Here is a 57671-nt window from a genome sequence, read left to right as displayed (position 1 = left end):
GTTCGTGATCAAGTCCGGTGAAGGGGTGGTCGTACCAGTCCGGCTTCGGCACCGGCAGGTCGACCACGGTGCCGTCCTCGGTCCGGTACGTGCCGTGGTGGAACCCGACGCCGATCACCCGGTAGCGCTCGCCGTACCAGCCGGCGAGGTGGGAACCGACCGGGGTGAAGGTGATCGGGTAGCCGCCGGTGAGGGTGATCCCGGGCGCCCGCGAGGTGTGCGAGGTCGCCGCCCAGTACGCCGCCTTGGTCCGGGACAGCTCGTGCCACCAGCGGATCGTGCGGGCCGCGCCGGCGTCCCGGTAGCTCGGGATGTCGGGCTCCTCGAGGCTGTAGTGCACGTAGAAGGCCTGGATCTGCCGGGCCGTCTGGGCCGCCATCACCTGGCGCAGCTCGTCGCGCCGATCGGGCAGTCCGTCGACGATCTCGCGCAGCCGAGCGGCCCGGGTCAGGAACGGTTCCTTGTCCTCGACCATCCGGAAGTACCAGAACGCGTACTCGCCGATCGTGCACTCCTCCTGGCCGAGCTTCGCGCAGTCCGGAATCAGGTACGTGATCAACTCCGCGACCTCGGGCCGGTGCTCGGGAGCGACCTCGGCCAGGTAGGCCTCCAGCTCGCGATAGACGAACGGCCGGGTCGCGTAGTGCTCGGCGCCGACGAACCGTACCTGATCATGAGGGTGGCGGCGGTTGAAGCGCCGCAGCCACTGCAGCAGGTCGACCACCTCGGCGTTCCGCCAGGCCGGGCTCATCTCGTTGATCAAGGAGACCAGGTCACCGGCACCGGTGCGCAGGTGACGGTCGACCAGCAGGCAGAGCGACCAGTCCTCTTCCCAGAACAGGGTACGGAAGCCCTGCCGCTCGACCAACTGCCGCAGCAACCGGTGCTTCAGGGTGCTGACCTCGGCCAGGTTGTGGCCGTGTTCGCCGAGCCCGACCAGGGTCGCCCCACGGGTCAGCCGCGGCAGCAGCCGAAGATCATCGAGCGGCGCGGACGGGTCCACCGTGCGCAGCCGGATGGCCTCCTCCCGGATCCACCGCTGTACGGCATCGCCGCCGGCCCGTGGCTCGGCGACGGCCGCGCCCGGCACCGCGGCGGCGACCGTTGCGCCCGCCGCCGCGGCGATCAGGGTCCGTCGGCTGATCTTGGTCCGGTCGGCCGTGCTCTTGTTGATGATCATGGTCGGTGCCTGCCCCCTCGGTGATGACGACACCGACCATCCTGGTTCGTCGTCGGCTCCGGCACGTCGTCGCCGGGACCGATTCCGGCTACGTCACGGTACGTAGCCGACGGGGGCACCGACCGTGACAAAGATCATCAGCCGGCGGCGGTCTCTACGCCCGCGATCCCCGCCTTCCCTGCCTCGACGTGGATCCGGCCGGCCAGCTCGAGCGGAGCGTCCGGCCGGGTCACGTACGGGACCACCTTGTAGTCGGCCTGCCAGGCGTCCGGGGTCACCGAGCAGCTGACGTACCCCCGCTGGGCGTTGTGGAACTTCAGGTGCGGGTTCTCGGCCAGCCAGATCCGGCCGAGGTTGTCCATCGCCGCGCCGTCCCGGCCGGAGGTGATCGACGAGCCGAGGAACTCGGTGCCGATGGTCCTCGAGGCCGGGTCGTCGAAGTCCAGCTTGAGATCGGCCGCGGTGCCGCGGTGCGCGTCGCCGGTGAGCACGACGAAGTTCTCCACGCCGCGGTCGGCGACGGCGTTGAACAGCCGCTGCCGGGCCGCCGTGTAGCCGTCCCACGGGTCGAGGCCGTACCGGGTGTCCGGGCCCTCGGTGTGGTCGGCCTGGAACATGAAGACCTGGTTGCCGAGGATGTTCCAGGTGGTCTGGGAACGGTCCAGGCCGTCGATCAGCCAGCGTTCCTGGTTGGCGCCGAGCATGGTCCGTTCCGGATCGTCCCGGTCGTCCTGGGTGGTGGGCAGGATGTCGCGGTACTGCCGGGTGTCCACCATGTGCAGCGACGCCAGCCGGCCGAACGGCCGCCGCCGGAACAGCTTCATGTCGGGCCCGTCCGGCTTGGACTCCAGCCGCAGCGGCTGGTTCTCGTAGAACGCCTGGAACGCATCCGCGCGCCGCTTCAGGAAGACCGCCGGATCCTGGTCCGGTTCGGTGTCCGGCTGCGAGTGGCTGCCGGCCCAGTTGTTCTCCACGTCATGATCATCGACGGTGACCAGCCACGGGAAGGCGGCGTGCGCGGCCTGCAGCTCGGGGTCGGCCTTGTACTGGCCGAACCGGATCCGGTAGTCGGCCAGCGAGAACGCCTCGGCCGCCGGCAGGTGGCCCCGGCCGAGGTCGCCCTGGCCGCCGCCCTCGTAGATGTAGTCGCCCAGGTGGACGACGAAGTCGAGGTCCTCCGCGGCCAGGTGGGAGAAGGCGGTGTAGTAGCCCTCGTAGTAGTTCTGGCAGCTGGCGAACGCGAAGTCGAGCTTGTTGATCACCGCCTTCGGGTCGGGCGCGGTCCTGGTCCGGCCGACCGGGCTGGTGTAGCCGCCGGTCCGGAACCGGTACCAGTAGCGCCGGTGCGGCCGGAGCCCGGTCACCTCGACGTGCACGGAGTGGCTCAGCGCCGGCGAGGCCGTGGCGGTGCCGCGGGCGACGACCTGCCGGAACCGTTCGTCCTCGGCCACCTGCCAGTCGACCGCGACCACGCGGTCCGGCATCCCGCCGGTGCCGTCCGGGCTGACCGGATCCAGGGCCAGCCGGGTCCACAGCACCACGCCGTCGGGGTACGGTTCGCCGGACGCGACGCCCAGCCGGAACGGGTCGTCGGGAAACTGCGGATTGGCCCAGGCACGGCCGGGCTCGGCCAGGTGGACGCCGACGGCTGCGGCCAGTGCACTGCCGGTGCCGAGGGCGAGGAATCGTCGTCGATCGGATCGCGGGTTCATGCCAGGAATCAAATCCGGCGCCACCATATTTGGTCAATGGCCGGTCCGAAACTGGCAGAGGCCTCGGCGCGAACGCGTTTCTACATGTTGTAGAGTCGCGCTGGCACACGTCGTTTCGAGGGGAGTTCGCATGGCCGGACCGCGGTTGTTGATCATGGTGCTGGCGCTGCTCGTCGCCGCGGGCGGTTGCGCGGCGCCGGCCGTACCGGCGGACCGGCCGGCCGACGGTGCGGCGCCGGTCACGGTGCAGAACTGCGGCGTGACCACGATCTACCCGGAGCCGCCGAAGTCGATCTTGGCGATGAACGTCACCGCGGTCGAGACGATGATCATGCTCGGTGCCGGCGACCGGCTGATCGGCCGGCAGACCGAGACCGACGACCCACGCCCGGTGCCGGAGGCGGCGGCCGCCTTCGACCGGCTCGAGGTGCTCGGCAAGGCCAACCTGAGCGGCGAGAAGATCGCCGACCTCGGGCCGGAACTCGTCGTCGCCGGCTGGGACCTGTTCGACGAGGACGAGGGGCGGAGCCGGGATCAGCTGCGTGGGTACGGGATCGACACGTTCGGCTTCACCGAGTACTGCGCCGGGGGCTTCGCCGGGTTCGAGACCCTGGAGAAGGACCTCCGTGATCTTGGTGCGATCCTCGGCCAGTCGGACCGGGCCGAGAAGCTGATCACCGACCTGCGCGGGCGACTGGAGCAGGCCCGGTCGGGGCTCGACGGGGTCCAGCCGGTCCGCACGTTCTACTACGACAGCGGGACCGACGCGCCGTACACGCCGGGCGGGCCCGGGGTGCTCAGCTTCATCGCCGACCAGGCGAAGGCGCCGAGCGTGATCAACGACGGCCAGCGGCCGTTCGTCACGGCGAGCTGGGAGCAGGTCGCCGACCAGCAGCCCGAGGTGATCGTCATCCTCGACTACCCGTACTCGGGCACGGTCGCGGACAAGATCAAGATTCTGGAGGCGAATCCGGTCATGGCCACGACGCCGGCGGTCCGGCAGCGCCGCTATGTCACGCTCGGCCTGTACGACACCTTCGAGGGTGTCCGCATCCCGGGTGCGGTGGAGCACCTCGCCGAGGCCGTCCACGGGAAGCGGCCGCGGTGATCCGACGGGTCGCGCTGGTCCCGTTCTATGGTGCCGGCGCGGTGCTGCTGGCGTTCCTGGTGGTGGCCGGGGTCTCGATCGGCTCCGCCGACCTGCCGCCGGGCGACGTCTGGGCGATCGTCGGCCACCACCTGATCGGCATCCCGGAGCAGCCGTGGTGGCGGGAGACCCGGCAGCGGATCGTGCTCGATTCCCGGCTGCCGCGCACCCTGCTGGCTGCGGTGGTCGGGGCGATGCTCGGTCTGGCCGGGGCGCTCGCCCAGCGGGTAACCCGGAACCCGCTCGCGGACCCGTACCTGCTCGGCGTCTCGTCCGGGGCCAGCTTCGGCGTCATGCTCGTGATCGTCTTCGGGATCGGAGCCGGACTCGGCCCCTGGGCGATCCCGGCCGCCGCCTTCCTGGGCACCCTGATCCCGATCGGCGCCTGCCTGCTGGTGGCGAGCCGGTCCCGCAACACGGTCGCGTTGATCTTGATGGGAGTCGCGATGGCCCAGTTCTTCTCGGCCGGCGTCACCTTCGTCCTGATGGTGATCGCCGACGAGCGCCAGGTGACCGCGGTGGTCCGCTGGACCGCCGGCGGGTTCGGTGCCACGGACTGGTCGATGATCATGCTGCCGGTGATCGTCCTGGCCGTCCTCGGCTTCCTGGTGATCATGGCCGGCCGGCGGCTCGATCTGCTGCACGCCGGTGACGAGGCGGCATCGGCGCTGGGCCTGAACGTGCCCCGGTTCCGGGCGCTGATGCTGCTCGCGGTCTCGGTGCTGGCGGCCGTCTCGGTGAGCGTGGCCGGCCCGATCGGGTTCATCGGGCTGCTGGTCCCGCACGTGGCGTCCTTCCTGGTCGGCGTCACCGGGCGCCGGCTGCTGCCGGCCTCGGCCCTGCTCGGCGCGCTGGCCCTGGTCGGGGCCGAGCTGCTGGCCCGGGCGCTGCTCGACGGGCGGGAGATCCCGGTCGGCGTGGTGACCTCGGCGATCGGTGCGCCGATCTTCGTCGTGCTGCTCTACCGGCAGTACCGGGAACGGATCCTGTGATGCTCGAACTTGATCAGGTCGGCGTCACGCTGCGCGGCCGGCGGATCCTCGAGCGCGTCAGCCTCACGGTCGCCGCGGGCGAGGTGGTCGCGCTCGTCGGGCCCAACGGCAGTGGCAAGACGACCACGCTGCGCTGCTGCTACCGCCATGCCCCGGTCGACCGCGGCCGGATCATGATCGACGGCCGCGAGCTTCGTACGCTGTCCCGGCGCCGGCTGTCCCAGCTGCTCACCGCGAGCGTCCAGGAGCCCGAATCGCTGCCCGGCATGACGGTCCGCGAGTCGGTCACCGCCGGCCGGGTGCCCCGGCTCCGGCTGCACCAGGCGCTGACCGGGGCGGATCGGCAGCGCGTCACCGAGTGCCTGGACACCGTGGGGCTGGCCGACCTGGCGGACCGCGACCTCAGCCGGCTGTCCGGCGGTGAGCGGCAGCGCGTCTCGATCGCCCGGGCGCTGGCCAGCGATCCGCGGGTGCTGCTGCTGGACGAGCCGACCAATCACCTCGACCTGCGCTACCAACTGACCGTCCTCGAGCTGTGCCGGGATCTGGCCCGGAGTCACGGCCTGGCGGTCCTGATGACCGTCCATGATCTTCAGCAGGCGGCCAACTACGCCGACCGGGTCGTGATCATCGACGCCGGCCGGGTGGTGGCGGAGGGCACCGCGGCCGATGCGCTCCGGCCCGAGGTGCTCGATCGGGTGTTCGGCGTACGGGCTCGGCTGGACGTCGGCCCCGCCGGCTCGTACCGCCTGGAGTTGGACGGGCTGGCCGCGCCCCGACCTTGATCATCAGGCCCGGGTGTGCTCCGAGATCAGCACCGCGGTGGTGCCCGGCTCGAGGGCCCGGAAGACGTGGGCGACGTCGCCGGGATAGCTGAGGTAGTCGCCGGGTCCGAGCTCGACCGGGTCGTCGGCCGGCCCGACCTCGGCTCGGCCGACGCCCATGATCACGTGTTCGACGATGCCGGGCAGGTGCGGGTCGGAGTCGCGGGCGCTGCCCGGCTGGGCGGTGACCAGGAAGATGTCGCGGCGGGCCGACGGCGGGCTGGAGGACAGCAGGGTGGCGACGTAGTCGGCCCGGTCGGAGGCGACCGCCGGACCCTCGCCGGCCCGGATCAGGGTGGTCGGCGGCCGGGTCGGCTGGACCAGCTGGGAGATCGGGACGTCGAGCGCCGTGCTCAACGCCCAGAGCGTCTCGACGCTCGGGTTGCCGGAGCCGGACTCGAGCTGGGACAGGGTCGACTTGGCGATCCCGGCGCGCCGGGCGACCTCGCCCAGGGACAGCCCGGTCCGGCGCCGTTCGGCACGCAGGGCCGCCGCGATCACGTCCAGCGGTGCTCGGCTCCGGTCGGACCGTTGCTCGGCCATGGGGACAACCTCCGGTCGGTTCATCGTACGGTCGTTCGGTTTGACGAACGACGCAAGGGCGTTCACCATAGGCTACATGCGTTCGATATGGCGAACGATGGATCGGGGGATGGTCCGCGATGTCGCGGTGGTGTGTGCCGCGGTGGGGCTGGTCGCCGTGTCCTACGGCGCGATCGCGGTCGGCTCCGGCTTCGCGCTCTGGGTGCCGGCCCTGCTCTCGGTCACCGTGCTGGCCGGGTCCGCGGAGTTCCTGTTCGTCGGCATCCTCGCCGCCGGCGGCGGCCCGGTTGCCGCGGTGCTCGCCGGATTGCTGGTCAACGCCCGGCACCTGCCGTTCGGGCTGTCCGTCGCCGACGTGGTCGGCACCGGCTGGCGGCGGCTGCTCGGCAGTCACCTGATGAACGACGAATCGGTCGCCCTGGCGCTCGGCCAGTCCGACCCGAACCGGCGGCGGGCGGCGTTCTGGCTGTGCGGCATCGGGGTGCTGATCTGCTGGCCCGGCGGCGCGATCCTGGGCGGCCTGCTCGGCGGCCTGGTCGCCGACCCGGCCCAGCTCGGACTGGACGCCATGTTCCCCGCGGTCCTGCTGGCCGTCGCCGTGCCGGCACTGCGCAAGTCCGGCCGGGTCCGGCTGGCCGCCGCCGTCGGGTGCCTGATCGCGCTGGTCGCCACGCCGTTCCTGCCGCCCGGCCTGCCCGTGCTGCTGTCGCTGGCCGGCCTGCTGACCGTCCTGCCCCGGGTACGGGAACCCCGATGAACCCGCTGGTCGTGATCATCGGCGCGCTCTGCCTGGCCCTCGGCACGTACGCCTTCCGGCTGACCGGCCCGCTGCTGGCGCACCGGATCGACCTGTCCGAGCGGGTCCAGGAGTTGATCGACACCTCGACGGTCGTCCTGCTGCTCGCCGTCGTGGCCACCACCGCAACCACCGAGGCCCAGCACTTCGCCGGCGTCGCCCGCCCTGTCGGGGTCCTGGTCGCCGGCGTCCTGGCCTGGCGCCGGGCCCCGTTCGTGATCACCGTGACCGCCGCCGCCGCGGTCGCCGCCGGCCTCCGCCTGCTCGGCATCCCCTGACCCCAAGGAAGATCCCGCCGACCGGGCGCGGGCGGGGATGAGAGGGTTGGAGCGTGGAAACGGGCTTGGTCGACGTGATCGTGGTCGGGTTGGGATTCGGGGCGGCTTTCGTACCGATCTATCAGGCGCATCCGGCGGTGGGGCGGGTGGCGATCGTGGACAGCGATGCTGGGCGGTTGCGGGAGGTCGGCGACCGGTTCGGGGTCCATGATCGTTTTGGCAGTCTGGACGACGCGCTGGCGGCGGACGGGTGGGATGCGGTGCACCTGCTGACGCCGGTGGCCCTGCATGCCGAGCAGGTCGCGTTGATCTTGGACTCGGGGCGGCACTGTGCCAGCGCGGTGCCGATGGCGACCACGCTCGATGATCTTGACCGGCTGATCGCTGCGGAAGCGCGCAGCGGGCGGAACTACCTGATGATGGAGACGGCGGTCTTCTCGCGCGAGTTCTTCGAGGCCCGGCGGCTCCGGGACACCGGGGCGCTGGGGCGGCTCAGCTACTTCCGCGGCGAGCACCTGCAGAACCTGGACGGCTATCCGCCGTACTGGCTCGGCTACCCGCCGATGCACTACGTCACGCACGCGCTGTCGCCCGCCCTGGCGCTCGCCGAGGCCCGGGTCGAGACCGTGCGATGCCTCGGCTCCTCCCGGCTCACCGCGGACCGGGTGGGCGTCGCGGGTGAGGGGTTCGGCACCGAGGCGGCCCTGTTCTCCCTGGTGCCACGGGACGGTACGGCGGCCGGCGACGCGCTGGTCGCCAACATCACCATGTCCTTCTTCCAGCTCGGCCGGTCCTACCTGGAGGGATTCTCGGTGTACGGCGACGAGGGTGCACTCGAGTGGCCGCAACTGGAGGGCGGGCCGATGAAGCGGTTCGCGATGGCGCCGGCCGCGGCCGGGCAGCGGGGCCGGCCGGTCTCGGTGACGGACGTCCGGCCACCGGGGGCGCCGGAACTGCTGCCGGAGCCGCTGCGGCCGTTCATCGACGGCGGTCACGGCGGCTCGCATCCGCATCTGGTGCACGAGTTCGTGTCCAGCATCGTCGAGGGGCGGCCGGCCCTGATCGATGCCCGGCGGGCCGCCGAGTTCACCGCGCCGGGGATCTGTGCCCACGCCTCGGCGCTGGCCGGCGGTGCCGAGGTCTCCGTACCCGACTATCGGGTCACCGGGTGATCGCCGGCGTACGGGTCCAGCCCCAGCGCCAGGCCTCGCCGCGGACGGGTGCCGGCGCGGGGTCGATCGCGGCCGGAACCACCTGGTAGAGGGTGTAGCCGAGCCGGCGGAAGGCGTCGTCAGGCGTCGCCGGATAGAGCGGGATCCAGCGGAAGTCCGCCAGATCGGTGACGGCGGCGAACGGCGAGCCCATCCGGCCCAGCTGCTCGACCGGCTTGCGGCCGAACGCATAGGACGGCAGTTCGGCCCGGCCCGCGGTGAGCGAGGCAGGCCGCAGACAGCCGGCGTAGAAGCCGAGCCGCCAGTCCAGATAGACCGGCTGGTCGCCGAGCAGGTCGGCCATTGGGACGGTCCGCGGGATCCGCGGCGCGGTCACCGACAGCCGGAAGCCGGGCCCGGCCTCGGCGATCACCCGGACCCGGGTCGCGCCGCCGTGCCGGGCCAGGCTGACTGCCAGGTCGCCCGAGCGGCCGTCCCGGTTGAGCAGCACCTTGCGGCCGTGATCGGTCTCCAGCCAGACCCGGTCGCCCTTCGACGGCGTACCGACGCGGACCACGACCTGGCCGCCCTCGATCGATTCCGGCGGGATCGCGTACCAGCCGCTGCTGAACCGGCCGGCCGCCGTCGCCGTCCGCACCGTGACCCCGTCGCCGTTGCGGTCGGGGAAGTCCTGGCCTGGCCGGATCGCGCCGAGGACGCCGTTCGCCGGGTCCGGCTCGGCGCGCAGCGACCGCTCCAGCGCACATCGGCCGCCGGTCAGCGTCGCGGCCGCCGCGGCGGCCACCGTGTAGCGGCCGGGCCGGGCGAGGGCCGCCTTGGTCAGCGCCAGCGGCTCGACCAGCACCGTCAGGGCCAGCCCGACCACGAGCGCCCGGCCCAGCAGGCTCGGCACGAACCGGGCCACCCGGGTCCGGCCGGCGACGAAGATCAACAGGGCGGCGACCAGGCAGATGATCAACACCGGCGTGGCCAGCTCGACGCCGCCCAGCCGGATCGGGCCGCCGTCGGACCAGACGCCGAGCCTGGCCACTTCCCACCAGGCGTTGCTCTGGCGCAGCGACAGCCCGGCCGCGACGGCGATCCCCGCGGTCAGGCCGGCCAGGGCCGCGGCCGGCACCGCGGACCGGCTGAGCAGTTGTACGGCCACGGCGACCACCAGCCCGATGATCATGGTCAGTCCGCCGAAGTGGTGGTAGAGCTTCGTCGGGCTGAACATCAGGATCGGAAAGAAGAGGAAGTACGTGCCGAGCAGCAGGCCGGTCAGCCGGGACCGCAGCCCGGGCACCGGAGCGAAGCGGCGCCAGCCGGCCGCGACGAAGATCGCGATGACCAGGGCGGGCCACACCGTGATGTTGCGCGGGAACGACGACTCCAGCAGTTGGGCGTAGCGGCGCCAGTCGTCGTACCAGGCATAGCTGGGGCCGTCGTGGTTGCGGGCCGCGACGCTGGCCAGGGTCGAGCCCAGGGTCTGGTCGGCGAACATCGGCAGCAGCGCGATCCCGGCGGCGGCCAGCACGGTGAGCCCGATCGCGACCGCGGCGAGTGGCCGGTGCCGACGACGGATGATCTTGATCAGCGACGGCAGCGCGGCCAGCAGCGGGGCGAACGCGACCAGCCCGGTCGGGCCGACCGCCGTGGTCAGCCCGGCGACCGCCGCGGCGACGGCGATCGGGAACGCGCGCCGCTCGGTCCGGCCGACGTCGACCAGCCAGAGGACGACGATCAGCCCGAGCGCGAACCACGGCTCGGGCCGGACCGAGTTGCCGTAGACCAGCCAGGGCAACAGCATCCCGGCGGCCAGACCGGCGACCACCCACCGTGACGGTCGTGCGATCAGCCGCGGCAGCAGCAGGTGCCGCAGCACCAGCCAGCCGGCCAGCCCGAGCAGCAGCGGCAGCAGCCGCAGCCAGAGCGGCTCCCAGCTGACCCGGCCGAACAGGTCGACCACCGCGTAGTACCAACCGAACGGCGCCTCCGGCGTGTTGTACCAGCGGACGTAGTTGCCGTAGAAGCCGTCGACCTGGCCAGACCGCGCGATCTGGGCGATGAACCCGTCGTCGTCGGTGCCGGAGCCGATCATGGTCCAGCCGACCATGATCACGGCGACCGCGGCGTCGGCCGGTCCCGGCCGGAAGCGGGCCGGCGCCCTGGTCCTCCGGGCCGGGTCGGCGCGGCGGACCCCGGCGAAGGCCAGCGCCAGGGCGGCCGCGGCCAGCACCCCGATGATGATCTTGATTCCGGACGGTGCCGAGGTGAACTGGGTGTCCGCGGTCACGGTGAACCGCACTGCTCCGGCGCCGGGGCCGGTGAACAGCCCGGTCAGCACCGGGCGCCGGTCCTTCCGGTCCTCGGCCACGATCCGGTCGTCGACCGAGATCGCCGAGCCCTCCGGCCGCAGCCGTACGGTCAGCGTCTCGCAGCTCCCGAGCTGGGCCGGGGTCAGGCTCGCCACCCGGCCACCGGCCGAGGTGATCACGAGCCTGCCGTCCGTCCAGCCGATCCGCAGCGCGTCCCGGGCCAGCCGATCCGCGCCGGCCGTACCCGGGACTCCGTGATCACCGAGCGCGGCGTTGACCGTGCCGACCAGCGGGCCCCTGTCCGGGTTCGGCGCATTCAGCCAGGCGCAGGGCAGCATGATCATCAACGCGGCGGGCCGGGGCGGGCTCAAGGGTAGCGCGACCGAACGCTGTTCGGACGAGCTGGTCCAGTGGTACTCGGCGGTGTTCTCGATCACCGGGGCGAGTACGTACAGCAGGCTGCAGATACCGGCGACCAGGGCCGCGGCGACCGTCACCCGCAGGGGAACGCGCGACACCCGGCCAATGTCCGACCGGAAGATGGACGGCCGGAGACATCCGTCTGACGTGTCGGTGACCAGTACCGGATATCCGCGCGCCGGGCCCGAGGCCCTCCTCGCGAAGACTAGGCGGGCAGGGCCAGGTAGCGCGACATCTCGATCAAGGTCCGGACGTGTTCATGATCATCGGGTGCGTCGCAGTCGTCGTACGGGTCGTAGTGCACGGCCAGGATCTCCGCGGCCTGGGCGCCGACCACGTCCGCGGGCACGGTGTCACCGACGTGCACGGCCCGGTCGGGTAGTCCGCCGACCTCCTTCACGGCGTGCAGGAAGAACTGCGGGTCGGGCTTGTTCAGCCCGATCACGGTGCTGTCGAAGACCCGGTCGACCGTCACGCCCGGTCCCTCGCCCTCCTGGCACATCTTCGCGTCCCAGAGCATCTCGGCGATGTGGCCGTCGGCCTGGGAGACGATCGCGACCGCGATGCCGGCGTCGACGAATCCGGCCAGCGCCGCCTTGGACTGCTGGTCCGGGTCGTGCCACATGTTCTTGACGCAGGAGGCGGCGAAGTAGGCCCGGGTGCAGTCCGCCCAGCGCGACTCCGGGACGCCGGCGTACCGGGGCAGCAGGTCGTAGTAGCCGCCGAGCGGTTCGCCACGGGTGGGGTGCGCGGCGTTGTGGGCCGCGCAGTGCGCGCGGTAGAAGTCCTCGGCCGAGGTGACCCCGCCGTACTCGGCGATCACCGGGACCAGCGCCTCCCGGTTCAGCAACAGCAGCACACCGCCGACATCGACGAGCAGGACCGTCTTGTCCGGGTGGGTCGTCGTCATCCGTTCATCCCTCGTTCCGTTGTCAACTATTGACGAACTGGCTTCATGATCGATAATTTCTACCACATGTCCGATGAAGCAGGGTTGCTCGATCGCATCACGGGGCTGCTGCCGCAGCTCACCGCGAGCGGCCGGAAGGTCGCCGACACGATCCTGGCCAGTCCCGAACTCGCCGCCCGGTCGAGCATCCTCGAACTGGCTGAACGTTCGGAGACGTCGACGGCGAGCATCAACCGGCTCTGCCGCGAACTCGGCCTGCGCGGCTATCCCGAACTCCGGCTCGGGCTGGCCCGCGAGGTCGGCGCCCAGGCCGGTACCGACCCGGACTTCGACGACACCGAGGAGCTGGCGCCCGACCTCGGCGCCCGGGAAACCCTGTCCGTGCTGGCCGGTTCGAGCATCAACGCGCTGCGCCGGACCGCGGCCCTGCTGGACCCCGACGCGCTTGATCAACTCGCCGCAGCGATCGACGAGGCCGACCGGGTTCAGATCGCCGCGCAGGGTGGCAGCGCCCACATCGCCGCCTACCTCGCGGCCCAGCTCACCGGGATCGGCGGCTGGGCCACCGCCAACGTCGACCCCACCTACACCGCCTCGCAGGCCGTCACCCTGACCGACCGGGACGTCGCCCTGGCGATCAGCTACTCGGGTGCCGCCGGGCCGGTGCTCGACTTCGTCGACATCGCCGCCGAACGCGGCGCGTTGACCGCGGCGATCACCAGCAGCGCGAACACGCCGCTGGCCAAGGCCGTCGACGTCGCCCTCTCCACAACCGCCCGCTCGGCCTCGCTCCGCTACCGCGGCACCGCCGGCCGGCACGCCCAGCTGTACGTCTGCGACGCCCTCTACGTCCGGGTCGCCCAGCGTCGCTCCGAGCAGGCCGAACGGCTGCTCGGGCTGGCCGGCGAGGTGACCCAGCGCTACCTCGTACCACCCAATCGACAACCCCGCTCCACCCGTTGAAACGGAGTCACGATGTCACCCGCATTCCGCACCCTGGCCGTCCTCGCGGCCACCACCACCCTCGCCCTGATCGGCACCGCCACCACCGCTCAAGCCGAACCGGAGCTTGCGTCGCGCTGCACGACGGGCCCGAAGACGATCAGCAGCACGCCGGTGATCTTGACCGAGCAGAAGTCCGACCGACTGGTCGTGATGGACCTGTGCCAGAGCTGGGACAAGTCCACGGCCCAGCTCTGGAGCTGGAAGGCCAGCAAGGAGTTCGGCATCACCGATCCGGAGACCTCGTGGGGGCTGCCCGACGACGCCCGGCTGCGCCGCGACGCGGACGGCAACCGGTTCGTCCTGGCCACCGACTCGTACGGGCTGCTGGCGAAGATCCCGTACCCGGCCGGCGGTGAGGTGGCCTGGTCGGTCGAGCTCGGTCGCGGCCCGAACCCGCACGGCATTGAGCTGCTGCCGAACGGCAACATCGCCGTCGCGGCCAGCACCGGCAAGTTCGTCCGGGTCTACGCCGCGAGCCAGGGTCAGCACGCGGACCACTACGTCGAGGACGTGCTGCCCGGAGCCCACGAGGTCTACTGGGACGAGCCGACCGGCTCGCTCTGGGCGATCGGCGACACCGAACTGATCGAATACGAAGTCGGCGGCATCGACGCCGAGCCGACGCTGACCCGCAAGGCCGTCTACCGGCTGCCGACCAACTGGGGCCATGATCTTCAACCGGTGACCGGCGACCCGGACCGGTTCTGGGTGACCACGGTCTACGGCGTGCACCAGTTCGTGAAGTCGACCCGCAAGTTCGATCACAGCTTCCCCCGGACCGCCGAGCTGTACGCCCTCAACATCAAGAGCATCGGCACCGACGCCGAGACCGGCGTGATCTTGCAGACCACGCCGAAGAAGGGCAACCCCTGCTCCTGGTGCACCGACCAGGTCGACTTCTTCATCGGCGCCGACCGCAACGCGACGCGGATCCTGCCCGGCGCCGAGATCTACCGCGCCCGCTGGTTCGACGAGCGCGCGAACTGAACCCCAGATAGGAATCCGCAGACATGTCCCAGCACCGGTTCGGCCGCCGCACCCTGCTCGGTGGCGCCGCCGCCGCAGCCTCAGCCCTGACCCTCGGCGCCTGCAGTTCCGGCGGCTCGTCACCGATCCGGCTGCTCGCCGGCGGCGGCCGCTGGGAGAAGGGCGGCTACGGCTGGAACCAGATCCAGAAGTACAACGAGCAGCATCCCGACGGAACGGTCGAGGTGGTCTCGGCCGGCCAGAACTTCACCAAGCTGTTCACCCAGCAGGTGAGCTCGGGCAGCTTCCCCGACATCACCCTCGGCTCGATCGACCTCCCGACGGTACGGGAGCGGGACTGGGTCGTCCCGATCGGCGACCTCGGCGTCGACCTGAAACCCCGTTATCCGCAAGAGATGTGGGTCGACGGGATCACCACCGCCGAGGGCAAGATCTACTCCTGGGGCCAGGACGACGGCCGTGGCGTGTTCCTCGGCAGTAACACGAAGTTCCTGGCCGAGGCCGGCGCGAAGGAGCCGCCGGGCAGCTGGGCCGAGCTGATCGAGTTGTCCGCGGCCGTCCACGCGAAGAACAAGGACGTGTACGGGATCGCGCTGCCGTTGCTCAACGGCGAGGCGATCACCTTCATCGCCAACACCCTGCTGCGCGACAACCCGGGGCTGCTGACCGGGTTCGACCTCACCGAGGGCCGGTACGCGATGGACGTCTACTTCGACCAGGCGATGCAGGTCATGATCGACTTGCAGAAGTCGGAGACGACGCACCCGAACTCGTCCCAGCTGTCCTTCGCCGACGTCGACGGCTACTTCAACTCCTCCCGGACGGCGTTCAACCTGGACGGCACCTGGCTCTGCTCGGTGGCGCACGAGCGTGACTTCTCCGACTACGTCGTGTCACCGCCGCCGCGCCGCGAGGCCGGCCAGGAGACCTTGCAGTACGGGTCGCTGAGCGGCAGTTCCTTCTTCGTCTTCAGGGAATCCAAGCTGCTCGACGCGATGGGTCCGCTGGTCGACTTCCTGACCGGGGAGGAGTTCGTCAAGGGCCAGCTGGAGACCAACTACAGCATCACGGCGATCCCGGAGCTGAACCGGAAGTTCGCGCCGAACGAGCAGGTGAAGCAGCTGCTGGAGGTCCAGGACCAGGTGATCCAGCCGCCGATCCCGCAGACCGACGCGAAGGCGATGGAGACGCGCAAGAAGGAGTCCGCACTGCCGGCCCCGCGGCAGGTCGCGGCCGACATCGCCGCCGGGGTGCTGGCCGGCAAGATCGACGACTGGAAGGGCGCGTTCAAGGAGATGAACCAGCAGTACAACGACCGGTTCGACGCGGCCCTCGCCGAGGCCGGCTGTCCCCGGGAGAAGTTCGTCTTCGCCGACTGGGACGGCGTCTCCGACTACGCCCTCAAGACCTCCGTCTGAGGTCGCGGCGCATGATCAACTCCGCTCGACGGGGTGGCCGCGGCGCGCCCTGGTTACGGCGCCGAAGCCTGTGGTGCTGGGTCTTCCTGGCACCACAGGTGCTGGTCTTCCTCGGCTTCGTGGCCTGGCCGACCGTGGCCAGTTGGTACTTCGCGTTCTTCGACTGGGACGGCATCGGCCTGCCGGACGACTTCGTCGGGCTGGACAACTTCGTCGAGGTGGCGTCCGATCCGCAGTTCTGGAACTCCTTCGGCAACAGCCTGATCTACACCGGCGCGCTGGTGATCATCGTGGTGCCCACCTCGCTGGTGATGGCGCTGATCCTGAACAGCAAGGTCGTCGCCGGCCGGACCGCGTACCGGGTCGCGCTGGTGCTGCCGGTGGTGCTCACCTCCGCCGTGGTCGGCCTGCAGATGAAGAACATCTTCGCCACCCAGGGCGGCGTCGTGAACAACCTGCTGGAGGGGCTCGGGGTGATCACCGACCCGGTCGCCTGGCTCGACGTCGGGCCGGCCGCGATGGCGGTGGTGATCATGGTCGGTGCCTGGAAGACGTTCGGGGTGAAGATGATCTACTGGCTGGCCGGCATCCAGACCGTGCCGACCGAGCTCAACGAGGCGGCCGAGGTCGACGGTGCCTCGCGGTGGCAGCGGTTCCGGCTGATCACCGTACCGCTGCTGATGCCGTTCCTGTTCGTGATCACCTTCCTGCAGATCCTGGACGGGCTGCGGGTGTTCGACCTGATCAAGACGATGACCAACGGCGGTCCGTACTTCGCCACCGACATGGTGCCGCTCTACATCTACCGGTACGCCTTCGAGCCGTCGGCCGTGTCCAACGACGCGTTCGCCCTGCCCCGGTACGGCTTTGCGTCCGCGGCCGGCATCTTCTACGGCCTGGCCACCTTCGTGATCGCCGTGGCGATGGCCGGGCTGATCCGGTTCTGGCGGGGGAGGGCGGGCACATGATCTACCCCAAGGTGAGCACCAAGCTGCGTCGCCGGCTGGTCCGGATCGCCGCCCAACTGCTGCTGCTCGCGGTGGCGATCGTCTGGACCTACCCGCTGACCGGGGCGATCCTGTCCTCGGTGAAGTCCAACCGGGAGGTGCTCGGCGGGTCCCTGGGCCTGCTGCCGGAGGGGTTCCGCTGGGAACTGCTGGCGCCGCACCGCTGGGGCGAGCTGGCGTCGATCTTCCATGTCGAGAACTACGCCCAGGCCTGGTTCGTCGGGTCGTTCGGCCAGTACTTCGGCAACTCGGTGGTCCTGACCGTCTCGACGGTGATCATCGTGGTGACGCTGAGCTGCCTCAGCGGGTACGCCCTCGGCCGGTATCCCTTTCCTGGCAAGAAGATCCTGATCACGGTCTTCGCCGTGTCGGCGTTCCTGCCGGAGGGGTACACGATCATCCCGATCTGGCAGTTGATCAAGGGACTGGGCCTGTCCGAGTCGATGGCCGGGCTGGTGCTCGCGGTGTCCAGCGGCGGCCACCTGCTCTACATCCTGCTGTTCAGCGCGTACTTCGCCAAGCTGCCGGCCGAGCTGGAGGAGGCTGCGGTGATGGACGGCGCCGGGTTCCTCCGCGTGTTCGCGACGATCATGGTGCCGCTGGCCAAGCCGGCCCTCGCCACGGTGACCATCCTGGAGACGATCCGGGCCTGGAACGACTTCTTCATGCCGCTCGTCTTCACCGCCAACCGGCCGGACCTCCAGACCATCGCGGTCGGCCTCTACACCCAGTTCACCAACCGCAACACCGCGGACCTGGCGACCATGGCGGCCGGCATCGTGATCGCCTTCATCCCCGTGGTCGTGGTGTTCATCGCGCTGCAGAAGTACTTCGTCGAGGGCATCGCGGGCGCCGTGAAGAGCTGACCCCTCCGAGCGTCCGGAGCCTGTCGATGCGTGTCCTGAGCCTGTCGAAGAGGGTTTGATCCAGTAGCGTTGATCACCATGCTGGCAGCGTTGGGTTGGGGCGCGGTAGCGGCGAGTTCGCTGGTGATCGGGGCCGTGCTCGGCATGATCAGGAAGTGGCGGGCCGGGTTGGTCGGCGGCGTCCTCGCGTTCGGCGCGGGCGCGTTGATCTCCAGCGTCGCCTTCGAGCTGGCCCAGGAGGGTCTGGCCATCGCCGGCCCGATCCCGGTGGCGATCGGGCTGGCCGCCGGCGCGCTGGCCTTCTTCGCGGCGAACGCGGCGGTGGACCGGATCGGCGGCCGGTCCGGCGGCGGCGCGGGCGGCCTGCCGCTGGCGCTCGGCTCGCTGCTGGACGGGATCCCGGAGCAGGCCGTGCTCGGCATCGGGCTGGCCGCCGGCGAGGGCGTCAGCGTCGCGCTGCTGGTCGCGATCTTCATCTCGAACCTGCCCGAGGGGATCGGCTCGGCCAGCGACATGCGGTCGGCCGGCAAGGCGCCGCGCGCCGTGCTCGGGCTCTGGTGCGTCGTCGCGGTGGCCTGCATGCTGGCCACCCTCGGCGGGTACGGTCTCGCCAGCGTCGCCGGGCCCGAGATCAAGGCCGGGATCGACGGCTTCGCGGCCGGTGCCCTGCTGGTGATGCTGGTCGACTCGATGATCCCGGAGGCGACCGAGAAGGCGGGCAACCGGGCCGGCCTGGTCACCGTGATCGGCTTCGCCGTCGCGGCCGCCCTCTCCAACCTGGTCTGATCATGGAATCGTACGTCTCCGGTCTGGAGTTGAGCCGACGCCTCTTCGTGGAGATCGTCGGCCCCGCACTCGCCGATGATCACCCGAACCTGGACTACAGCGCCGCCCTGCTCGGCCGCGGGTCCGAGGTGCTCGGCTACGACGACGCCCAGTCCGCCGACCATGATCGACAGCCGCGGGTGTTGATCTTCCTCCGCGACGGCGAGCCGGTGGACCCGGTGGCGGCGACGGTCCGGCGGGCGGTGCCGGAGCGGTTCGACGGCTTCCCGACCGACCACCGGGTGCAGCCGCTGCGCGGCTACGTCCACGGTCAGCTCGGCGTCGACCAAGATCACCAGCCGACCGTCCGGGACTGGCTCAGTCTGTCCGAGCAGCGGCTGCTGATGTTCACCGCCGGCGAGGTGTTCCACGACGGGGCCGGGCTGCAGCCGGTGCGGGACCGGTACGCCTACTATCCGCGCGACGTCTGGCTGTATCTCCTGTCGACCGCCTGGTGGCGGGTGCACCCGGAAGCCAACCTGGTCGGGCGCACCGGGCAGGTCGGCGACGAGCTCGGGTCGGCCCTGATCGGCGCCGACCTGGTCCGCGGCCTGATGCAGCTCTGCTTCCTGATCGAGCGCCGCTACGCCCCGTACCCGAAATGGTTCGGCACCGCCTTCGCCCGCCTGCCCGGCGCGGCGACCCTGCAGCCGCTGCTCCGTTCCGTGCTGGCTGCGGAGCACTGGCGGGAACGCGAGGAGGCCCTGATCGCCGCCTACCGGGAGGTCGCCGCCCGGCAGAACGCGCTGGCCCTGACCGAGCCCGTACCGACAGAACTCGTGCAACTCTGGGACCGCCCGTTCCGCGTCCTCTGGGGCGACTTCCCGGCCGCCCTGCAGGCCGAGATCCGCGACCCGGAGGTGCTCGACCTGGTCCGCCGCTGGCCCGCCGGCGGCCTCGACCGGGTTCGCGACGTCCTCCCTGGCCGGCCCGACCTTGACGGCCTGACGGGCGGGGTCAAGGCTCCCGGGCCCACGGGCTGAGCCGTCGATTGGCGTCGCGCACAGGGTGGGGCGGTAGCATCGTCCGATCGTGGAAAGACTCCGGCACTTCCTTTTCGTGCGCCACCGCCACAACTGGCTCCTGCTGATCCGGTTCGGGCTGGTCGGCGCTTCCGGCGTGCTGGTGAACCTGATCAGCGTCGTCCTGCTGAAGCGGGCCGGTCCCCATTTCGACGCGGTCGCGATCGATCTGCCGCTGACCGACTTCAACGTCCGTTGGTACCACGTCTACTCGATGATCGCGTTCCTGATCGCGAACCTGTGGAACTTCCAGCTGAACCGGATGTGGACCTTCCGGAGTGCGAAGCACAGCGGCTGGTGGCGCGAGTTCGGGCCGTTCCTGGCGGTCGGGCTGGTGGCCCAGCTGATCGGCCTCGGCATCCTGACCCTGCTGATGCACCCGGGTTCGATCTTCTCGCTGCCGTCGAACCTGCTCGACAACTCGACCGGGTTCCGGACCAAGTACTACTGGGCGCAGCTGATCACGATCGGCTTCACGGTGCCGATCTCGTTCGTCCTGAACAAGCTGTGGACCTTCTCGGCCGTGCGCCGCGGCAGCCATGTCAGCTTCGAATCCGAGGTAGCCGCGGAGGTGGCCGAGGAGGCCCAGGCCGCGCGGGACCGGATCGAACCTGAGCCGGCCGGTGAGGCGCGGGAGCGGATCCGGGGCTGACCTCCCCGATTGGCCGGAACCCCTCGGTTAATGTGAAGTACGCTTCCCCGGCCCCGAAAGTGATTGTCGAGACGAGTTAGTCGAGGAACGTGCGGTGTACCTGAAGAGCCTGACCCTGAAGGGATTCAAGTCCTTCGCCTCGGCGACCACGCTCAACTTCGAGCCGGGGATCACCTGCGTGGTGGGGCCGAACGGGTCGGGCAAGTCCAACGTCGTCGACGCGCTCAGCTGGGTGATGGGTGAGCAGGGCGTGAAGTCGCTGCGCGGCGGCAAGATGCAGGACGTCATTTTCGCCGGTACGTCCGGGCGGGCGCCGCTCGGCCGGGCCGAGGTGACGCTGACCATCGACAACTCCGACGGCGCGCTGCCGATCGAGTACACCGAGGTCACGCTGTCCCGGACCATGTTCCGCAACGGCGGTTCCGAGTACGCGATCAACGGCCAGACCGCCCGGCTGCTCGACATCCAGGAACTGCTGTCCGACTCCGGCATCGGCCGGGAGATGCACGTCATCGTCGGCCAGGGCCAGCTCGACTCGATCCTGCAGGCCACCCCGGAGGGCCGGCGCGGCTTCATCGAAGAGGCCGCCGGCGTGCTGAAGCACCGCAAGCGCAAGGAAAAGGCGCTGAAGAAGCTGGACTCGACCGAGGGCAACCTGAACCGGCTGAACGACCTGATCTCGGAGATCCGGCGCCAGCTGAAGCCGCTCGGCCGGCAGGCCGAGGTGGCCCGCAAGGCCGCCGTGATCCAGGCCGAGGTCCGCGACGCGAAGGCCCGGCTGATCGCCGACGACCTGGTCCAGGCCACGCTCGCGATGGAGTCCGACCTGGCCGACGAGAAGGCGATGCGGGAACGCCGCCGCGAGCTGGAGGACGCGCTGGAGGCGGCCCGGGAGACCGAGGTCGCCGCCGAGGAGTCCGTACGGGAAGGGCTGCCGCGACTGACCGCCGCCCAGGAGACCTGGTACTCCCTGGCCGCGCTGAAGGAGCGGGTGGCCAGCACACTGTCAATCGCCCGGGAACGGATGCGCAACGCCGAGTCCGATCCGGGAGAGGTACGGCCCGGCCGCGACCCCGACGAACTGGACCGGGAGGCGGACGCGGTCGGCGAGCAGGAAGCCGAACTGACCGCAGAGCTGGAGGAGAAGGCCGAGGCGCTCGAGCTGGCCAGCGAACGGCGGGCCGAGCTGGAGGAGGCGCACCGGATCGAGGAGACCCGGTTCGCCGGCCTGATCCGGGCCGCGTCCGACCGGCGCGAGGGCCTGGCCCGGCTGACCGGCCAGGTCAACTCGCTGCGCAGCCGGGCCGAGGCCGCGGACGCGGAACTCGGCCGGCTCAGCGCCGCGCAGGCGGAGGCGGCGGAGCGGGCCGCGGTCGCCGAGCGGGCGTTCACCTCGCTGGAGTCGCGGGTGGCCGGGCTGGACGACGGCGAAGAGGGACTGGACGCCGAACACGAGTCCGCCCAGGAGACGCTGGACCGGTTCGACGCCGAGCTTGCCGAGCTGCGCCGCGCCGAGGCGCAGGCCCAGCAGGAGCGGGCCGCGCTGGTGGCCCGGGTCGAGGCGCTCCAGGTCGGCCTGCGGCGCAAGGACGCCGGCGCCGCGCTGCTGGCGGCGACCGACCAGGTGGCCGGCCTGCTCGGCTCGGTGGCGGCGCTGGTCGGGGTCGAGGCGACGTACGAGACGGCGGTGGCGGCGGCCTTCGGGCACGCGGCGGACGCCGTCGCGGTGACCGACGTGAACGCCGCGATCACCGCGTTCGAACATCTCAAGCTCGAGGACCTCGGCCGGGCCGGGCTGCTGCTGGCCAATGTCGCTGGAGAAGATCGGGCCCCGGGCTCCGGCCGGACCTCCTGGCCGGACCTGCCCGGCAACGTCCGGTACGCCGTCGACGTGGTCGAGTGCGGCGCGGAGCTGCGGCCCGCGGTGGACCGGGTGCTGCGCAAGATCGCCGTCGTGGACGACCTGGCGGCGGCCCGGGACCTGGTCCGGCAGTACGCCGACCTGACCGCGGTGACCCGGGACGGCGACGTCCTGAGCGCCCACTTCGCGGCCGGCGGTTCCTCGGCGCAGCCGAGCCTGATCGAGGTACAGGCCGCGGTCGACGAGGCGGAGCAGAAGCTGGCCGCGGCCAACCATGCCTGCGAGCGGTTGAAGTTCGCCCAGACCGAGCTGGCCGATCGGCACACCCAGGCCAAGCGGGACGTCGAGATCACCCTGGCCAAGCTGCACGAGTCCGACGCGGCGATGGCGGCCGTGGCCGAGGAGCTCGGCCAGCTGTCCTCGACCGCGAAGGGCGCCCGCGGCGAGGCGGACCGGCTGGCCGCGGCGATCCGGCAGGCCGAGGAGGCCCGGGATTCCGACCTGTCCGGGCTGGCCGACCTGGAGCAGCGGCTCGAGATGGCCAGCGACGAGGCCGAGATCGACGAACCGGACTCGGCCGAGCGGGACCGGCTGGGCGAGGAGGCCCGGCTGGCCCGGGCCGCCGAGATGGAGTCCCGGCTCGCGTTGCGGACGTTGGAGGAGCGGGTCCGGGCCCTGGCCGGCCGGGCCGACGCGCTGCGCCGGGCGGCCGAGAACGAACGCCAGGCGCACGCCCGCGCGGTGGCCCGCCGGGAACGGATGCTCCGCGAGGCGCGGATGGCGACCGCGGTGCATGCGGCCGGCAGCTACCTGGCCGAGCAGGTCGAGCGGTCGGTGGCGCTGGCCGCGACCGAGCGTTCCGAGGCCGAGGCGACCCGGCAGGAGGCCGAGGCCGTGCTGGCCGAGGTCCGCCGGAAGGTCCGCTCGCTCGGCGCCGACTTCGAGTCGCTGGTCGACTCCGCGCACCGCGAGGAGATGGCCCGGGCCGAGCACCGGATGCGGATCGAGGCGCTGAACGAGAAGGCGATGACCGAGCTCGGCCTGGAGCCGACCGTGCTGGCCGAGGAGTACGGGCCCGAACTGCCGGTCCCGGTGCTGACCCGGGACGACGGCTCCGCCATCACCGACGAGAGCGAGCGGCCCGAGCCGGTGCCGTACGTGCGGGAGGAGCAGCAGAAGCGGCTCCGCCGCGCCGAACGGTCGCTCGGCCAGCTGGGCCGGATCAACCCGCTCGCGTTGGAGGAGTTCGACGCGATGGAGGAGCGGCACAAGTTCCTCTCCGAGCAGCTGGAGGACCTGCGCAAGACCCGGACCGACCTGCTCGACATCATCAGCGAGGTCGACGCCCGGGTGGAGCAGGTCTTCGCCGACGCGTACGCCGACGTCGAGAACGCCTTCAACCGGGTCTTCGCGCGGCTCTTCCCGGGCGGCGAGGGCCGGCTGGTGCTGACCGAGCCGGGCAACTGGCTGACCACCGGCGTGGACGTCGAGGCGCGGCCGCCGGGCAAGAAGGTGAAGCGGCTGTCGCTGCTGTCCGGCGGCGAGCGGTCCCTGGTCGCGGTCGCGTTCCTGGTCTCGCTGTTCATCGCCCGACCGAGCCCGTTCTACATCCTGGACGAGGTCGAGGCGGCGCTGGACGACACCAACCTGGGTCGGCTGCTGGAGATCTACGAGGAGCTCCGGCAGAACAGCCAGCTGCTCGTGATCACCCACCAGAAGCGCACCATGGAGGTCGCGGACGCGCTGTACGGGGTGACGATGCGCGGCGACGGTGTCTCGGCGGTGATCTCCCAGCGTCTCCGTACCGACGCCGAATCGGTCGCCTGACCGGCAGCTGCGTCTGATCATGAACAGACGTGCGGTGACCATGACCGACGTGGCCCGTGCCGCGGGCGTGTCGACCATGACCGTGTCGAACGTGATCAACGGCCGGTCGCAGCGGGTCAGCGAAGCCACCCGGCAGCGGGTGCTGGAGACGATCGAGGAACTGGGCTATCAGGTCAACGTCGCCGCCCGGCAGCTCCGGGTCGGCCGGACCGGAACCGTCGGGCTCGCCGTACCGGACTTCGACTCCGGCTACTTCTCCGAGCTGGCCGACCGGCTGGCGGCGCGGCTCGGTGATCATGGACTGCGGCTGATCATGGAACGCACCGGCGGCTCCCGTTCCGCCGAGCTGGACACACTGACCACGGCGCGGCTGAGCAGCTACGACGGGTTCGTGCTCAGCGTGGTGGCCGGCGACCGTGATGATCTTGAACGGCTGCGGATCGACACCCCGGTGGTGCTGATCGGCGAGCGGGCGGTGCCGGCCCGGTTCGACCACGTGCTGATGGACAACGTCGACGGCGCCCGGCAGGCGACCGAACTGCTGCTGCGCACCGGTGCCCGCCGGATCGTGCTGCTGGGCGGGCGATCCTCCCGCCGGCAGACCATGGCCGCGCTGCGGACCACCGGCTACCGGAGGGCGCACGCCGACGCCGGGCTGCCGGTGCACCCGGAGCTGATCGTTCCCGCGTCGCTGCGGGTCGCCGACGGCCACCGGGCGGTCCAGGAACTGATCGCCGCCAAGATCGACTTCGACGCCGTCTTCGCGCTCACCGACGCCGCCGGGTACGGGGTGCTGCGCGCGCTCGCCGACGCTGGGATCGGGGTGCCGGACCAGGTCCAGGTGATCGGCTTCGACAACCTCCGGACGAGCGCGCACACGATCCCCGCCCTGACCTCCGTCGAACCGGACAACGAGGCGATGGCCGACGCGATCTGCGAGTTGCTGATCGAGCGGATCGCCCAGGGCTCCACCCCCGCGCCCGCCCGCGTCGTGATGCCCGCCGCCACGATCGCCCACCGCGCCAGTACCCGTCCGGGCAACCTCCCGGTGCCCTGAGCCTGTCGCAGCGCCGAGCCAGGTCGGGCTTGGCCCTTCGACAAGCTCAGGGAGCGTTCTGGCTTGCCCACGGGTCGCAGCCGAGAGCGGGGGAGCGTTTTCCCGGGTCCGGGCGGCGGGTTAGGATCGTTGGGTTTCGTCACCGGCGACGGGTTCCCGTCGTTTCGTCCTCCTTCCTGGGTGTTCCTTGACTGTCTCTGCTGCCTCCGGCTCGACCGGAACTCCGTCCCGGCCCTCGCCCGCTCGAACCTCGACCGCCGCAACGGCCGACGGCATCGGCGCCGCACCGTCGGCGGGTGTCGTCTTCCGCGAAGGGCTCGGCCGGTTGTTCTCGGCCTGCTGGGAGCGTCGGCTGATCTTCATCCCGTCGGTGCTCTCCGGGGTCGCGTTCGCCCTGTTGCAGGTGCTGACCTCGACGGTGATCGGGCAGGTGACGCAGGACGTCATCGTGCCTTCGTTCGAGTCCGGCAACCCCGTCCCCGGCGCCGTCGCCACGGCGGGCCTGCTGGTGGCTGGCATCGCCGTGCTCCGGGCGGTGACCGTGGTGGGCCGGCGCACGCTGGCCTCGGTGACCCAGTTCCACCTGATCGCGGACTACCGGTTGCGGCTGACCCGCCGGCTGTCCGAGCTGCCGCTGCTGTGGCACCGCCGCCAGTCGACCGGCGCGCTGCTGTCGACGATGTACTCCGACATCGAGGCCACCTTCTTCGCCATCGCGCCGTTCCCGTTCGCCCTGGCGACGCTGGCCATGCTGGCGTACGCCGTCGTCGTGGTGGCCGGCATCGACCCCGTCCTGTTGCTGATCATGGTCGTGACGGTCGGGATGCTGATGGCGCTGAACATGATCTTCCAGGCGAAGGCGGCGCCGATCGCGCTGGAGTCGCAGCGGCTCCGCGCCGAGGTCTCCGAGATCGCCCACGAGTCGTTCGACGGCGCCAACGTGGTCAAGTCCCTGGGCCGCGAGGACGTCGAGGAGGAGCGGTTCGTCGACGCCGCCGACCGGCTGCGCCGCAACGGCATCCGCCTCGGCTACGTACGCGGCTGGTTCGACCCGGTCATCGACGCGCTGCCGAACGTCGCGATCCTGCTGGTCACGCTCGTCGGCACCTGGCGGATCGGGCAGGGCGCGCTGACCACCGGCCAGCTGGTGCAGGTCGCCTACCTGTTCACGCTGATGGCGCTGCCGCTGCGGTCGTTCGGCTGGGTGCTCGGTGATCTCTCGCGGGTGGTGGTCGGCTGGCGCCGGACCCGCCGGATCCTGACCGCCCGGGACCAGCTCGCGTACGGTACGGCCACCGCACCGGACACCGGCCGCCCCGCACGGGTGGAGTTCCGGGGCGTCACGCTCGAATACCGCGACTCGCATTCGGCGACCGGTCGCACCCGGCCGGACGCCGTGGCGCTGCACCAGGTCGACCTCACCGCCGACGCCGAGACCGACGGCCGGGTGGTCGCGATCGTCGGCGCCACCGGTTCCGGCAAGTCGACCCTGACCCTGCTGGCCTCGCGGCTGCTGGACCCGACCGACGGCCGGATCCTGCTGGACGGCGTCGACCTGCGCGACCTCACCGCCGACTCGCTCGCCGAGTCCGTCGCCCTGGTCCTGCAGCAGGCCTTCGTGTTCGACTCCAGCGTCCGGGACAACGTGACCCTCGGCGAGGACTTCAGCGACGAGGACGTCCGCTGGGCCCTCCGGGTCGCTCAGGCCGAGGGCTTCGTGGACGCCCTCCCGGAGGGCCTCGACACGGTGCTCGGGGAGCGCGGCGGGTCGCTGTCCGGCGGGCAGCGGCAGCGGATCGCGCTTGCTCGCGCGCTGGTCCGCCGGCCCCGGCTGCTCGTCCTGGACGACGCCACCAGCGCCTGCGACCCGGCGGTCGAGGCCGCCATCCTGGAGGGCATCCACCAGGAGATCACCGAGACGACGCTGCTGGTGGTCGCCTACCGCAAGTCGACGATCTCGATCGCCAGCCGGGTGGTGTTCCTCGAACACGGCCGGATCACCGCGACCGGCAGCCACGCCGAACTCCTCGCCGAGGTCCCGCCGTACCAGGCCCTGGTCGAGGCGTACGACGAGGCGGCCATCGCCCACGAGCTGCTCGAGTCGGAACGGGCCGAGCTGGACGAGCAGGCCGCGGCCCAGGCGAGCGACGAACGGGCGCAGGCCGAACGGGAGCGCGCGGAACGCGAGCTGGCCGAGCGGAAGCGGGCGGAACGGGAGCGCGCCGAGCGGGAGCACGGGAAGCGGGAGCCGTCGCCGGACGACCCGGAGGTGTGGGTGGAACGGGCCGAGGAGCGGCACCGTACCGACTGCGAGGACGAGGACCGTCTGATGGAGGAACGATGACCGTCACCCCACAGAAGGCGCCGGTGTCGGAGAGCAGCAGCCTGGCCACCGAACGGAGCGCGGAAGAGGGCACGATCGCCACCGTCCGCCGTGGCCTGGCGCTGACCCCGGACGTCGCCCGTGGCCTGTGGCTGACCCTGGTGCTCGCCGTGGTCACGACCGCGGGCAAGATCGTCGTACCGGTGACGGTGCAGCGGATCATCGACGGCGGGATCGTCGGCGCCGAGGCGATCGACCTGGGCTTCGTCGCGGGCAGCCTGGGCCTCGCGGCCCTCGTCCTGGCGGGGACGGTGGCGGCGAACGTGTTCATGAACCGCCGGCTGTTCCGGGCCTCGGAGACCGCGCTGCGGACGTTGCGTACCCGCGCCTTCCGGCACATCCACGACCTGTCGCTGCTCACCCAGTCCACCGAGAAGCGCGGCGCGCTGGTCTCCCGGGTGACCAGCGACGTCGACACGGTCAGCCAGTTCATGTCCTTCGGCGGGATCATGCTGATCGTGATGAGCCTGCAGGTGGTCATCGCGACCGTCGTGATGGCGATCTATTCCTGGCCGCTGGCGATCCTGACCTGGCTGTGTTTCGTACCGGTGCTGCTGGCGATGACCCAGATCCAGAAGCGGATCCGGTCCCGGTACCAGATCGTCCGGTCCCGGGTCGGGTCGATGCTCGGCTCGGTGTCGGAGTCCCTCGTCGGGTCCGCCACGATCCGCGCGTACGGCGTCACCGGCCGGACCAACCGCGAGATGGACGACACCGTCACCGAGGTCCGCGGCGCGCAGCTGCGGGTGCTGCGGCCGCAGGCCGTGTCCTTCTCCCTGTCGGAGATGAGCGACGGCATCACCACCGGCATGGTGATCGTGGTCGGCATCTGGCTCGGCACGTCCACGGACCTGCTCTCGGTGGGCCAGCTGGTCGCGTTCGTGTTCCTGGTGTCGCTGTTCAGCCAGCCGGTCCGGATGGGCATCGAGATGCTCAACGAGGCCCAGAACGCGGTGGCCGGCTGGCGCCGGGTGCTCGGCGTGATCGACACCCCGGCCGACATCGCCGATCCCGGCGGTGCGATCGATCCGAAGACGGGGGAGCGCGGCCCGGCCCGGGCGGATGCCCAGCGGCTGCCGGCCGGCCCGCTCGGCATCGAGATCGCCGATCTCCGGTACGCCTACCCGGGCGGCCCCGAGGTCCTGCACGGCCTGAACGTGTCGATCCCGCCGCGGACCCATGTCGCGATCGTCGGCGAGACCGGCAGCGGCAAGACGACGCTCGCGAAGCTGCTGACCCGGATGATGGACCCGACCTCCGGCGCCGTACGGATCGGCGGCATCGAGGTCGACCGGATCCCGTTCGACTCGCTGCGCGGCCGGGTGGTGATGGTGCCGCAGGAGGGCTTCCTGTTCGACGGCAGCATCGCCGACAACCTCCGCTACGGCCGCCCCGACGCCACCGAGCTGCAGATGCTGGCGGCGATGGAGGACCTCGGCCTGCTGGACTGGATCGAAGGCCTGCCGCTCGGGCTGGACACCCCGGTGCACCAGCGCGGCGAGGCGCTCAGCGCCGGCGAGCGACAGCTGGTCGCCCTGGCCCGGGCCTACATCGCCGACCCGGATCTGATCGTGCTGGACGAGGCGACCAGCGCCGTCGACCCGGCCTCGGACGTCCGCCTGCAGGCCGCGTTGGAGGGCCTGGCCCGCGGCCGGACCACGGTCACCATCGCGCACCGCCTGTCGACCGCCGAACGCGCCGACCTGGTCCTGGTGCTCGACCACGGCCACGTCGTCGAGCACGGCCGGCACGCCGACCTGGTCGATCTGCCGGACGGCATCTACGCGAGGCTGCACCAGGCCTGGGTCGCCCACCGGGTCGGGACCGCTCGACCGGAACCCGTGCACTGACACGCCGGAGCCGCACCGAAACGCGGCGCGTCCCCGAGCTGCCGCTGGCCGGCGACCTTCGGTTGTGTGAAGCTCAGCGGCATGTCTCAGCCCGGCATGCCCGTGCCACCGCCACCGTTCTTTGCGCGCGGACCCGGCGCTCCGCCGCCGGTGCCGCCGGCCGATCCGTGGGTGCGGGAGATCTTCCGCCGGCAGGTCATTCGGATCATCGGCGCCTCGGCCGGCGTGGCCCTTGCGGTCATCGGAATCGTCCTGCTCTGGATGCCGGTGATCGGGCTCATGATCAGCCTGCCCGTCGTGATCATGCATCGCATCCAGATCCAGTTGCGTGACTACTATGCCGCCTACTTCGTGCCCCAGGGGTTCCCGGAACAAGGAGCCCTCCACGTTGGGTACGTGCTCGGCCTCGTCGGCGTCGTGCTGTCCGGCTTGGCCAACATCGGATGGCTCGGCCTCCTCGTGGCCAACTTCCCGACCATGGTCGGCTGATCAGGTCGCCAGGTCGAACTCGATCGTCGCGAAGGCGTGCGGCGGGAGGTCGGCGACCAGGTGGCCGTCGGTGATCCGGACGTCGAGCTCGACCGGGGCGACGTCGGTGGGGTCGATGGGCGTGTTGTGGGCCTGCGGCCGGTCGGCGGTGAGGATCCGGCCCCGCGCTTCCCGTACCCCGCCGCCGCGGAGGTCGAAGTCGATCTTGGTCGCGGAGTCGAGGGACAGGTTGCTCGCCGAGATCAGGACGGTGTCGCCCTTGCGGCTGGCCGAGGCGGTGACCTGGTCCAGCGCGGTGCCGTTGACGTCGATCGGGGCCGGCCCGTCCGGCAGGTGTACGGCGAGCGAGGTGGCGTCCTGGTGGCCCTTGTTCATCTCGAACACGTGGTAGGTCGGCGTCAGCACCAGACCGCCCTGGTCATCGGTCAAGATCATCGCCTGCAGCACGTTCACGGTCTGCGCGATGTTGGCCATGATCAACCGCTCGGCGTGCCGGTGGAAGATGTCGAAGTGCAGGCCGGCCACCAGGGCGTCGCGCAAGGTGTTCTGCTGGAACAGGAAGCCCGGGTTGGTGCCCGGCTCGACATCCCACCAGGTGCCCCACTCGTCGCAGACCAGGCCGATCGTGCGGCCCGGGTCGTAGGCGTCCATGACGGCGCTGTGCCCCTTGATCACGCGGTCGATGTCGGCCGCCTTGATCATGGTCCGGTAGAAGTCGTCGTCACCGAACTCGGTGGCCTGGCCCTTGTTCTGCCACGTCCCGGCGACCGTGTAGTAGTGGAACGAGATGCCCTGGAAGAACTTCTTCGGCTCCCGCTTGCAGCTGAGGCAGGTGACGGCCTTCATCAGGGTCTCGGTCCACTCAAGATCATCATCGGAGGCGCCGGCGGCGATCTTGAACAGCTTGTTGTCACCGTGATCACGGCAGTACGTCGCGTACCGGCGCGCCTCGTCGGCGTACGCCTCGGCCCGCATGTTGCCGCCGCAGCCCCAGGCCTCGTTGCCGATGCCCCAGAACGGCACCCGCCACGGCGCCTCCCGGCCGTTCGCCTTGCGCTGCCGCACCATCGGCGAGTCGCCGTCGCGGGTCAGGTACTCGACCCACTCGCTCATCTCGCGGACGGTGCCGGAACCCACGTTGCCGTTGACGTACGGGTCGGCGCCGAGCAGCTCACAGAGCGCCATGAACTCGTGGGTGCCGAAGTGGTTGTTCTCCTCGACGTTGCCCCAATGGGTGTTCACCATGACCGGCCGGTCCTCCCGCGGCCCGATCCCGTCCTGCCAGTGGTACTCGTCGGCGAAGCAGCCGCCCGGCCAGCGCAGGTTGGGAATGTCCAGGGCGCGCAGCGCCTCGACCACATCGGTCCGGATGCCGCCGACGTTGGGCAGCTCGGAATCCTCGCCGACCCAGAAGCCGCCGTAGATGCAGCGGCCGAGGTGCTCGGCGAAGTGGCCGTACAGGTGCCGGTTGATCACCGGGCCGCCGAGGTCGACGTTGATCACGGCGCGGGTGGTCGGTGTGCTCATGCGCGAGGCTCTTTCCTGTGAGGTTTGACGTTACACCTTCGGGCGTCAGCCTAACGGGCCGGATCCGGATCCGGAAGCGGGCCGGGGCAGGATGGAACGGTGATCGAACCGTTCTCCGTCGAGGTCGAGCAGGCCCGGCTCGACGAACTGCGTCGCCGGATCCGGGACACCCGGTGGCCCGAGCCGGCCACCGCTCCCGGCCAGGGTGTTCCGCTCGAGCGCCTGCGTGGGCTCGCCGACCACTGGGCCGAGGGGTACGACTGGCGAAGGCTGGAGGCCGAGCTGGCCGGGCGGCCGCAGTTCCGGACGGTGATCGACGGCCTCGGGCTGCACTTCCTGCATCAGCGGTCGCCGCACCCGGAGGCGACGCCGTTGCTGCTCAGTCACGGCTGGCCGGGTTCGTACCTGGAATTCCTCGACGTGGTCGGCCCGCTCACCGATCCGACGGCGCACGGCGGTACGGCCGCGGACGCGTTCCACGTCGTCTGCCCCTCCCTGCCCGGGTACGGCTTCAGCGACCGGCCGAGCGCCGCCGGCTGGGACATCCACCGGATCGCCGCCGCCTGGAGCGAGCTGATGGGCCGGCTGGGCTACCGGCGGTTCGCCGCCGCGGGCAGCGACTGGGGCACCAGCGTGTCGACCATGATCGCGGCGCAGGATCCGGACCGGATGATCGGGATCCACCTGATCCCGCCGCTCGTCGCACCCGACCGGTCGGAGCCGTTCACCGCCCCAGAGCAGCGGGCCGTTGATCAACTGGCCGAGCGGTCCCGCACTGGCTCCGCGTACGGCGAGCTGCACGCGACCAAACCGCAGACGATCGGGTACGCCCTGAACGACTCGCCCGTCGGGCTGTGTGCGTGGATCGCCGAGAAATATGAGGATTGGGCCGATCCGGCCGGTCCCGGCGTCCCGGTCGACCGGCTGCTGGACACGGTCACGCTCTACTGGCTGACCGGGACCGCCGCGTCCAGTGCGCGCCTCTACTGGGAGAGCATCGGCGAGGTGAGCCGGTGGTTCACAGAGGCGACGCCGGACGTGATCATGGTCCCGACCGGTGGCTCGGCCTTCCCGGCCGAACTGCCGCGGCCGTCCCGGCGCTGGGCCGAGCGGCGGTTCCCCGACCTGCGCTACTGGGGCGAGCCGCCGGTCGGCGGACACTTCGCCGCCCTCGAGGTGCCGGATCTCTATGTGGCCGAGCTCCGTGCCTCCTTCGCGGCGATCCGGTCAGGCCGGCGCGGCTGACCGGACGGCGTCGGCGACGAGGTCCGGATGGCCGAGCTGCCAGCGGGCCGCCTCGATCGTGTCCCGGAGCACCTCGTCGTGATCATCGAGCCGGCGCCGGTCGAGTTTCCCGGACCGGATCTCCTCGAAGTAGCTGGCCTCGATGACGTTGCCGGCCAGGATCATGATCGGCACCGCGGCGAGTTCCCGGGGCGTCAACGGATGATCATGCTGGTAGCCGCGCAGGAAGGTGGTCACATGGCGCAACCCGTCGGCGGTGCTGAACCCGGCCTCGCGCCCGGTGCGGCGCAGCCGCCGGGACAGGTACTTGCCCACGTCCCAGATCCGCGGCGCCAGCGGCAGGTGATCGAAATCGATGAAGCCGGCGACGCCGCCGCGCCGGAGCAGGACATTGCCGGGGTTGAGGTCGCCGTGCACCAGCTGCACCGGCAGCCCGGTCAGGGCGGTGATCACCGCGGCGCGCTGTTCCGCGTACGCCGCCAGCAGGTCGGGTGGCAGCAGCAGCTCGCCCTCCAGGGCGTCGATCAACTTCTCGGTGTACGAGTTCGCCGGCCACGGGTAATCGGCCAGAGCGCGGTGCAGCCCCGCGGCCGCTCGGCCGGCCGCCTCCTCGACCTTGATCAACTCCGCGGCCGGCAGGTGGTCATGGTCCAACCAGGGCAGCAAGAGATAGCGGCGATCGTCGACCTCGGCGAAGCTCCCGCCGCGGTCGGTGATCATGAACCCGGCGACCGACACTCCGCTCGCAGCCAGGTGCTGCAGCACCCGGGCCTCGTCCGCCTCCGGCAGGTTGCGCCACGGGCTGAGCCGCTTGAGCAGGCAGCGCCGCCCGTGTTCGGAGAACACCGGCCAGAGGTCGCGGCCGGGCACCTTCGCGCCGATCTCCGGTTCACCCAGGATGCCGCGCCATGCGTCCAGCACCTTCGTCAGATCCTCGCCCGTTTCCATGGGGCGACCCAACCATGATCATCGCGCCCGATGCACGACTCGTGTGACCAACCTCACACGTCGTGGTAGGGGAGCCGCGGGTCGACCGGCTGGTCCGGCCAGGTGCCGCGGACCCAGGTGTGCGCCGGGTCGTCGGTGATCAACCAGGCCCGTTCCGGGTCGTGGCCGGCCATCACGTTCAGGTAGTACAGGTCGTAGCCGGGCGCCGCGACGGCCGGCCCGTGATAGCCGTACGGGACCAGGGCGATGTCTCCGGTGCGGACCATTGCGTTGATCTCGATCTCGCCGGCCGGCGAGGAGTAGCTGCTGAACAGGCCGAAGGCGTTCTCCTGATCAACTTCGGCGGCCGCTTCGGGTGCCGCCTCGAAGTAGTAGATCTCTTCCAGCCGGGACTCGTGCCCCGGCACGTGCTCGTCGTGCTTGTGCGCCGGGTAGGAGGACCAGTTGCCCGCCGGGGTGATCACCTCGCAGACGATCAGGCGGGCCGCGTCCAGCGCGTCCGGCGTGCCGAAGTTGTGCACCTGCCGGCTGGCCGCGCCCGCGCCGCGCAGCTCGACCGGGATGTCGGACGCCGCCACGTGCCGGAGCGGCCGGACCTCGGTCGTCGGCGACGTCGCCACCGCGACCCGACCGGTCCCGGTGATCGTTCCGGTGCTGCCGGCCGGTAGGTAGAGCACGTCGGTCGGCCCGGTGAAGACGGACCGCCGGCCGGCCAGCCGGGTCTCGCCGTCGGTCCCGTCCACGCTGTGGGTGACGGTGAACGATCCGGCCAGGGGTACGACGATGCGCTCCACCCCGGTCTGGTCCAGCGGCAGGGTGACGGATTCCGTCAGCTCGGCGACGTCCAGGCCGGTGTGCTGCCAGCCGGGCAGGGTGTCGTCCACCCGGCTCTGCCAGCCGTCCCGGGCGAGCGTTCCGCGCCGATGGAACCAGCGGTCCTGGCTCATCCGTTCCGCCTTCCTGCCGAGTTGATCAATCGGTCCGGGCGAGGAGCTCCCGGACCCGGTTTCGGGCCGGTTCGCGATCGTAGCTGTTCACCAGCGCCCCGGCCATCCGGACCGGGTCGCCGAAGAAGTAGTACTCGTACTGCGCCTGCCGGGACGAGAAGGCGGACATCGAGGCGTCGAACGCGAGCCGGTACAGCTGGGCCCGGCTCTCGGCCGGCAGCAGCTTCGCCTGCAGGTACTGGTCGATGTCCTCCCGGGCGCCGGAGGACAGGTCGGCCTCGCTCGGCGCCGCCAGCAGTCCGGAGGCGCAGAACTTGCGGATGATCGCCGGGAACCGCTGCGAGGCCCGCGGGAACCAGTTCCGGGCCGCGTTCAGGGAGCTCCACTTGGGCGCCATCATGCCCCACTGGTTCGGCGCGGCGTCGGCCTCGGCCGCCCGGAGCAGTGCCTTGCCGATCTCCACGTCCATGATCAACTCGGCCAGGTCCTCCTGGATGTGCTGGTAGCCCTCGATCGCGATCGAGGATGCGATCTCCGACGCCAGTCCGAGGAAGAACTCGCTCTTGGCAATGGTCCGGGTCACCACCTGCTGGGTCATCAGCGCGGTCGCCCCGGTCTCGGTGTAGAACGCGTTGCACAGTTGGGGATTCCCGAGCATGAAGACCCGCTCGGCCGGTACGAAGACGTCGTCGAAGATCACCATCGCGTCCATCTCCTCGAACCGCGACGCCAGCGGCTCGTCGAACGTCGACCCGCCGTGGTGCAGCGACGTCCGGCACAGGTAGCGCAGGCCTGGGGTGTCGTTCGGGATCGCGAGCGCGAAGCTGTACGGGATGTCCCGGTCCGTGCCGCGCAGCAGGGTGGACGGGAAGACCAAGATCTCGTCGGCGATCGGCGCGACGGTGGCCAGCATCCGGGCGCCGCGGACGACGATCCCGTCGGCACGTTCCTCGATCACCTGGGCGGCCACCTTGCCGCCCATCTGCTCCGAGCCGGAGACCGAGCGGTTGGACTGCGGCGGGATCAGCGTGTGCGTCGTCAGAAGATCATTTTCGCGTACGTACTCGTAGTAGGCACGGATCCGTTCGCCGTACCGGGGATCGGCCTGGTCGAACCAGGCCGCGGCCGCGGCCAGCGCGGTGAGCGCGGCGTTCAGGTAGTCGGCGGTCCGGCCGAGGAAGCCGTGGGAGTGGTCGGCCCAGGTCCGGGCCGCCTCCCGGCGGTGCACCAGATCCTCCTGGGTCCGCGGGATCAGGAACGAGGCGCTGACCGGCTCGCCGCTGCTCGGCGACGGGTAGGTCAGCGCCGCGGCGTGGGCCGGATCGTGCTGCAGGTCGTACAGCTTCGCGTAGCTGCGGGCGACCCCGGCGAACGCGGGATGCTCGGCGACGTTCTCGCTGACCTGCTTGCCGTCGATGGTCAGCTGCGGGCGCATCGAGTTGATCTTGTCCAGGAACTGTTGTCCGGTCCGGATGGCCATCGCTACTCCTCGATGAGTTTCATGATCAAGATCGATCGATGTGTGTTCTCATATAGAACACGATGTTCTAGTATCGGACGATACGCCGCGAGATCGTCGTGGGCAACCCGAATCGGGAAGGAGGAGCTGTGGCAGACCCGAAACCCGCCGCGCACTCCCAGACCCTGTCCCGCGGGCTGCGGGCGCTGGAGATCCTGGCCGAGGCGAGCGGGCCGATCAGCATCGCCGAGCTGGCGGCGGCGCTCGGCCTGCACCGCTCGATCGCGTACCGGATCCTGCGTACGCTCGAAGATCACCGGCTGGTGCTCCGTGACGATCGCGGGCTGCTGCTGCTCGGGCCACGGATGGCGGCCCTGGCCCGGGGCGTGCAGCGGAGCCTGCAGGCGGCCGCGCTGCCCGAGCTGACCGCCGTCGCCCGGGAGCTCGGGATGACTGCTTTCCTGGTGGTGCTGGATTCCGACGAGTGCGTCACGCTGGTCAGCGTCGAGCCGCCGCCCGGTCCGGCCAGCATCGCGCGGCGGCCGGGCACCCGGCATTCGATCATGGTCGGCGCGCCCGGGCTGGCGATCCAGAGCGTGCTCACCGACGGCGAGTGGGCCGGGCTCGGCGTCGCGGGGAAGCGTCGTCCGGAGGCGTCTGAGGCGGCCCGCCGCGGCTACGCGACCAGCCGCGACGAGGTGGTGCCCGGTCTCTCCGCGGTCGCCGTTCCGCTCCGGCTGCCCGGCCAGGCTCCTGCCGCGCTGGCCGTCGTGCACGTCGCCGGCGCGGACCACGACCCGGCGCCGGTGGGAGCCCGGCTGGCCGACGCCGCGGACCGGATCCGGTCCGAGCTCGGCTGACCCACCGATCCTGGCCGGTGGGGTTATAGTCGGCAGTGTCCGGCGGAAATGGCGTCGTTGCTCGAAAAAGGGGCAATAGCCCGGCCTGTGGACCGGTGAGACATATACGGATCTGATCCTCGTCGTCGAGAGAAGGCCCGTTCATGTCGAACGTCTCCGAGCATGCCGCTTTCGTCCTCTCCGCCCACCTGTCCGACGTCTTCGGGGTGATGGGCAACGGCAACGCCTATCTCCTGGACGCACTGTCCCGGACCCGCACCACGTTCACCGCGGTCCGCCACGAGGCCGCCGGGGTTGCCGCCGCGGACGCGTACTTCCGTGCCTCCGGCCGGCTCGCCGCGGCCACCACCACCTACGGCCCGGGCTTCAGCAACGCGATCACGCCGCTCGCCGAGGCGGTCCGGGCGCAGATTCCGCTGGTGTTGATCACCGGGTCCGAACCCGCGGCGGGCGCACGGCCGTGGGACGTCGACCAGACCGCGCTGGCCGCCGCGGTCGGGGCCCGGACCGTCACCGTCGGCGCCGGCTCGGTGGTCACCGACCTCACCGAGGCGATCGGGTACGCCCTCGCCGCGCGGAGCCCGGTCGTGGTCGCGCTGCCGTACGATCTCGCGACGGCCGAAGCCGGCCGGATCCCCACGCTGCCAGGGATCCCGGCGCCTATGCCGGCCGTGCCGGCGGAGGCCGAGCTGGAGCGCCTGGCGGAGTTGATCAACGCGGCGCGGCGGCCGGTGATCCTGGCCGGGCGTGGCGCCTGGCTGGCCGGCGCCGGCCCGGACCTGACCCGGCTGGCCCGGTTGATCAAGGCACCCGCCGCCACCACGGCCTTCGCCCGCAACCTGTTCGGCCCGGTCCATGATCACCTCGGGATCGCCGGCGGCTTCGGCACCCGGCGCTGCACCGCCGCGTTCGCGGCCGCGGACCTGGTGCTCGTCGTCGGCGCCGGCCTGAATCAGTTCACCACCCGGTTCGGCCGGCTGTTCGCCGAGGACGCCCGGGTGCTGCAGGTCGATCTCGCGGCGCCGACCCATCCCCGGGTCGACCTCGCCGTCCGGGCCGACGCGGCGCTGGCCGCCCAGGAACTGCTCCGCCGGGTCCGGCCCCGTGATCATGAGGTCTGGACCACCGCGCACCCGGAGGTGGCCGCGGCCCACGAGCCCGACCTGCCCGCGACGCCCGGCGGGCTGCTGCCGGACGGCCGGCTCGACCCGCGCCAGCTGGCCCGGCGGCTGGACGGGATCCTGCCGGCGGACCGGACCGTGGTCACCGACGGCGGCCACTTCCTGGAGTGGGGCCCGCGCTACTGGCGGATCGGCGGGCCGGACCGGTTGATCATGGTCGGCACGGCGTACCAGACGATCGGGCTCGGCCTGGCCAGCGCCGTCGGCGCCGCCCGGGCCCGGCCGGAGTCCACGGTCGTGCTCGCCTCCGGCGACGGCGGCGCGCTGATGGGCCTGGCCGACCTCGAATCGCTGGCCCGGACCGCCCGCCGCGCCGTGATGATCATCTTTGACGACGGTGCGTACGGCGCCGAGGTGCACCAGTACGGCAGTCTCGGACTCGACCAGGGGCCGATGCGGATCGGCGAAGTGGACTTCGCGGGCCTCGGCCGTTCGGTGGGTGCCGCCGGCCGCACCGTACGAACCCTTGATGATCTTGACGATCTGGCCGGCTGGCTGGCCGGCCCTTCGGCGGGACTCTACGTCGCCGACTGCCGGATCTCGGCCAGCGTGGTCGCGCCGCACATGCGGGAGGTGCAGGAGGCCCGGCGGATCCCGGCCGACCGGCTCGAGCCGGCCGGCCGGTGATCACCGGGCGTTGTTGATCAGATTCAGGCCCGGTCGGCCCAGCGGCCGAGGCCTTCGAACCGGTACTGCATCACGTGGTAGATGCTGTTGTCGCCGGTGTTCCACTGGCTCACCGTGAGGTGCACGTCGTTCAGTCGCGAGCCGGGGATGATGTAGCTGCCGTACAGCTGGGCCAGGTGGTTCACGTCCTGGTTGTCCCAGCTGGTGCCGTGCAGCATCGTGAACTTCGGCGTGGTCCGGAGGTCCTGCGTCGGATGGTCGAGCACCTGGCAGTCGATCCGGTAGCGCGGGCCGTCGAACCAGGTGTGCAGCCACTTGTCGCCGAACCGGCGCAGCGAGTTCTCGCCGATGATGTCGTCGGACAGCGGCGTCGGCTCGGCACCCCAACGCCAGCGGCCGTCCTTCTTGCCCCACGGCTGGTACTTGTCCGGCTGGGTGATCTGCCAGGGCCGGACCCGGTGCAAGATCATCGTGCTCTCGCGCAGGAACTCCGACGTGTAGACGTAGAGCCAGCCGTCCGCGCCGATGTCCCAGCTGGCCAGCTGCCAGCGCTTGTCGTACGCGGCGGCGGGGAACCGGGCGCCGGAGTCCTCCCAGTTCTCGCCGTTGTCCTTGGAGACCCAGATCCCGCTCCAGATCACGTTGCCGAAGCCCTGGTTGACCACGGCGTGCAGATAGGTCTTGTTGCCGATCGTGATCACGTCGGACGGGATGATCGTCGAGATCTCGTCGCCGTGCTCGTACGGGATCAGCTGCTTGGCCGAGTCGCCGCCCGGCGTTCCGTTGAACTCGACGCCGGCGGCGAGGTTCCGGGTGCTCGACCAGAGCGCCGTGGGGGAGCGCCAGTTCTCGCCCCAGGCCGGCCCGAAGCTGTCGCCGAAGATGTAGATGCTGCGGCCGTCGGGCACGCGGGCCACGGCACCAAGATCGACATAGTGCAGCCCGAACTTGCCGGTGATGTCCGGCCCGGTCAGGTTCTTGACCTTGGTGATCTTGACGCCGTCGACGATCACGGAGCCTTCGTCGGCTGCGGCCGGCTGGACGAGGCCGGCGGCGAGTCCGGTGCCGGCCAGACCGGCAGCGGCGGCACCGCCGAGCAGGCGGCGACGGGAGAAGGGATGCGGGGCGACCGGGCCGGCATGCGGGGGCTCGGAGCTGGGATGCGGGGGCATGGGCTCACTTCCTCGGGGTCCATGAAATCGTTTTCGGTCACGGTACGATCACGCCCCCGCCCGCGTCAACAGGCCCGCCAGTTTTTCACGTGACGTGAAAAACTGGCTCTTCCCGCGAGATATAACGCGCGGGTAGCGACAAGAAGTGTCGGGAAGTCAGTCGGCGAGGATCGTGGCGCCACGGGCCTGGCCTGCCTCGTTCTCCGGACCGAGCGGGATACCGGTGCGGTCCCGGAGCAGGAACGTCGCCGCCGCGGCGATGATCGTGAGGCCGGCCAGGTAGACGCCGACCGCGTTGGTGGTGTGGAACTGCTGCACCAGCGCGGTCGCGATGGTCGGGGCGAAGGCGCCGCCGAGGATGGCGCCGATCGCGTACGAGATCGCCACACCGGAGAACCGGATCGACGCCGGGAAGAGCTCGGCGAAGAACGCGGCCTGCGGCCCGTAGGTGAGCCCGTTGCCGATCGTGAACAGGGCCAGCCCGAGCGCGAGCAGCCACAGGTTGCCGGTGTCGACCAGCCAGAACATCGGGAACACGGTGATCAACTGGCAGGCCCAGCCGATCAGGTACGTGGTGCGCCGGCCGATCCGGTCCGACAGGCCGCCGGCGATCCAGGTGCACAGGCCCCAGACGACCGCCGACGCGCTCACCGCGAGCAGCACCGGCGCCCTTTCCAACTGCAGCGGTCCGTTCGGATCGGTCGCGTAGTTCTGCAGGTAGCCGCCGGTGGTCATGTAGCCGGCCGCGTTGTTGCCGGCGAACGTCAGCGCGGCCAAGATCACGATCGGGGCGTGGAACCGGAACAGCCGGGCGACCGGCAGGGTCGTCTGCTCGCGCCGTTCGGCGATCTCGGCGAACACCGGGCTCTCCGCGACCCGGCTCCGGACCACGATCCCGACGATGATCAACACGACACTGATCAGGAACGGCACCCGCCAGCCCCAGGCCGCGAACGCCGGTCCGGGCGCGATCACCGCCATCAGGGCCATCGCGCCGGAGGCGGCGAGCAGGCCGAGCGGCGGCCCGAGCTGCGGGAAGGCGCCGAACCGCCCGCGCCGTTCGGCGGGTGCGTGCTCGACCGCCATCAGTACGGCGCCGCCCCACTCGCCGCCCGCCGAGAGCCCCTGCAGGATCCGCAAGATCAACAGCGAGGCCGGCGCGATCACCCCGGCCTGGTCGTAGGTCGGCAGCAGACCGATCACGGTCGTCGCGCCGCCCATCAGGATCAGGGTGACCACGAGCATGGCCTTGCGGCCGATCCGGTCGCCGAGATGCCCGGCCAGCAGCGCACCGAGCGGGCGGAACAGGAAGCTCACGCCGACCGAGGCGAACGACAGCAGCAACGCGATCTGGTCGCCGGCCGGCCGGAAGTAGAGCTGGGCGAACACCAGGCCCGCGGCGCTGGCGTAGATGAAGAAGTCGTACCACTCGATCGTGGTGCCGATCGTCGTGGCCAGGGCGACCCGGCGACGTTCGGCGGCGGTCGTCCGGGTCGGGTCCGCAGGGTGGCTCGGGGACGCCATCATCCCTCCTGATCATCGGTGATCTTTCCTTCGACGATAGAGGATCGGGCCGAAATCCGCTGGCCTGTGACCGGCCCTGGTCGTACGCTGAGCAGGCAGAAAGCTGAACAGCAGTGGTCCGGAGGGGACCGAAGGTGATCGGTTATCGCTGAGAACGACCCCGGTCCCGTGCCTTGTCCCCTCCCCGCCGTTCTGCCGGCACACACCGCGGGATGTGCCGGTTGATCGGTGGTCCTCAGACCGCAGACAGTCCGTTAACTTAGGGTCCAGAGGCCGCGGGTTCGATTCCCGCCGGCGGAACCTCGGTTCCGCCGTAGTTCAATGGCAGAACGCTGGAATATTCGGGTTGTCGACACCTTGTCTGAGGGCCACCGCCGACGTTCCGGGAGGGAGATGATCATGACGAACGGTGCCGATCCGCTGACCCGGATCTCCACCCGGCGCACGCCGCAGTCGCGGCCGGCGACGCCGGACCAGGTGCCGAACCACGCCGGCGGGCACGTTTTCGAGGTCACCCCGGAGCAACGGCTGCGGCGGTTCCTGATCATCGGTACCAGCGGCGGAACCTACTACCAGGGCGAGGCGGAGCTGACGCGGGAGAACGCGCAGGTCGTGATCGACTTCGCCGCCGAGGACCCGGTCCGGCTGGTCGAGATCGTCCGCGAGGTGTCGCTGGCCGGCCGGGCGCCCAAGCAGAACCCGACCATCTTCGCGCTGGCCATCGCTGCCGCCGCGGAGCTGCCGGAGGGCCGGGCGGCCGCGTTCGCGGCGATGCCCGAGGTGCTGCGTACCGGAACCCACCTGATGCTGTTCGCCAAGTACGTGATGCAGTTCCGTGGCTGGGGCTCCGGGCTGATGCGGGCCGGTCGGCGTTGGTACGAGGCGAAGGATGTCGACGCGCTGACGTACCAGTTGGTCAAGTACCGCAGCCGGGAGGGATTCAGCCAGCGCGACCTGCTGCGGCTGATCCACCCGAAGACCGATGATCAGCTGCGGAACGCGCTCTACCGCTGGGTCGCCCAGGACGAGCTGTCGTACCAGCTGCCCAGGCTGGTGCACGGCTACGTCGCCGCTCAGGCCGCCGCGTCGGCCGAGGACTGGGTCCGGTTGATCAAGGACTACAAGCTGTCCTGGGAGATGCTGCCGGACGCGGCGCTGACCGAGCGGAAGGTCTGGCAGGCGCTGATCGACGTCGGCCTGCCGATGACCGCCCTGATCCGGCAGCTGCCCCGGCTGACCAGGCTCGAGGTGATCGGCAACCCGTTGCGTGACGGTGATCGCACCATCGACGTGGTGGCGCAGCTGACCGACCCGGAACTGCTGAGCCGGGCCAGGATCCATCCGTTCAACGTGCTGGTCGCGCTGCGTACCTATGCCGCCGGCCAGTCCTTCCGTGGTTCCACGACGTGGACCCCGGCCCGGCCGGTGGTGGATGCGCTGGACGCGGCGTTCTACGCCTCCTTCGGCAACGTCGTGCCGGCGAACCGGCGGACCATGATCGGCCTGGACGTGTCCGGGTCGATGGGCGTCCCCATTGCCGGCAGCCCGCTGACCGCGCGGGACGCCTCGGCGGCAATGTCCATGATCACCGTCGCCACGGAGCCGAAGACCGCCGTCTACGGCTTCACCTCGGACGGTGGCACCTGGGGTTCGTCGGCGCTCACCGAACTGACGATCGGTCCGCGGCAACGGCTGGAAAACGTGATCGAGAGCGTGTCCGGGTTGCCGTTCGGCGGGACCGACTGTGCGCTGCCGATGATCAAGGCGCTCGAGGACGGCCTCGAGGTCGACACGTTCCTGGTGATCACCGACAGCGAGACCTGGGCGGGGGAGATCCATCCGCATCAGGCGTTGGCCGAGTACCGGCGCAAGACCGGGATTCCGGCCCGGCTGGTGGTCTGGGGGATGACCTCGACCGGCTTCACCATCGCCGACCCGTCGGACCCGGGGATGCTCGATCTGGTGGGCGTCGACTCCGCGGCGCCGCAGTTGCTGGCCGACTTCTCCCGCGGCGACATCTGAGTCGGTCGTCCCACCCCGGCGAGGATTCAGGCTGCGGCGTGATCTTGGTTCATGGTCATGCTGAGTGGGCTTCGGCAAAGTTGTGCAGGCTGAAGCCGTTGCAGCCGCGGATCGTTAACACAACGATCGGCCTGAACCCCGACACCGGTCTTCGATGACGATGCCCCGCAACCGCCGCCCGGCACGGTCACCCGCCCCCGGACACCCCGCTCGTAGTCGTGCCCGGCGGGTCTGTCGGCGCCAGCACCAGCACCGAGGCACCGGCCGGCACCACGTGCGCTGAGTAACCTCGGGTTCCCGTCAGCTCGGCCCGTCCTGGACAGGGCCAGGGCCTGGGCCCGGTCAGGCGGCGGCGTGATCTTGGTCCATGGTCATGCTGAACAGGGCCTCGACGCAGTTGTGCAGGTTGAAGCCTTCGCCGCCGCCGATGGTGCGGATCGTGGTGGCGTCGGGATGATCATGACCGTTCGGGCCGGATGGGTGGACGGTGGAGAGTTCGCGGAAGAGCCTGTCGGTTGGCATCACCCGCCAGCCCGATTCGGCGACGGGTTGCCCGCCGGGAAGCAGGAACTGCCAGCCCGGGTCGCCGGTGTGGGCGCCGAGGAACGGGGCTCCGGCTCGGCGGACGATGGTCATTCCGCCTTCGTGGACAGCGGTGTGGTGGGCGCCGCAGAGCAAGATCAAGTTCGTCAGGTCGGTGGTGCCGCCGTGGGACCAGGGCACGGTGTGGTGGGCTTGCAGGCGCCGGTCTCGCCAGCAGCCGGGGAACTGGCACAGCTGGTCGCGGATGAGCAGGGCGCGGCGTTGGCGTTTCGACACCAGCCGTCGGGTCCGGCCGAGGGCGAGGACGTCGCCGTGCCGGTCCACGATCGCACCGAGGATCGACCCGGTACAGATCATGCGCTGCGCGGTCTGCGGCTCGATCGGCCCGGCCCCACGGACGGTGCACACCTGAGCCCGCAAGGTCGATTCCTGGTTGCCTGGGCGGGGTGTCGGTGGGTGCTGAGAATCCGGCTTTTCGGTCCGGTCCGCTGTGCCTGGAGGCGTTCCCGCGGGAACGTCTTCCGGGTCGGAGGTCCGAGAAGCGAGCTCTGTCGGTTGCGACGTTCCCGCGGGAACGTCTCCGTTGCGCGAGATCGGGGCGGTGATCATCGGCCGACCGTCCGTCGCGGCGGGAACCTCTACCGGGTCGGCGGTCCGAGAGGTGATTCCGGCAGGTTGCGGCGTTCCCGCGGGAACGCTTCCGCCCCGCGCGATCGGGGCGGTGATCATCGGCCTAACACCCGTTTCCCTGGGAATCTCACCCGCTTCGGTGATCCGGGAAGCTTGGCTCGCCGGCTGCAGCGTTCCCGCGGGAACGTCTCCGTTCCGCGCAACCGAAGAGATGATCGTCGACCGAACACCCACCCCGGCAGAAACCTCACCTGCATCACTGATCCGAGAGGCTTCGCTCGCCGGTCGCCACATTCCCGCGGGAACGTCTCCGTTCCGCGCGACCGGGGAGGGGATGGTCGACCGACGACCCATTCCGGCGGAAACCGAACCTGGATCGGCGATCCGGGGCAAGATGCCGGCCGGTTGGGGCGTTCCCGCGGGAACGTCTCCGTCTCGTACGGCCGGTGAGATGATCGTCGGCCAAACACCCGTTCCCGGGGAGAGCTCGCCTGCATCGGCGGTCCGGGTGGCGGCAGCGGACGGTTGAGGCGTTCCCGCGGGAACGTCTCCGTCTCGTACGGCCGGTGAGATGATCGTCGGCCAAACACCCGTTCCCGGGGAGAGCTCGCCTGCATCGGCGGTCCGGGTGGCGGCAGCGGACGGTTGAGGCGTTCCCGCGGGAACGTCGTCCAGCTCGACCGTGGCGAGCTGTCCGAGGGTGACCGGGTGCTCCCGTGCGGTCACACGAGCCGCAACCTCGGCGAGGGCCAGTTGTTCGGCCGCCACCTCGATGATCACCAGGCTGCGGTCCTCGCCTGATTCGTCGTCGGTGACCGCGGTTGCGAGGTAGTGCCGGCACACATCCAGGAACGCGTCGGCGTCGGTGTAGGGCGGGGTGGCGTCGTGCTGGTCAGGGTCGGTCTGCGCCGAGTCGTCGGCCGGTGGGGTGCTGTTGAGGTCTCTGGCCCGTTCCAGGGCCGCGGTCACAATCGCGGACTCCTCCGCGGGGAGGCGGCCGGTGACACCGGTCATCGGGTCGCCGTCTCGGGCCACCAGCCGGAACAGTCGGCGACTCTCGGCTTGGATCCTGGTGCCAGCGGCGGCCCGGTAGCTGGAGATCATCCGGGCCAGCTGGGACGCCGTGGCATACCTCGCCAGTTGGCAGAGCTGGGCTTCGTCGACGACGTCGACCACGCGGGTGACTTCTCGTACCTTCGAGTAGGACAGCTCACCGGCGCCGAACGCTGCGGTCACCGTCGGCATCCGCCGCAACGCTCGCGCGACCCGAATGTGTTCGCGGGCGGTTGCCTGGGTCATCGAGCAGGTCCAGGCCAGCCAGTGGGCGACCGACTTGAAGCCTTGCGACCAGCCCCAGCCCTGGCCGGCGTCGAACTCGCCGATCAAGATCAACAGTTCGCAGGTGTCGCGGGCCTGTCGGGTTGCATGGGCGCAGATCCGGTCGGCCAGTTCTTCGGCCGCCTCCCGACTCAACGGCGGCGCCTCGACCGCCTGCCCTTCGTGTGTCATGGTCATCGTCGTCCCCCGATTCCTCTTACCTGTATGAAGAACGCTAATGGCGACCACTGACACTCGGACCTCGTATCGCGGTGCTGGAAGGTACTGGCTGAATGGCCGTTCCGGCGATCCCTGGCGGGCTGTCGAGGAGCTCGCTGACCGCGCCGTTCGCCTTCCGCGCCGGGGTCCAGGGTGAGCCGTCGGGATGTTTTGTCGGTCTTCGGTGCGGTACGCCGCTGGCGCTGGGCAACCTGGTCCGGTACCGACGGTCCAGACTGTCTGCTGCACCGATCTGGCCCAGAGAGATCGGTCAGCAGCTGCAGCTCACTGGGCCTGGGTCAGGCACTCAGGCCCGGCACTGTTCAGGGCGACGGGGATCGTATACGATCCGAACTATGATTTCGGAGGCGATGACGCCGCTGCCGTTCCGGGCGCTGCCGTACGACGACGGCGGGGCCGGGCTGCCGTACCCGACCAAGATCATCGCGGTGCACCTCAACTTCGAGTCGCGCGCCGCGGAGCGCGGGCGGCGGCCGGAGCAGCCGTCGTACTTCCTCAAGCCGGTGAGCTCGCTGGCTAGGTCGGGTGGCGTGGTGGAGCGGCCTGCGGGTACCGAGCTGCTCGGCTTCGAGGGTGAGATCGCCCTGGTGATCAAGGAATCGACGCGGCGGGTCGCACCGGAGCAGGCCTGGGCCCGAGTGGCCGGCGTGACGGCGGCCAACGATCTGGGTGTCTACGACCTGCGGTACGCCGACAAGGGGTCCAACCTGCGGTCCAAGGGCGGTGACGGGTTCACTCCGGTCGGTCCCGTGCTGATCCCGGCGGAACGGATCGACCCGGGTCGGCTGCGGCTGCGTACCTGGGTGAACGGCGAGCCGGTGCAAGAGGACGACACCGGCATGTTGATCTTCGACTTCGCTCGGCTGGTCGCCGATCTGTCCCAGTTGATCACGCTCGAGGCCGGCGATCTGATCTTGACCGGTACGCCCGCCGGCGCCTCGGTGATCAAGCCCGGTGATCGGGTCGAGGTCGAGGTGGACGTGCCCGGCGGGCCGACGACCGGACGGTTGCTCACGACGGTGGGCGCGGGTGAGGTGCCGCTGGCGGGATACGGGGCCGGGCCGAAGGTGGACGATGCGACCCGGGCCGACGCGTGGGGGAGCAGTGCGGGACGAGCCGAGGCCCTTCGACAGGCTCAGGGCGCGGAGGGGACCTCGGCTCAGGGCGCGGAGGGGATCCAGGCTCAGGCGGAGGGAATCTCGGCTCAGGGTGCAGCGGTGACCGAGGCTCATGGCGCAGCGGGAACCTCGGTTCCGGATGCGGAAGGAACCCTGGCTGAGGACGCGGAGGGGGCCGAGGCTGAGGGTGCGGAGGGGATCTCGGCTCAGGGCGCGGAGAGAACCGAGGCTCAAGGCGCGGAAGGTGCCGAGGCTCGTGGTGTGGAAGGAGCCGAGGCCCGGGCCGGGGGAGTGCCGGGGGTGCTGACCGAGGAGGTTCGGGCGGCGCTGGGCCAGGTCGGCACGGCGACGTTGAGTTCCCAGCTGCGCAAGCGCGGATTGGACAACGTCAGCATCGACGGGGTGGTACCGCTCCGGCCCGGCGAGCGGCTGCTCGGGACCGCCCGGACGCTCCGGATGGTGCCGCTGCGGGAAGATCTTTTCGCGAGCCACGGCGGCGGCTACAACGCCCAGAAACGGGCCGTCGACAGTCTGGACCCGGGTGACGTCCTGGTGATCGAGGCGCGCGGCGAACCCGGCACCGGCACCATCGGCGACATCCTCGCCCTGCGGGCGAAGGTACGTGGGGCCGCGGGCGTGGTCACCGACGGCGGGGTTCGTGATCATGACGCGGTCGCTGAGCTCGGGCTGCCGGTCTACTGCGCCGGCGCTCATCCGGCCGTGCTCGGTCGCCGGCACGTCCCGTGGGACGTCGACCTGACGATCGCCTGTGGCGGCACCACGGTGCAGCCGGGTGACGTGATCATCGGCGACGCGGACGGGGTGCTGGTGATCCCGCCCGGGCTGGTCGCCGAGGTCGCGGCCGACGCCGTCGAGCAGGAGCGGCAGGAGACCTTCATCGCGGAACAGGTCGCCGCCGGCGAGCCGGTGGACGGGCTGTACCCGATGAACGAGACGTGGCGGGAGAAGTACCGGCAGTGGCGACCATGATCGACTCCACGGCGTCGGAGACCTCGACGGCCCCTGAAACCTCTAAAGCACAGCGCGCCTACACCTGGCTGGCCGGCAAGATCGCCGATGGCAGCTTCCCACCAGGTTACCGGCTCGTGCTCGGGCCCATCGCGACGGAGCTGGAGATCAGTGTCGCACCGGTCCGGGAGGCGATCCGGCTGCTCGAGGCGGAGGGGCTGGTCAGCTACGCCAAGAATGTCGGGGCGCAGGTCGCGATGCCCGACCCTGCCGAGTACGTCGACGTGATGCAGACCCTCGGCGCGCTGGAGGGGATCGCCACCGGTCTGGCGCTGCCGTTGATCACCGATGATGATCTTGATCGCGCCCGGGAGCTGAACGCGGCGCTGGCCCGGACGCTGGACGACTTCGACCCGCCCGAGTTCACCCGTCTCAACCTGCAGTTCCACGAAGTGCTGTTCCACCGCTGCCCGAACCGGCACCTGCTGGAGCTGATCCGCCGGACCCGGACCCGGCTGGCCGGACTGCGCGACTCGACGTTCAGCTTCGTCCCTGGCCGGGCCCGCCGGTCGGTGGCCGAGCACGAGAAGTTGATCACCGCGATCGAGGCCGCCCGCGCCGACCCCGAGAAGGGTCGCGCCGCCGTCGAGGCGGCCGTCCGCGGACACCGGGACGCCACCCTGCAGGCGTTCCTCGACCACAGCAACGGAAAGGCGGCGCGATGAGGTTTCGCAGCGATCCGGCCCGGATCCGGGGCTCGCTGGCGCCGGTGATCACGCCGTTCACCGACGACGGGGCGCTCGACCAGCAGAGCCTGGCCCGGCTGGTCACCTGGCAGCTCGAGCAGGGCTCGCACGGCATCTCGATCGGCGGCTCCACGGGGGAGCCGAGCGCGCAGACGATCGCCGAGCGGGCCGAGGCGATCCGCCTGGTCGCCCGTACCGTCGCCGATCGGGTTCCGTTCGTGCCGGGCACCGGCAGCGCCAAGCTGGACGAGACCCTGGAACTCACCGCCGCCGCCCGGGACGCCGGTGCGGACGCCGTGTTGATCATCACGCCGTACTACGCGCGGCCGACCCAGGAAGCCCTGTACCGCTGGTACGTCGCGGTCGCCCGCGAGTTCCCGGACCTGCCGGTGATCGCGTACAACGTGCCGAGCCGGACCGCTGTTGATCTTGCTCCCGAGACCGTGGCCAGGCTGTTCACGGACCTGGACAACTTCGTCGGGATCAAGGAGACGACCAAGGACTTCGAGCACTTCTCCCGGGTGCTGCACCGGTGCGGACCGGAGCTGCTGGTCTGGTCCGGGATCGAACTGCTCTGCCTGCCGCTGCTCGCCCTCGGCGGCGCCGGCTACATCAGTGCCACCGCGAACCTGGCGCCGGCCGCCTGCGCCGCGATGTATCGCGCCTGGACCGAAGGTGATCTTGCCGAGGCGCGCCGGATCCACTACGGGCTGCACCCGCTGGTCGACCTGCTGTTCACCGAGACCAACCCGGCGCCGGCCAAGCTCGTCCTGCAGCAACGCGGCCTGATCGCCTCCGCTCACGTACGGCCGCCGCTGATCGAACCGACCGAGCCGGCCCGGGTCAAGATCGCCGAACTGCTGGCCGAAGGCGCCGAGTTCCTCAGCCCGGCCGGACCCGCCGAAGGAGGGAGTTGATCATGAACGACCGGAGGCCCGCGGATCTGCCGGACCACCTGCGCCACCACATCGGCGGCGAGCCCGTGGACAGCGTCGACGGCGGTACGTTCGAGGTGCTCGACCCGATGACCAACGAGCCGTACCTGACCGCGGCCGCCGGCCGGGCCGAGGACGTGGACCGGGCCGTCGCCGCCGCCCGGACCGCCTTCACCGACGGGCCATGGCCCGGCATGGTCGCCCGGCAGCGCGCCGGCATCCTGAACAAGATCGCCGATGCCGTCGCCGCCCAAGATCAACGGCTGGCCGCCTGGGAGACCTTCGACACCGGGCTGCCGATCACCCAGGCCCTCGGTCAGGCCCAGCGGGCCGCGGAGAACTTCCGCTTCTTCGCCGACCTGATCGTGGCCCAGTCCGACGATAGTTACCAGGTGCCGGGCCGGCAGCTGAACTACGTGCACCGCAAGCCGGTCGGCGTGGCCGGCCTGATCACGCCCTGGAACACGCCGTTCATGCTGGAGAGCTGGAAGCTCGCCCCGGCCCTGGCGGCCGGCTGCACGGTGGTGCTGAAGCCGGCCGAGTTCACGCCGCTGTCGGCCAGCCTGTGGCCCCAGATCTTCGCCGAGGCAGGGGTTCCGGACGGCGTCGTCAACCTGGTCAACGGGATCGGCGAGCAGGCCGGTGACGCCCTCGTCGCGCACCCGGACGTGCCGTTGATCTCATTCACCGGCGAGTCCGCGACCGGCGAGGTGATCTTCGCCCGAGCGGCACCTCGGCTGAAGGGCCTCTCGATGGAGCTGGGCGGCAAGTCGCCGGCGATCGTGTTTGCCGACGCCGATCTCGACGCGGCGATCGACTCGACCCTGTTCGGCGTCTTCTCGCTGAACGGGGAACGGTGCACGGCCGGCAGCCGGATCCTCGTCGAACGGCCGATCTACGACGAGTTCTGCGCCGCGTACGCCGAGCGGGCGAGCAAGATCATTGTCGGTGACCCGAGCGACCCGGCGACCGAGGTCGGCACCCTGGTCCATCCGGAGCACTGCGCGAAGGTCCTCTCCTATGTGGAACTGGGCCGGACCGAGGGCAAACTGCTCGCCGGCGGCGGCCGGCCGCCCGGTCTTGATCAAGGAAACTTCGTCTCCCCGACCGTCTTCGCCGACGTGGCTCCGGAAGCCAGGATCTTCACCGAGGAGATCTTCGGGCCGGTGGTGACGCTGACCCCGTTCGACACCGAGCCCGAGGCGCTGCGGCTGGCCAACGCGGTGAAGTACGGTCTGGCCGCCTACCTGTGGACCAACGATCTTGAGCGCGGCCACAACCTGGCGCACCGGATCGAGGCGGGCATGGTCTGGCTGAACTCGCACAACGTGCGTGACCTGCGCACCCCGTTCGGCGGGGTGAAGGCCTCCGGGCTCGGGCAGGAGGGCGGCTACCGTTCGCTCGACTTCTACAGCCACCAGCAGGCCGTCCACGTCAGCCTCGGACCCGTACACACCCCGAAGTTCGGAGCCCGATCATGATCAACAATGCGCCGGACATCCTGCGCTGCGGGTACGTCGAGCTGATCGTCTCCGATCTCGCCGCGGCCCGCGAGTTCTACGTGGATCTGCTCGGGCTGGTGATCACCAAGGAGACTCCCGACGCGCTCTACCTGCGCACGCTGGAGGAGTTCATCCACCACAACCTGGTGCTGCGCGCCGGGCCGGTGCCGGCCGCGGCGGCGATCGCCTTCCGGGTCCGTACCCCCGAAGACGTGGACGCCGCCGAGGCCCACTACCGCGCGCTCGGCTGCCCGACCCGGCGTGCGGCCGGCGGCTTCGTGGACGGTGTCGGTGACGCGGTCCGGGTGATCGACCCGCTCGGCTTCCCGTACGAGTTCTTCCACGAGGTCGAGCACGTCGAGCGGCTGACCTGGCGCTACGACCTGCACCGGACCGGATCCCTGGCCCGGCTTGATCACGTCAACCAGGTGACGCCCGATCTGCCGGCCGGAATCGCTTATCTGGAAGGGATCGGCTTCCGGGTCACCGAGGACATCCAGGACTCCGACGGGGTCACCTACGCGGCCTGGCTGCGCCGCAAGCCGACCGTGCACGACGTCGCCCTGACCGGCGGCGACGGCCCACGGCTGCACCACGTCGCGTTCGCCGCGCACGAGTCGCACCAGATCCTGGCGGTCTGCGACCGGCTGGGCGCGCTGCGCCGTTCCGACTGCATCGAACGCGGGCCCGGCCGGCACGGCGTCTCCAACGCCTTCTATCTGTATCTGCGGGATCCGGACGGGCACCGGGTGGAGCTCTACACGCAGGACTACTACACGGGGGACCCGGACAACCCGGTCGTCACCTGGGACGTCCACGACAACCAGCGCCGCGACTGGTGGGGCAACCCGGTCGTGCCCAGCTGGTACGCCGAAGCCTCCGCCGTCCTCGACCTGGACGGCAACCCGGTGCCGAACCGGCCTCGGGCGGACCCGGCCGAGGCGGCGGTCACCATCGGCGCGGACGGCTTCTCGTACACGAGGACCGAGGGGGAGGACCGCGGCTTCAAGCTGGGCGACCAGGTCTGAGCGCAGGCCGGATGGTCTGTCCTTCGACAAGCTCAGGGTGCGTGGTGGGTGCGGACGTCGTTCACCTTCCGTTCGGCGAGCAGGGCTTTGCTGGCCCGTACCACTGAACTCGGGAGGAACACGTGCGCTGGAAGAACTCGCTCGCAGCAACCGTCGCGCTCGCCACCGTCGCCCTCGGCGGCGCCCTCGCCACGCCGCAGACCGCCGCGGCCCAGCACGATCCGCCGACCGGCGGCGCCTGCTCGGCCGACGCGCAGTTCCTCGGCTTCAGCGACAGCCTGGACAAGACGACCTATGAAGGGCAGCCGGTGGCCGGGCTGTCCGCGCTCGCCCTGACCCGGCCGGGCCATGCGCTCGCGCTCGTCGACAACATCGGGACCACGCCGGCGCGGGTGTTCGGGCTGGAGATCGAGGCGCGGCGCGGCAAGCCGGAGGTCGCGGTGGAGAGCCTGACGATCCTGCGGCGTTCCGACGGCACTCCGTACACCGGGGCCGACTTCGACGGTGAAGGTCTCGTCGCGGAGCGCGGCGGCCGGTCGATCCTGGCCAGTTCGGAGCGGGAGCCGTCGATCCGGCGGTTCGGGCTGAGCGATGGTACGGAGACCGCCTCGCTGCCCGTACCGGATCGGTTCCGGGTCGCTCCCGCCGGCGAGGCCGCGACGAATGCGACCTTCGAGGCGCTGGCCGCGAGCCGCGACGGGCGGACGCTGTTCGCTGGGATGGAGGGGCCGCTCGCCGCGGACGGCACGGACGCCGACGGCCGGTCCCGGAACCGGATCCTCCGGTACGAGGGCCGGCCCGGCGGCGACTACCGGGTCGCCGCCCAGCACGCGTACCGCCCCGATTCCGGGCTGTCCCTGGTCGAGCTCGTCGTCGTCGACCGGGGCGAACTCCTCGCCCTGGAACGCGGCTACACGCCCGGCGTCGGCAACACGATCCGGATCTTCACGGTGTCGCTGCGGCACGCCGCCGACGTCACCGATCGGGCTTCGCTGGCCGACGCACCCGACGACGTCTTCCTGAAGAAGCGGCTGCTCTGCGACCTGGTGAACGCACCGCCGTCCGGCGCGGTGGCGAAGCAGCCGCAGCCCAATCCGCTGCTGGACAACGTGGAGGGCATGGCCCTGGGCGGTTGGCTGCCGGGACGCGGCCGTCAGCTCTTCCTGATCTCCGACGACAACGGCGGCGCCACCCAGATCACCCGCTTCTACTCGCTCGCGGTCGACCTGTCCTAGGGCCCTAAGCTGACCGGGTGGATCCAACAATCATCTGGTACCTGGTCGGTGGCGTCCTGTTGGCGGCGGTGGTCATCGTCGGCTTCGTCGCCGTCGGCCGGCGGTCAGCCCTGCGCCGCGGTCAGGACCGGGCCGAGCTGCCGACCGAATCCTCGGCCGGCGGTACGGTCGCGGCGCCGCCGGAAGACGAGGCCGAGGTCGTCGATCGACCCAAGACGGCGGCAACGGAGCCCACGACCGATGGGTCGACCGAGGTCGCCGAGCCGGAGGTGGCCGAGCCGGCCGCCCCGGAGCTGGAGCGGCCGGAGCCGAGGCAGAGCCGGCTGGCCCGATTGCGGCAACGGCTGGCCGGATCCGGCAACGCGCTCAGCCGCGGCCTGCTCACGCTGCTCTCCCGGGACCGGATCGACGAGGAGACCTGGGAGGACTTCGAGGACACGCTGCTCACCTCCGACCTCGGCGTCGGCCCGACCACCGAACTGGTCGAGACGCTGCGGACCCGGTTCCGGGTGGACGGCATCTCCGATCCGCACCAGGCCCGCGGCATCCTCCGCGAGGAGTTGATCAAGCTGGTCGACCCGTCGCTGGACCGCAGCCTGGCCACCCGGCGCGGCGAGACCCCGGCCGTGGTGCTGGTGGTCGGCGTCAACGGGACCGGGAAGACGACGACGGTCGGCAAGCTGGCCCGGGTGCTCGTCGCCGAGGACAACGACGTGCTGCTCGGCGCGGTTGACACGTTCCGCGCGGCGGCCGCCGACCAGTTGCAGACCTGGGGCGAACGGGTGGGTGTTCCGACGGTACGGGGTCCGGAAGGCGCCGACCCGGCCAGCGTCGCGTTCGAGGCGGTCCAGGCCGGGATCGAGCAGGAGGTCGACGCGGTGCTGATCGACACCGCCGGCCGGCTGCACACCAAGGCCGGCCTGATGGACGAGCTGGGCAAGGTGAAACGAGTCATCGAGCGGCAGGCTCCGGTGACCGAGGTGCTGCTGGTGCTGGACGCGACCACCGGTCAGAACGGGCTCACCCAGGCCCGGATCTTCGCCGAGGTGGTCGACGTGACCGGGATCGTCCTGACCAAGCTGGACGGCTCGGCCAAGGGCGGCATCGTGATCCAGGTGCAGCGCGAGCTCGGCGTACCGGTCAAGCTGGTCGGCCTCGGTGAGGGCGCCGACGACCTGGCCCCGTTCGAGCCCGAATCCTTCGTCGACGCGCTCCTGGAAACCCCCGCCGCGGCCGCATAACCGGCGACTCGGCCCTCCCGCGAGGTCGGGTTGTCGACATTCCGACCTCGGATCGGCCCGACCAGGTGGAGTTGTCGACATTCCGACCTCGGTACGGGGTCGACCGTGAACTCGGGCCTGCCGGCTCAGGCGAATCGTCGGGTCCGTGGCACGCGGCGCAGTATCGTCTGGCCATGGTCAGCGGGCCCAGCGGGGGCGGCGGTCAAGCAGGGGATCGACGCCCCGAATTCGAGGAAGAACTCGGTCGGATCAGCCAGCAGCCCGGCCAGCTGGCCCAGGATCTGGCAGCACTGCAGGCGAGGCACGCGCGGAACACGGCGCAGCAGCCCGCGCCACCGGGCCGACTTCCCACACCGCCCACCCAACTGCTGCCGCCGGGCCAGCCGGCCCATCCCGCCCCGTCGGGCGAATCGGGGCCGTATCCCGCCCCGTCGGACCGACCGTCGCCGGTAGCGGCCGGGCCGGGCCAGCACGCCTGGGCTCCACCGGATCAGGCCCGGCCTGCCGCGAGGACGGGCGCGACACCGTCCCAGCCGGGCCAGGTCCCGCCGGGCCAACCGCAGCCGGGACAGGTCCCGCCGGGCCAGATCCAGCCGGGCCAGATCCAGCCGGGCCAGGTCCCGCCGGGCCAACCGCAGCCGGGCCAGGTCCAGCCGAGCCAGGTCCCGCCGGGCCAACCGCAGCCGGGCCAGGTCCAGCCGAGCCAGGTCCCGCCGGGCCAGATCCAACCTGGCCATCAGCTGCCGGGCCAATTCCAGCCTGGCCAGTTCCAGCCGGTCCAATTTCAGCCCGGCCAGGTCGATCCGAGCCAATTCCCGCCCAGCCAGCCGGGCCAGGTCCCGCCTCAGCAGGGCCCGCCGGACCGCGCTCACCCACCCCTGATCCCGCCGCTCAAGCCGCCCTGGTGGCGGCGCGAGGGGATTGTGGCCCGGCTGCTCACGGTTGCGGGCGCGCTGGTGCTGCTGGTCGGGATCGCATTCCTGCTGGTGCTGGCGATCCAGGCCGGCCTCTTCGGACCGGTCCCGCGGGTGATCACCGGCTCGGTGGTCTCGGCCGCGCTGATCGGCGTCGCGCTGCTGCTCCGGCGCCGGCTGCCGACCAACCCGGGCCCGATCGCGCTCGCCGCCAGCGGCATCGCGGGCGGTTACCTGGTGGTGGTCGCGGTGGCGTCGATCTATGCCTGGGTGCCGTTCTACGTCGGGCTGGCGCTGGCCACCCTGCTGGCCGTCCTCGGTTGCCTGCTGGCGCACCGCTGGGACAGCCAGACGCTCGCGGTGATCGTTCTGGTCGGCGTGATCTTGCTCGCGCCGGGTGTCGGCCTGGACCGGCCGTGGACCGCGGCGGCCCTGCTGGTGCTGCTGTCCGGCGTGATCACGTTGCTGCAGCTGGACCGGCGCTGGCCGGTCGTGCACGCGGTCCGGGTGGTGCCGACGGCGCTGGTGTTGATCACTCTCGCCGGCACCCGGTGGGCCCAGGAGGGCTTCGACATCACCTGGTTCGGGGCGGCCCTGACGACGGTGTTCGCGCTGCTCGTCGTCGCGGTGGAGTACGTGCTGCTCCGCTGTCACGGCGACCATCCCGGGCTCGCGGCGATCTCCGCGATCATGATCGGCATCGCGCTGCTGACGCCGATGATCGCGGTACGGGTGCTGCTGGAGGACGTCCGGGCCGACATCTGGCTGCTGGCCCTGGCCGCGGTCTGGTGCGGGTTCGCCGTGCTGCTCCGTACCCCCGGCCGGCGGGCGGTCCTGATCAGCGGTGCCGCCCTGACCGTGGCCGTCGGCGTGGCCGGGTTCGATCAGGTGGGCCTGGTCGGCGCGACCTTCATGATCATCTCGGCCACCCTGCTCGCGCTCGCCGGCGCCGGAGTGGACCGGGTCGTCGGCTGGGTCGGGGTCGGCGTCGGGCTGGTCGCTTTCCTGTTCTACCTGGCCGTTCTGCCGAGTCTGGTGATCATCGACAGCGCCCTGCCGACGATCTGGAACCTGTTGGCTTCCTGTGCCGGGGTCCTGGCCGCGGTGGCCGCGGGTTCCTTTGCGCGGCGGGCTGCGCACGGTGCCGACGTCCGGGTGCCGATGGCCGTGGCCTGGGTCGCTGCCATGATCACCGGCACCGGGGTGCTGGTGATCGCCGGGCAGCTTGCGGGTGCCGCACTCGGTGCCCGCCAAGCGGGTTTCCTGGTCGGACACGCGACGGCGACGTTCGGGCTGATGATCGTCGCCAGCTGGTTCCTGCTGCGCAGCCTGGCCCGGGCCGGCCGGGGCCTGGTCGGCGGCTTGATCACCGCCGGTGTCGCCGTCGCCAAGTTGCTGATCTTCGACCTGGCCACCCTCGACGGCGTGATCAGAGTGCTCGCGTTCGTGGCCATCGGAGTGGTGCTGCTGGCTCTTGGAACGTTTTACGCAAAGGCATTGAGCGCGGCCCGCTCAGGGCCCGGATGATCATCACCGGCGTGTCGTGTGGCATTTCTCACTCGCTGGTCCTGTAAGCACGGGGCGCGGCACCTTATCTTCCGGGCCTGGGGAAGGTCCACCGTTGGTAACAATTGCTCAATTCGTCAATCGATTTTATGCAGGATCGTTCTGAGGGGGTAAGAATGGGCCTCAAGGGGCAGCCCTCTTGCGGGACTGCCCTTAGCCGTACCCTGACGAAGATTCAGCAACGATGGAGGACCAATGATGGCTTCCCAGCACTCTCGCCGTAGCTTCCTCTACGGCTCCGCTCTGTTGGCCGGTGCGGCGGCCTTGAGCGCGTGCTCGCCCGGTGGTGGCGGTAACAGTCCTGGTGGTGGCAGCAGCCAGAGTCCCGGCGGGTCGGACGCGGTCGGTTCCTTCACGGAGGTGCTGCCCAAGCCGGAGAAGTTCAACCAGGCGCCGAACATCGACAGCAGCCTGCCGCCGATCGAGGAGCGGCTGCCGGAGAACCCGTACGTCGTCCCGCACAAGTGGGTGCAGCCGGGCAAGTACGGCGGCGTCATGAACATGCAGGTCTTGGCGACCCAAGGTGCGATCAAGGCGGATTCGGACCGGAACTTCTTCTACGGCCACTCGCCGCTGCGCTGGCTCAACGACGGCAAGGACGTCGGGCCCGGCCTGGTCGACAAGTGGGAGTCCAACGACGACGCGTCGGAGTGGA

Annotated in this window: 45 protein-coding genes (2 of these 45 running past the window's edge); 32 read left to right on the top strand and 13 right to left on the bottom strand. The window is 70.7% G+C overall.

What is annotated here, in order from left to right; all coding sequences use genetic code 11:
- On the bottom strand, window positions 1-1180 hold the 5' portion of the coding sequence (locus ACFQU4_RS12575; protein ID WP_377491927.1) for an erythromycin esterase family protein. 188 nt of this gene lie to the left of the window's left edge; only the first 1180 of its 1368 coding nucleotides appear in the window; its start codon is at window positions 1178-1180; its stop codon lies beyond the left edge, outside the window.
- 137 nt (window positions 1181-1317) lie between these two features.
- Complete coding sequence (locus ACFQU4_RS12570) at window positions 1318-2892, bottom strand: alkaline phosphatase D family protein (RefSeq protein ID WP_377491924.1); 1575 nt, start codon at window positions 2890-2892, stop codon at window positions 1318-1320.
- Between the two features lie 130 nt (window positions 2893-3022).
- On the opposite strand from ACFQU4_RS12570, the gene ACFQU4_RS12565 reads away from it, so the two are divergent.
- Genes ACFQU4_RS12565 through ACFQU4_RS12555 form a run of 3 tightly spaced genes read left to right on the top strand, consistent with a single transcriptional unit; the run spans window position 3023 to window position 5816 of the window.
- Window positions 3023-4000: an ABC transporter substrate-binding protein gene (locus ACFQU4_RS12565; protein ID WP_377491921.1), complete on the top strand. Its 978-nt coding sequence runs from the start codon at window positions 3023-3025 to the stop codon at window positions 3998-4000.
- Entirely contained in the window at window positions 3997-5031 is a 1035-nt protein-coding gene (locus ACFQU4_RS12560; protein ID WP_377491919.1) for a FecCD family ABC transporter permease, read from the top strand. Before ACFQU4_RS12565 ends, ACFQU4_RS12560 begins: the two co-directional genes overlap by 4 nt.
- Window positions 5031-5816, top strand: coding sequence for an ABC transporter ATP-binding protein (locus ACFQU4_RS12555; protein WP_377491916.1), 786 nt, complete (start codon window positions 5031-5033; stop codon window positions 5814-5816). Before ACFQU4_RS12560 ends, ACFQU4_RS12555 begins: the two co-directional genes overlap by 1 nt.
- A 3-nt stretch (window positions 5817-5819) precedes the next feature.
- Here the strand turns inward: ACFQU4_RS12555 and ACFQU4_RS12550 are convergent, their stop codons facing one another.
- Window positions 5820-6398 (bottom strand): helix-turn-helix domain-containing protein, encoded by a 579-nt coding sequence (locus ACFQU4_RS12550; protein WP_377491913.1) that lies wholly within the window; start codon window positions 6396-6398, stop codon window positions 5820-5822.
- Between the two features lie 109 nt (window positions 6399-6507).
- Here ACFQU4_RS12550 and ACFQU4_RS12545 point away from each other — a divergent pair, with 109 nt between their 5' ends.
- From ACFQU4_RS12545 to ACFQU4_RS12535, 3 genes are read left to right on the top strand one after another with little or no spacing between them, the layout of a single operon-like run.
- On the top strand, window positions 6508-7155 hold the full coding sequence (locus ACFQU4_RS12545) for an AzlC family ABC transporter permease (protein WP_377491910.1): 648 nt from the start codon (window positions 6508-6510) through the stop codon (window positions 7153-7155).
- Window positions 7152-7472 carry an AzlD domain-containing protein gene (locus tag ACFQU4_RS12540; protein WP_377491907.1) on the top strand — a complete coding sequence of 107 codons (321 nt, stop codon included), beginning with the start codon at window positions 7152-7154 and terminating at the stop codon, window positions 7470-7472. Before ACFQU4_RS12545 ends, ACFQU4_RS12540 begins: the two co-directional genes overlap by 4 nt.
- 53 nt (window positions 7473-7525) lie before the next feature.
- Entirely contained in the window at window positions 7526-8644 is a 1119-nt protein-coding gene (locus ACFQU4_RS12535) for a Gfo/Idh/MocA family protein (RefSeq protein WP_377491904.1), read from the top strand.
- Here ACFQU4_RS12535 and ACFQU4_RS12530 read toward each other — a convergent pair.
- Window positions 8634-11459 (bottom strand): arabinosyltransferase domain-containing protein, encoded by a 2826-nt coding sequence (locus tag ACFQU4_RS12530; protein ID WP_377491901.1) that lies wholly within the window; start codon window positions 11457-11459, stop codon window positions 8634-8636. The two genes, ACFQU4_RS12535 and ACFQU4_RS12530, sit on opposite strands and share 11 nt — an antisense overlap.
- A gap of 107 nt (window positions 11460-11566) precedes the next feature.
- Window positions 11567-12271 carry an HAD family hydrolase gene (locus ACFQU4_RS12525; protein WP_377491898.1) on the bottom strand — a complete coding sequence of 235 codons (705 nt, stop codon included), beginning with the start codon at window positions 12269-12271 and terminating at the stop codon, window positions 11567-11569.
- A gap of 66 nt (window positions 12272-12337) precedes the next feature.
- On the opposite strand from ACFQU4_RS12525, the gene ACFQU4_RS12520 reads away from it, so the two are divergent.
- The 13 genes from ACFQU4_RS12520 (at window position 12338) to ACFQU4_RS12460 (ending at window position 29520) form a co-directional block, all read left to right on the top strand.
- Window positions 12338-13234 (top strand): MurR/RpiR family transcriptional regulator, encoded by an 897-nt coding sequence (locus ACFQU4_RS12520; RefSeq protein WP_377491895.1) that lies wholly within the window; start codon window positions 12338-12340, stop codon window positions 13232-13234.
- Between the two features lie 12 nt (window positions 13235-13246).
- Window positions 13247-14263, top strand: coding sequence for a DUF6528 family protein (locus tag ACFQU4_RS12515; RefSeq protein WP_377491892.1), 1017 nt, complete (start codon window positions 13247-13249; stop codon window positions 14261-14263).
- A 23-nt stretch (window positions 14264-14286) separates the two neighbouring features.
- Window positions 14287-15681 carry an ABC transporter substrate-binding protein gene (locus tag ACFQU4_RS12510; RefSeq protein ID WP_377491889.1) on the top strand — a complete coding sequence of 465 codons (1395 nt, stop codon included), beginning with the start codon at window positions 14287-14289 and terminating at the stop codon, window positions 15679-15681.
- A gap of 11 nt (window positions 15682-15692) precedes the next feature.
- Entirely contained in the window at window positions 15693-16649 is a 957-nt protein-coding gene (locus ACFQU4_RS12505) for a carbohydrate ABC transporter permease (RefSeq protein ID WP_377491886.1), read from the top strand.
- Window positions 16646-17554: a carbohydrate ABC transporter permease gene (locus ACFQU4_RS12500; protein WP_377491883.1), complete on the top strand. Its 909-nt coding sequence runs from the start codon at window positions 16646-16648 to the stop codon at window positions 17552-17554. Before ACFQU4_RS12505 ends, ACFQU4_RS12500 begins: the two co-directional genes overlap by 4 nt.
- Before the next feature lie 78 nt (window positions 17555-17632).
- Window positions 17633-18340 carry a ZIP family metal transporter gene (locus ACFQU4_RS12495; RefSeq protein WP_377491880.1) on the top strand — a complete coding sequence of 236 codons (708 nt, stop codon included), beginning with the start codon at window positions 17633-17635 and terminating at the stop codon, window positions 18338-18340.
- A 2-nt stretch (window positions 18341-18342) separates the two neighbouring features.
- Window positions 18343-19362, top strand: a complete 1020-nt coding sequence (locus tag ACFQU4_RS12490) for a DUF4037 domain-containing protein (RefSeq protein WP_377491877.1) — start codon at window positions 18343-18345, stop codon at window positions 19360-19362.
- A 49-nt stretch (window positions 19363-19411) separates the two neighbouring features.
- A complete protein-coding gene (locus tag ACFQU4_RS12485) occupies window positions 19412-20053 on the top strand; it encodes a GtrA family protein (protein ID WP_377491874.1) in 642 nt (213 codons plus the stop codon).
- A 94-nt stretch (window positions 20054-20147) separates the two neighbouring features.
- Window positions 20148-23741, top strand: coding sequence for a chromosome segregation protein SMC (gene smc, locus ACFQU4_RS12480; protein ID WP_377491871.1), 3594 nt, complete (start codon window positions 20148-20150; stop codon window positions 23739-23741).
- A gap of 19 nt (window positions 23742-23760) precedes the next feature.
- Window positions 23761-24798: a LacI family DNA-binding transcriptional regulator gene (locus tag ACFQU4_RS12475; protein WP_377491868.1), complete on the top strand. Its 1038-nt coding sequence runs from the start codon at window positions 23761-23763 to the stop codon at window positions 24796-24798.
- Between the two features lie 187 nt (window positions 24799-24985).
- Window positions 24986-27142, top strand: a complete 2157-nt coding sequence (locus tag ACFQU4_RS12470) for an ABC transporter ATP-binding protein (protein WP_377491865.1) — start codon at window positions 24986-24988, stop codon at window positions 27140-27142.
- Window positions 27139-29031 (top strand): ABC transporter ATP-binding protein, encoded by a 1893-nt coding sequence (locus ACFQU4_RS12465; RefSeq protein WP_377491862.1) that lies wholly within the window; start codon window positions 27139-27141, stop codon window positions 29029-29031. Before ACFQU4_RS12470 ends, ACFQU4_RS12465 begins: the two co-directional genes overlap by 4 nt.
- A gap of 81 nt (window positions 29032-29112) precedes the next feature.
- Window positions 29113-29520, top strand: a complete 408-nt coding sequence (locus ACFQU4_RS12460; protein WP_377491859.1) for a hypothetical protein — start codon at window positions 29113-29115, stop codon at window positions 29518-29520.
- On the opposite strand, the gene ACFQU4_RS12455 is transcribed toward ACFQU4_RS12460, so the two are convergent.
- The gene (locus ACFQU4_RS12455; protein ID WP_377491856.1) at window positions 29521-31047 is read right to left on the bottom strand and encodes an alpha-N-arabinofuranosidase; all 1527 of its coding nucleotides are present in this window, start codon (window positions 31045-31047) and stop codon (window positions 29521-29523) included.
- Between the two features lie 99 nt (window positions 31048-31146).
- On the opposite strand from ACFQU4_RS12455, the gene ACFQU4_RS12450 reads away from it, so the two are divergent.
- Window positions 31147-32292: an epoxide hydrolase family protein gene (locus ACFQU4_RS12450; protein WP_377491853.1), complete on the top strand. Its 1146-nt coding sequence runs from the start codon at window positions 31147-31149 to the stop codon at window positions 32290-32292.
- Here the strand turns inward: ACFQU4_RS12450 and ACFQU4_RS12445 are convergent.
- From ACFQU4_RS12445 to hpaB, 3 genes are read right to left on the bottom strand one after another with little or no spacing between them, the layout of a single operon-like run.
- Window positions 32275-33240, bottom strand: a complete 966-nt coding sequence (locus ACFQU4_RS12445) for a phosphotransferase enzyme family protein (protein ID WP_377491850.1) — start codon at window positions 33238-33240, stop codon at window positions 32275-32277. The genes ACFQU4_RS12450 and ACFQU4_RS12445 overlap by 18 nt on opposite strands.
- A gap of 53 nt (window positions 33241-33293) precedes the next feature.
- Window positions 33294-34187, bottom strand: coding sequence for a 5-deoxy-glucuronate isomerase (gene iolB, locus ACFQU4_RS12440; protein ID WP_377491847.1), 894 nt, complete (start codon window positions 34185-34187; stop codon window positions 33294-33296).
- 25 nt (window positions 34188-34212) lie between these two features.
- Entirely contained in the window at window positions 34213-35667 is a 1455-nt protein-coding gene (gene hpaB / locus ACFQU4_RS12435) for a 4-hydroxyphenylacetate 3-monooxygenase, oxygenase component (RefSeq protein WP_377491844.1), read from the bottom strand.
- 128 nt (window positions 35668-35795) lie between these two features.
- On the opposite strand from hpaB, the gene ACFQU4_RS12430 reads away from it, so the two are divergent.
- A complete protein-coding gene (locus tag ACFQU4_RS12430) occupies window positions 35796-36506 on the top strand; it encodes an IclR family transcriptional regulator (protein WP_377491841.1) in 711 nt (236 codons plus the stop codon).
- Window positions 36507-36649: 143 nt separating this feature from the next.
- The gene (locus tag ACFQU4_RS12425) at window positions 36650-38314 is read left to right on the top strand and encodes a thiamine pyrophosphate-binding protein (protein ID WP_377491838.1); all 1665 of its coding nucleotides are present in this window, start codon (window positions 36650-36652) and stop codon (window positions 38312-38314) included.
- Window positions 38315-38337: 23 nt separating this feature from the next.
- Here ACFQU4_RS12425 and ACFQU4_RS12420 read toward each other — a convergent pair whose 3' ends face one another.
- Complete coding sequence (locus ACFQU4_RS12420) at window positions 38338-39486, bottom strand: DUF4185 domain-containing protein (RefSeq protein WP_377491835.1); 1149 nt, start codon at window positions 39484-39486, stop codon at window positions 38338-38340.
- 156 nt (window positions 39487-39642) lie between these two features.
- A complete protein-coding gene (locus tag ACFQU4_RS12415) occupies window positions 39643-41010 on the bottom strand; it encodes an MFS transporter (RefSeq protein ID WP_377491832.1) in 1368 nt (455 codons plus the stop codon).
- Window positions 41011-41409: 399 nt separating this feature from the next.
- Here ACFQU4_RS12415 and ACFQU4_RS12410 point away from each other — a divergent pair, with 399 nt between their 5' ends.
- Entirely contained in the window at window positions 41410-43032 is a 1623-nt protein-coding gene (locus ACFQU4_RS12410) for a TROVE domain-containing protein (RefSeq protein ID WP_377491829.1), read from the top strand.
- A 342-nt stretch (window positions 43033-43374) separates the two neighbouring features.
- Here ACFQU4_RS12410 and ACFQU4_RS12405 read toward each other — a convergent pair whose 3' ends face one another.
- Window positions 43375-45720 carry a DUF222 domain-containing protein gene (locus ACFQU4_RS12405; RefSeq protein ID WP_377491826.1) on the bottom strand — a complete coding sequence of 782 codons (2346 nt, stop codon included), beginning with the start codon at window positions 45718-45720 and terminating at the stop codon, window positions 43375-43377.
- 377 nt (window positions 45721-46097) lie between these two features.
- Between ACFQU4_RS12405 and ACFQU4_RS12400 the strand changes: the two genes are divergently transcribed.
- From ACFQU4_RS12400 to ftsY, 7 genes are all read left to right on the top strand, one after another.
- Window positions 46098-47870: a fumarylacetoacetate hydrolase family protein gene (locus tag ACFQU4_RS12400; protein ID WP_377491822.1), complete on the top strand. Its 1773-nt coding sequence runs from the start codon at window positions 46098-46100 to the stop codon at window positions 47868-47870.
- Window positions 47867-48574: a GntR family transcriptional regulator gene (locus ACFQU4_RS12395; protein WP_377491819.1), complete on the top strand. Its 708-nt coding sequence runs from the start codon at window positions 47867-47869 to the stop codon at window positions 48572-48574. The genes ACFQU4_RS12400 and ACFQU4_RS12395 overlap by 4 nt, the downstream gene beginning before the upstream one ends.
- Window positions 48571-49512, top strand: a complete 942-nt coding sequence (dapA, locus tag ACFQU4_RS12390; RefSeq protein ID WP_377491817.1) for a 4-hydroxy-tetrahydrodipicolinate synthase — start codon at window positions 48571-48573, stop codon at window positions 49510-49512. Before ACFQU4_RS12395 ends, dapA begins: the two co-directional genes overlap by 4 nt.
- A 2-nt stretch (window positions 49513-49514) precedes the next feature.
- A complete protein-coding gene (locus ACFQU4_RS12385; protein WP_377491814.1) occupies window positions 49515-51011 on the top strand; it encodes an aldehyde dehydrogenase in 1497 nt (498 codons plus the stop codon).
- Window positions 51008-52060 (top strand): 3,4-dihydroxyphenylacetate 2,3-dioxygenase, encoded by a 1053-nt coding sequence (gene hpaD / locus ACFQU4_RS12380; protein WP_377491811.1) that lies wholly within the window; start codon window positions 51008-51010, stop codon window positions 52058-52060. Before ACFQU4_RS12385 ends, hpaD begins: the two co-directional genes overlap by 4 nt.
- Before the next feature lie 122 nt (window positions 52061-52182).
- Window positions 52183-53295, top strand: coding sequence for an esterase-like activity of phytase family protein (locus ACFQU4_RS12375; RefSeq protein ID WP_377491808.1), 1113 nt, complete (start codon window positions 52183-52185; stop codon window positions 53293-53295).
- Window positions 53296-53312: 17 nt separating this feature from the next.
- Window positions 53313-54536, top strand: coding sequence for a signal recognition particle-docking protein FtsY (gene ftsY / locus ACFQU4_RS12370; RefSeq protein WP_377491805.1), 1224 nt, complete (start codon window positions 53313-53315; stop codon window positions 54534-54536).
- A gap of 125 nt (window positions 54537-54661) precedes the next feature.
- Here the strand turns inward: ftsY and ACFQU4_RS12365 are convergent, their stop codons facing one another.
- Entirely contained in the window at window positions 54662-55408 is a 747-nt protein-coding gene (locus ACFQU4_RS12365) for a hypothetical protein (protein ID WP_377491802.1), read from the bottom strand.
- A gap of 51 nt (window positions 55409-55459) precedes the next feature.
- On the opposite strand from ACFQU4_RS12365, the gene ACFQU4_RS12360 reads away from it, so the two are divergent.
- Together ACFQU4_RS12360 and ACFQU4_RS12355 are read left to right on the top strand one after the other, a co-directional pair.
- Complete coding sequence (locus ACFQU4_RS12360) at window positions 55460-56977, top strand: DUF2339 domain-containing protein (RefSeq protein ID WP_377491799.1); 1518 nt, start codon at window positions 55460-55462, stop codon at window positions 56975-56977.
- 234 nt (window positions 56978-57211) lie between these two features.
- Window positions 57212-57671 carry the beginning of an ABC transporter substrate-binding protein gene (locus ACFQU4_RS12355; protein ID WP_377491796.1) on the top strand. The gene runs 1664 nt beyond the window's last position, so the window shows 460 of its 2124 coding nt (coding positions 1-460); the start codon lies at window positions 57212-57214; its stop codon lies beyond the right edge, outside the window.

Source organism: Microlunatus sp. GCM10028923 (genome assembly GCF_042666975.1).
Classification (GTDB): domain Bacteria; phylum Actinomycetota; class Actinomycetes; order Propionibacteriales; family Propionibacteriaceae; genus Microlunatus.
The sequence above is the reverse complement of the archived record's forward strand: the minus strand, read 5'-3'. Positions and strand labels throughout refer to the sequence as shown.

Bases quoted from the DNA above. Each gene is read 5' to 3' on its own strand.
- ACFQU4_RS12570 (WP_377491924.1), bottom strand. From the start codon at position 2,892: ATGAACCCGCGATCCGATCGACGACGATTCCTCGCCCTCGGCACCGGC.
- ACFQU4_RS12565 (WP_377491921.1), top strand. From the start codon at position 3,023: ATGGCCGGACCGCGGTTGTTGATCATGGTGCTGGCGCTGCTCGTCGCC.
- ACFQU4_RS12555 (WP_377491916.1), top strand. From the start codon at position 5,031: ATGCTCGAACTTGATCAGGTCGGCGTCACGCTGCGCGGCCGGCGGATC.
- ACFQU4_RS12550 (WP_377491913.1), bottom strand. From the start codon at position 6,398: ATGGCCGAGCAACGGTCCGACCGGAGCCGAGCACCGCTGGACGTGATC.
- ACFQU4_RS12545 (WP_377491910.1), top strand. From the start codon at position 6,508: ATGGTCCGCGATGTCGCGGTGGTGTGTGCCGCGGTGGGGCTGGTCGCC.
- ACFQU4_RS12540 (WP_377491907.1), top strand. From the start codon at position 7,152: ATGAACCCGCTGGTCGTGATCATCGGCGCGCTCTGCCTGGCCCTCGGC.
- ACFQU4_RS12525 (WP_377491898.1), bottom strand. From the start codon at position 12,271: ATGACGACGACCCACCCGGACAAGACGGTCCTGCTCGTCGATGTCGGC.
- ACFQU4_RS12520 (WP_377491895.1), top strand. From the start codon at position 12,338: ATGTCCGATGAAGCAGGGTTGCTCGATCGCATCACGGGGCTGCTGCCG.
- ACFQU4_RS12515 (WP_377491892.1), top strand. From the start codon at position 13,247: ATGTCACCCGCATTCCGCACCCTGGCCGTCCTCGCGGCCACCACCACC.
- ACFQU4_RS12510 (WP_377491889.1), top strand. From the start codon at position 14,287: ATGTCCCAGCACCGGTTCGGCCGCCGCACCCTGCTCGGTGGCGCCGCC.
- ACFQU4_RS12505 (WP_377491886.1), top strand. From the start codon at position 15,693: ATGATCAACTCCGCTCGACGGGGTGGCCGCGGCGCGCCCTGGTTACGG.
- ACFQU4_RS12500 (WP_377491883.1), top strand. From the start codon at position 16,646: ATGATCTACCCCAAGGTGAGCACCAAGCTGCGTCGCCGGCTGGTCCGG.
- ACFQU4_RS12495 (WP_377491880.1), top strand. From the start codon at position 17,633: ATGCTGGCAGCGTTGGGTTGGGGCGCGGTAGCGGCGAGTTCGCTGGTG.
- ACFQU4_RS12490 (WP_377491877.1), top strand. From the start codon at position 18,343: ATGGAATCGTACGTCTCCGGTCTGGAGTTGAGCCGACGCCTCTTCGTG.
- ACFQU4_RS12475 (WP_377491868.1), top strand. From the start codon at position 23,761: ATGAACAGACGTGCGGTGACCATGACCGACGTGGCCCGTGCCGCGGGC.
- ACFQU4_RS12465 (WP_377491862.1), top strand. From the start codon at position 27,139: ATGACCGTCACCCCACAGAAGGCGCCGGTGTCGGAGAGCAGCAGCCTG.
- ACFQU4_RS12460 (WP_377491859.1), top strand. From the start codon at position 29,113: ATGTCTCAGCCCGGCATGCCCGTGCCACCGCCACCGTTCTTTGCGCGC.
- ACFQU4_RS12455 (WP_377491856.1), bottom strand. From the start codon at position 31,047: ATGAGCACACCGACCACCCGCGCCGTGATCAACGTCGACCTCGGCGGC.
- ACFQU4_RS12445 (WP_377491850.1), bottom strand. From the start codon at position 33,240: ATGGAAACGGGCGAGGATCTGACGAAGGTGCTGGACGCATGGCGCGGC.
- iolB (WP_377491847.1), bottom strand. From the start codon at position 34,187: ATGAGCCAGGACCGCTGGTTCCATCGGCGCGGAACGCTCGCCCGGGAC.
- hpaB (WP_377491844.1), bottom strand. From the start codon at position 35,667: ATGGCCATCCGGACCGGACAACAGTTCCTGGACAAGATCAACTCGATG.
- ACFQU4_RS12425 (WP_377491838.1), top strand. From the start codon at position 36,650: ATGTCGAACGTCTCCGAGCATGCCGCTTTCGTCCTCTCCGCCCACCTG.
- ACFQU4_RS12420 (WP_377491835.1), bottom strand. From the start codon at position 39,486: ATGCCCCCGCATCCCAGCTCCGAGCCCCCGCATGCCGGCCCGGTCGCC.
- ACFQU4_RS12415 (WP_377491832.1), bottom strand. From the start codon at position 41,010: ATGGCGTCCCCGAGCCACCCTGCGGACCCGACCCGGACGACCGCCGCC.
- ACFQU4_RS12410 (WP_377491829.1), top strand. From the start codon at position 41,410: ATGACGAACGGTGCCGATCCGCTGACCCGGATCTCCACCCGGCGCACG.
- ACFQU4_RS12405 (WP_377491826.1), bottom strand. From the start codon at position 45,720: ATGACCATGACACACGAAGGGCAGGCGGTCGAGGCGCCGCCGTTGAGT.
- ACFQU4_RS12400 (WP_377491822.1), top strand. From the start codon at position 46,098: ATGATTTCGGAGGCGATGACGCCGCTGCCGTTCCGGGCGCTGCCGTAC.
- ACFQU4_RS12395 (WP_377491819.1), top strand. From the start codon at position 47,867: ATGATCGACTCCACGGCGTCGGAGACCTCGACGGCCCCTGAAACCTCT.
- dapA (WP_377491817.1), top strand. From the start codon at position 48,571: ATGAGGTTTCGCAGCGATCCGGCCCGGATCCGGGGCTCGCTGGCGCCG.
- ACFQU4_RS12385 (WP_377491814.1), top strand. From the start codon at position 49,515: ATGAACGACCGGAGGCCCGCGGATCTGCCGGACCACCTGCGCCACCAC.
- hpaD (WP_377491811.1), top strand. From the start codon at position 51,008: ATGATCAACAATGCGCCGGACATCCTGCGCTGCGGGTACGTCGAGCTG.